45 protein-coding genes (2 of these 45 only partly in view) are annotated in these 57,671 nt (G+C 71.2%); 18 read left to right on the forward strand and 27 right to left on the reverse strand.

The window, feature by feature from the left end; translation table 11 throughout:
* Both K7C98_RS45385 and K7C98_RS42635 read right to left on the reverse strand, forming a co-directional pair.
* Nucleotides 1–27, reverse strand: the start of a protein-coding gene (locus K7C98_RS45385) for a PilZ domain-containing protein (protein WP_224197710.1). 3,216 nt of this gene lie to the left of the window's left edge; 27 of the gene's 3,243 nt are visible here — the first part of the coding sequence; it begins with the start codon at nucleotides 25–27; the stop codon falls past the left edge of the window.
* Nucleotides 28–120: 93 nt separating this feature from the next.
* On the reverse strand, nucleotides 121–810 hold the full coding sequence (locus K7C98_RS42635; RefSeq protein WP_224197711.1) for an MBL fold metallo-hydrolase: 690 nt from the start codon (nucleotides 808–810) through the stop codon (nucleotides 121–123).
* Nucleotides 811–935: 125 nt separating this feature from the next.
* On the opposite strand from K7C98_RS42635, the gene K7C98_RS42640 reads away from it, so the two are divergent.
* Nucleotides 936–1,451 carry a hypothetical protein gene (locus tag K7C98_RS42640; RefSeq protein WP_224197712.1) on the forward strand — a complete coding sequence of 172 codons (516 nt, stop codon included), beginning with the start codon at nucleotides 936–938 and terminating at the stop codon, nucleotides 1,449–1,451.
* Nucleotides 1,452–1,579: 128 nt separating this feature from the next.
* On the opposite strand, the gene K7C98_RS42645 is transcribed toward K7C98_RS42640, so the two are convergent.
* Nucleotides 1,580–2,572, reverse strand: coding sequence for a prenyltransferase (locus tag K7C98_RS42645; protein ID WP_224197713.1), 993 nt, complete (start codon nucleotides 2,570–2,572; stop codon nucleotides 1,580–1,582).
* A gap of 157 nt (nucleotides 2,573–2,729) precedes the next feature.
* Here K7C98_RS42645 and K7C98_RS42650 point away from each other — a divergent pair, with 157 nt between their 5' ends.
* A complete protein-coding gene (locus tag K7C98_RS42650; protein ID WP_224197714.1) occupies nucleotides 2,730–3,635 on the forward strand; it encodes a hypothetical protein in 906 nt (301 codons plus the stop codon).
* A gap of 165 nt (nucleotides 3,636–3,800) precedes the next feature.
* On the opposite strand, the gene K7C98_RS42655 is transcribed toward K7C98_RS42650, so the two are convergent.
* The 5 genes from K7C98_RS42655 to K7C98_RS42675 form a co-directional block, all read right to left on the reverse strand.
* Nucleotides 3,801–4,766, reverse strand: a complete 966-nt coding sequence (locus tag K7C98_RS42655; RefSeq protein ID WP_224197715.1) for a cation diffusion facilitator family transporter — start codon at nucleotides 4,764–4,766, stop codon at nucleotides 3,801–3,803.
* 806 nt (nucleotides 4,767–5,572) lie between these two features.
* On the reverse strand, nucleotides 5,573–6,289 hold the full coding sequence (locus K7C98_RS42660) for a hypothetical protein (RefSeq protein WP_224197716.1): 717 nt from the start codon (nucleotides 6,287–6,289) through the stop codon (nucleotides 5,573–5,575).
* A 94-nt stretch (nucleotides 6,290–6,383) separates the two neighbouring features.
* Nucleotides 6,384–6,851 (reverse strand): hypothetical protein, encoded by a 468-nt coding sequence (locus tag K7C98_RS42665; protein ID WP_224197717.1) that lies wholly within the window; start codon nucleotides 6,849–6,851, stop codon nucleotides 6,384–6,386.
* Between the two features lie 239 nt (nucleotides 6,852–7,090).
* On the reverse strand, nucleotides 7,091–8,521 hold the full coding sequence (sthA, locus tag K7C98_RS42670) for a Si-specific NAD(P)(+) transhydrogenase (RefSeq protein ID WP_263430350.1): 1,431 nt from the start codon (nucleotides 8,519–8,521) through the stop codon (nucleotides 7,091–7,093).
* A gap of 281 nt (nucleotides 8,522–8,802) precedes the next feature.
* Nucleotides 8,803–9,798 carry an FHA domain-containing protein gene (locus K7C98_RS42675; RefSeq protein ID WP_224197719.1) on the reverse strand — a complete coding sequence of 332 codons (996 nt, stop codon included), beginning with the start codon at nucleotides 9,796–9,798 and terminating at the stop codon, nucleotides 8,803–8,805.
* 92 nt (nucleotides 9,799–9,890) lie between these two features.
* Here K7C98_RS42675 and K7C98_RS42680 point away from each other — a divergent pair, with 92 nt between their 5' ends.
* Entirely contained in the window at nucleotides 9,891–10,298 is a 408-nt protein-coding gene (locus K7C98_RS42680; RefSeq protein WP_224197720.1) for a hypothetical protein, read from the forward strand.
* Between the two features lie 138 nt (nucleotides 10,299–10,436).
* Here the strand turns inward: K7C98_RS42680 and K7C98_RS42685 are convergent, their stop codons facing one another.
* From K7C98_RS42685 to K7C98_RS42695, 3 genes are read right to left on the reverse strand one after another with little or no spacing between them, the layout of a single operon-like run.
* A complete protein-coding gene (locus K7C98_RS42685; protein ID WP_224197721.1) occupies nucleotides 10,437–11,030 on the reverse strand; it encodes a hypothetical protein in 594 nt (197 codons plus the stop codon).
* Entirely contained in the window at nucleotides 11,027–11,830 is an 804-nt protein-coding gene (locus K7C98_RS42690) for a hypothetical protein (protein ID WP_224197722.1), read from the reverse strand. Before K7C98_RS42690 ends, K7C98_RS42685 begins: the two co-directional genes overlap by 4 nt.
* A 39-nt stretch (nucleotides 11,831–11,869) precedes the next feature.
* The gene (locus tag K7C98_RS42695; RefSeq protein ID WP_224197723.1) at nucleotides 11,870–12,106 is read right to left on the reverse strand and encodes a hypothetical protein; all 237 of its coding nucleotides are present in this window, start codon (nucleotides 12,104–12,106) and stop codon (nucleotides 11,870–11,872) included.
* A 629-nt stretch (nucleotides 12,107–12,735) separates the two neighbouring features.
* On the opposite strand from K7C98_RS42695, the gene K7C98_RS42700 reads away from it, so the two are divergent.
* Nucleotides 12,736–13,029, forward strand: coding sequence for an HU family DNA-binding protein (locus tag K7C98_RS42700; RefSeq protein ID WP_224197724.1), 294 nt, complete (start codon nucleotides 12,736–12,738; stop codon nucleotides 13,027–13,029).
* Between the two features lie 5 nt (nucleotides 13,030–13,034).
* Here K7C98_RS42700 and K7C98_RS42705 read toward each other — a convergent pair whose 3' ends face one another.
* From K7C98_RS42705 to K7C98_RS42720, 4 genes are all read right to left on the reverse strand, one after another.
* Entirely contained in the window at nucleotides 13,035–14,198 is a 1,164-nt protein-coding gene (locus tag K7C98_RS42705) for an ARPP-2 domain-containing protein (protein ID WP_224197725.1), read from the reverse strand.
* Complete coding sequence (locus K7C98_RS42710) at nucleotides 14,195–15,652, reverse strand: hypothetical protein (protein ID WP_431312851.1); 1,458 nt, start codon at nucleotides 15,650–15,652, stop codon at nucleotides 14,195–14,197. The genes K7C98_RS42705 and K7C98_RS42710 overlap by 4 nt, the downstream gene beginning before the upstream one ends.
* Nucleotides 15,653–15,829: 177 nt before the next feature.
* Complete coding sequence (locus K7C98_RS42715; RefSeq protein WP_224197727.1) at nucleotides 15,830–16,921, reverse strand: adenylate/guanylate cyclase domain-containing protein; 1,092 nt, start codon at nucleotides 16,919–16,921, stop codon at nucleotides 15,830–15,832.
* Nucleotides 16,918–18,399 carry a response regulator gene (locus K7C98_RS42720; protein WP_224197728.1) on the reverse strand — a complete coding sequence of 494 codons (1,482 nt, stop codon included), beginning with the start codon at nucleotides 18,397–18,399 and terminating at the stop codon, nucleotides 16,918–16,920. The genes K7C98_RS42715 and K7C98_RS42720 overlap by 4 nt, the downstream gene beginning before the upstream one ends.
* A gap of 244 nt (nucleotides 18,400–18,643) precedes the next feature.
* Between K7C98_RS42720 and K7C98_RS42725 the strand changes: the two genes are divergently transcribed.
* Nucleotides 18,644–19,762 (forward strand): SDR family oxidoreductase, encoded by a 1,119-nt coding sequence (locus K7C98_RS42725; RefSeq protein WP_224197729.1) that lies wholly within the window; start codon nucleotides 18,644–18,646, stop codon nucleotides 19,760–19,762.
* Nucleotides 19,763–19,840: 78 nt separating this feature from the next.
* The gene (locus tag K7C98_RS42730; protein WP_224197730.1) at nucleotides 19,841–21,595 is read left to right on the forward strand and encodes a hypothetical protein; all 1,755 of its coding nucleotides are present in this window, start codon (nucleotides 19,841–19,843) and stop codon (nucleotides 21,593–21,595) included.
* A gap of 78 nt (nucleotides 21,596–21,673) precedes the next feature.
* Here K7C98_RS42730 and K7C98_RS42735 read toward each other — a convergent pair whose 3' ends face one another.
* The 3 genes from K7C98_RS42735 to K7C98_RS42745 are packed head-to-tail and all read right to left on the reverse strand — an operon-like array spanning nucleotide 21,674 to nucleotide 25,648.
* Nucleotides 21,674–23,689: a vWA domain-containing protein gene (locus K7C98_RS42735; protein ID WP_224197731.1), complete on the reverse strand. Its 2,016-nt coding sequence runs from the start codon at nucleotides 23,687–23,689 to the stop codon at nucleotides 21,674–21,676.
* A complete protein-coding gene (locus K7C98_RS42740) occupies nucleotides 23,686–24,633 on the reverse strand; it encodes a DUF58 domain-containing protein (RefSeq protein WP_224197732.1) in 948 nt (315 codons plus the stop codon). The genes K7C98_RS42735 and K7C98_RS42740 overlap by 4 nt, the downstream gene beginning before the upstream one ends.
* A 4-nt stretch (nucleotides 24,634–24,637) precedes the next feature.
* Entirely contained in the window at nucleotides 24,638–25,648 is a 1,011-nt protein-coding gene (locus tag K7C98_RS42745) for an AAA family ATPase (protein ID WP_224197733.1), read from the reverse strand.
* 182 nt (nucleotides 25,649–25,830) lie between these two features.
* Here K7C98_RS42745 and K7C98_RS42750 point away from each other — a divergent pair, with 182 nt between their 5' ends.
* Nucleotides 25,831–26,703, forward strand: coding sequence for a radical SAM protein (locus tag K7C98_RS42750; RefSeq protein WP_224197734.1), 873 nt, complete (start codon nucleotides 25,831–25,833; stop codon nucleotides 26,701–26,703).
* Nucleotides 26,704–26,897: 194 nt separating this feature from the next.
* On the opposite strand, the gene K7C98_RS42755 is transcribed toward K7C98_RS42750, so the two are convergent.
* The 3 genes from K7C98_RS42755 to K7C98_RS42765 all read right to left on the reverse strand — a co-directional run bounded on the left by K7C98_RS42755 (nucleotide 26,898) and on the right by K7C98_RS42765 (nucleotide 30,806).
* Nucleotides 26,898–27,704, reverse strand: coding sequence for a hypothetical protein (locus tag K7C98_RS42755; RefSeq protein ID WP_224197735.1), 807 nt, complete (start codon nucleotides 27,702–27,704; stop codon nucleotides 26,898–26,900).
* A gap of 173 nt (nucleotides 27,705–27,877) precedes the next feature.
* Nucleotides 27,878–29,935, reverse strand: coding sequence for a hypothetical protein (locus K7C98_RS42760; RefSeq protein ID WP_224197736.1), 2,058 nt, complete (start codon nucleotides 29,933–29,935; stop codon nucleotides 27,878–27,880).
* 22 nt (nucleotides 29,936–29,957) lie between these two features.
* Entirely contained in the window at nucleotides 29,958–30,806 is an 849-nt protein-coding gene (locus K7C98_RS42765; protein ID WP_224197737.1) for an AAA family ATPase, read from the reverse strand.
* Nucleotides 30,807–30,988: 182 nt separating this feature from the next.
* Between K7C98_RS42765 and K7C98_RS42770 the strand changes: the two genes are divergently transcribed.
* Nucleotides 30,989–32,236 carry a penicillin-insensitive murein endopeptidase gene (locus K7C98_RS42770; protein WP_224197738.1) on the forward strand — a complete coding sequence of 416 codons (1,248 nt, stop codon included), beginning with the start codon at nucleotides 30,989–30,991 and terminating at the stop codon, nucleotides 32,234–32,236.
* A gap of 87 nt (nucleotides 32,237–32,323) precedes the next feature.
* Here the strand turns inward: K7C98_RS42770 and K7C98_RS42775 are convergent, their stop codons facing one another.
* Nucleotides 32,324–33,148: a hypothetical protein gene (locus K7C98_RS42775; protein ID WP_224197739.1), complete on the reverse strand. Its 825-nt coding sequence runs from the start codon at nucleotides 33,146–33,148 to the stop codon at nucleotides 32,324–32,326.
* 17 nt (nucleotides 33,149–33,165) lie between these two features.
* Complete coding sequence (locus K7C98_RS42780) at nucleotides 33,166–33,357, reverse strand: hypothetical protein (RefSeq protein WP_224197740.1); 192 nt, start codon at nucleotides 33,355–33,357, stop codon at nucleotides 33,166–33,168.
* 86 nt (nucleotides 33,358–33,443) lie between these two features.
* Between K7C98_RS42780 and K7C98_RS42785 the strand changes: the two genes are divergently transcribed.
* The 7 genes from K7C98_RS42785 (at nucleotide 33,444) to K7C98_RS42815 (ending at nucleotide 48,144) form a co-directional block, all read left to right on the forward strand.
* On the forward strand, nucleotides 33,444–35,066 hold the full coding sequence (locus K7C98_RS42785; RefSeq protein WP_224197741.1) for an aldehyde dehydrogenase family protein: 1,623 nt from the start codon (nucleotides 33,444–33,446) through the stop codon (nucleotides 35,064–35,066).
* A 150-nt stretch (nucleotides 35,067–35,216) separates the two neighbouring features.
* The gene (locus tag K7C98_RS42790) at nucleotides 35,217–35,966 is read left to right on the forward strand and encodes a hypothetical protein (protein ID WP_224197742.1); all 750 of its coding nucleotides are present in this window, start codon (nucleotides 35,217–35,219) and stop codon (nucleotides 35,964–35,966) included.
* A 34-nt stretch (nucleotides 35,967–36,000) separates the two neighbouring features.
* Nucleotides 36,001–38,154, forward strand: coding sequence for a flotillin family protein (locus K7C98_RS42795; protein ID WP_224197743.1), 2,154 nt, complete (start codon nucleotides 36,001–36,003; stop codon nucleotides 38,152–38,154).
* A 12-nt stretch (nucleotides 38,155–38,166) separates the two neighbouring features.
* Nucleotides 38,167–43,575, forward strand: a complete 5,409-nt coding sequence (locus tag K7C98_RS42800) for a DNA repair ATPase (RefSeq protein WP_224197744.1) — start codon at nucleotides 38,167–38,169, stop codon at nucleotides 43,573–43,575.
* A gap of 196 nt (nucleotides 43,576–43,771) precedes the next feature.
* Complete coding sequence (locus K7C98_RS42805; RefSeq protein WP_224197745.1) at nucleotides 43,772–44,569, forward strand: BPL-N domain-containing protein; 798 nt, start codon at nucleotides 43,772–43,774, stop codon at nucleotides 44,567–44,569.
* Between the two features lie 83 nt (nucleotides 44,570–44,652).
* Nucleotides 44,653–46,197 (forward strand): HAMP domain-containing protein, encoded by a 1,545-nt coding sequence (locus K7C98_RS45390; RefSeq protein WP_224197746.1) that lies wholly within the window; start codon nucleotides 44,653–44,655, stop codon nucleotides 46,195–46,197.
* Between the two features lie 198 nt (nucleotides 46,198–46,395).
* The gene (locus K7C98_RS42815; protein ID WP_224197747.1) at nucleotides 46,396–48,144 is read left to right on the forward strand and encodes a DUF11 domain-containing protein; all 1,749 of its coding nucleotides are present in this window, start codon (nucleotides 46,396–46,398) and stop codon (nucleotides 48,142–48,144) included.
* Nucleotides 48,145–48,237: 93 nt separating this feature from the next.
* Here the strand turns inward: K7C98_RS42815 and htpG are convergent, their stop codons facing one another.
* Together htpG and K7C98_RS42825 are read right to left on the reverse strand one after the other, a co-directional pair.
* Nucleotides 48,238–50,130, reverse strand: a complete 1,893-nt coding sequence (htpG, locus tag K7C98_RS42820) for a molecular chaperone HtpG (protein WP_224197748.1) — start codon at nucleotides 50,128–50,130, stop codon at nucleotides 48,238–48,240.
* Nucleotides 50,131–50,390: 260 nt separating this feature from the next.
* A complete protein-coding gene (locus K7C98_RS42825; protein ID WP_224197749.1) occupies nucleotides 50,391–51,299 on the reverse strand; it encodes a hypothetical protein in 909 nt (302 codons plus the stop codon).
* Between the two features lie 406 nt (nucleotides 51,300–51,705).
* On the opposite strand from K7C98_RS42825, the gene K7C98_RS42830 reads away from it, so the two are divergent.
* Both K7C98_RS42830 and K7C98_RS42835 read left to right on the forward strand, forming a co-directional pair.
* A complete protein-coding gene (locus K7C98_RS42830) occupies nucleotides 51,706–52,983 on the forward strand; it encodes a PQQ-binding-like beta-propeller repeat protein (RefSeq protein WP_224197750.1) in 1,278 nt (425 codons plus the stop codon).
* A 96-nt stretch (nucleotides 52,984–53,079) separates the two neighbouring features.
* Complete coding sequence (locus K7C98_RS42835; RefSeq protein WP_224197751.1) at nucleotides 53,080–55,089, forward strand: ribonuclease R family protein; 2,010 nt, start codon at nucleotides 53,080–53,082, stop codon at nucleotides 55,087–55,089.
* A 55-nt stretch (nucleotides 55,090–55,144) separates the two neighbouring features.
* Here the strand turns inward: K7C98_RS42835 and K7C98_RS42840 are convergent, their stop codons facing one another.
* Both K7C98_RS42840 and K7C98_RS42845 read right to left on the reverse strand, forming a co-directional pair.
* On the reverse strand, nucleotides 55,145–56,272 hold the full coding sequence (locus K7C98_RS42840; protein WP_224197752.1) for a M14 family metallopeptidase: 1,128 nt from the start codon (nucleotides 56,270–56,272) through the stop codon (nucleotides 55,145–55,147).
* A gap of 114 nt (nucleotides 56,273–56,386) precedes the next feature.
* A complete protein-coding gene (locus K7C98_RS42845) occupies nucleotides 56,387–57,358 on the reverse strand; it encodes a hypothetical protein (RefSeq protein WP_224197753.1) in 972 nt (323 codons plus the stop codon).
* 150 nt (nucleotides 57,359–57,508) lie between these two features.
* On the opposite strand from K7C98_RS42845, the gene K7C98_RS42850 reads away from it, so the two are divergent.
* Nucleotides 57,509–57,671, forward strand: partial view of a hypothetical protein gene (locus K7C98_RS42850; RefSeq protein WP_224197754.1) — the 5' portion only. 248 nt of this gene lie beyond the right edge of the window; only the first 163 of its 411 coding nucleotides appear in the window; the start codon lies at nucleotides 57,509–57,511; its stop codon lies beyond the right edge, outside the window.

Here is a 57,671-nt window from a genome sequence, read left to right on the forward strand (position 1 = left end):
GGGACGGCCATAAGGTTGTACGTTCACGCGCCCATCCTACCGAAGCCCGACGCGGCAGCCCGAGGCCGCGAACTCGGGATCGTACAACGACGCGCCGCGCCGTCCATCGCGCGCCACCGCTCAGCGACCCATCAACCGCCGCCAGTCGTCGCGCGAGCGGATCCGCAAGTAGCGGTTGGTCTTCCGTTGCGTACCCAGGGGGCTCGTCGGGGTCGGACCGTAGTTGTGGCCCGGATAAAGGACGACGTCGTCGGTCAGCGCCGCCAGCGGCCCGGTCAGGCTCTCGTACATCTGCTGCGCGTCGCCGCCCGGGAGGTCGACCCGCCCGCAGCCATCCACGAACAGCGTGTCGCCGGCGACGAGGCGATCGCGGACGAGGAAGCACTGACTGCCGGGGGTGTGGCCGGGTGTGTGGATGAACGTGATCTCGACGTCGCCGATCGCCATGCGATCGCCGCCCTCGCGGCGCACGAGGTCGCCTTCGCTGACGCCGGTGACCTGCTTGAGCCCGTCGGCCTCGAGCTTGTGGACGTGGATCCGGGCGTCGACGCGGCCGATCAGCTCGGCGACTCCGCCGGGGACGCGGAACCCCATCATGCCGCCGCCGCAATGGTCGGGGTGATAGTGAGTCACGAGCGCGCCGACGATCTTCATGTCGTCGGCCTCGGCGAGGCGCACGAGCGCGTCGGTGTCCCACGCGGGATCGACGACGACGCAGGTCCGCGTGGTGCGACTGCCGATGAAGTAGATGAAGTTGGCCATCGGCCCGATCGGCACTTGACGGAAGTACAGGTCGGAGGACTCGCCCATCGCTCCTACGATAGCCCGGGACGCGGGTTTTCGCGAACGCGGTCGCGAATTTCCGCGCCGCGGCGAATTTCGTGCGGCGCGCGGACCCCTGTGGCATACAATCGGCCGCAACGAAGAGGCCCCCCATGCTCCGTACCCTCGCCGTCATCGCCGTGTCCTCCGCCGCCCTGTCCGCCGTCGCCTGCAAGAGCGAGGGCACCAAAAGCCCCGGGGGCTGCGAGTCGGGCTACGTGCTGTCCGAGGGCAACGTCTGCGTGCTGCAGAACATCGTCGACTACAATCAATGCGTCACCAACGCGGCCGCGCGCGAGAGCATCAATGTCGGCTTGACGAAGGAGATCCTCGGTCGCCTGCAGCTCCAGTGGGTCGGGCCCGACGTCGGACCGTCGCCCGACGCGCGCGGGCGGGCGGCCAAGTTCATCGAGCTCAACCCCGGGTCGTGCCGCGAGCTCGAGGTCGTGTGGGGCTGCTATCAGGTCGCCAACAAGGTCCAGGAGGCCGCGACCGAGCCGCCGATCTGTACGCCGTCGACCGGCTCGACCCCGGTCGCCGCTCCGGGCGGCTCGACGCCCCCCGCCGCAAGCGAGCCCGCGCCGGCGCCCGCCGACTCGACGCCCCCGGCCGCGGACGCACCGAACTGATCGGCTCGGCTCGGTTCGGCGCGCGGCGAGCTGAAACAGGCGCGTGAATGTGACGAGGGGCTGAAGCGGTCCGGCCGGACCGATTCAGCCCCTTCGCACGTCTCGCCTCGACTCGAGGCCGCCCTCGGTCACGACAGCGCGAGCTCGATCAGCAGGCCCAGCAAGAACAGCAGGCCGAAGCGGCGGTTGTAGCGGAAGGCGTAGGCGACCAGGTAGGTCGGCCAGATCGACTTCGGGAACTCGGGCGGGCAGGTCTCGGGGCGCGGGCGGGCGAACACGGCGGCGGTGTCGCGCAGCATCGGCAGGGCGGCGAGCACGATCAGGAGCGGCCAGCCGAGCGCGCCCGTCCACACCAGGGCGACCACGGCGAGCAGCTGCGCGACCAGCATGACGGTGACGCAGCGGCGCGCGAGCGACTCGCCGAGCAGCACCGGCAAGGTGAAGATGCCCTTGGCGCGGTCGGCGGTGAGCTTGTCGGTGTGCTTGCCGAACAGCACGGCCGTCGGTCCGAGCGCGTAGGCGGTGCCGATGAGCGCGGCGTCCCAGCTCCACTGGCCGGCGGTGCACAGGTAGGTGCCGCCGACCATCAGCGGGCCCCACACCAGGAGCACGGTCGGTTCGCCGAGGCCGATGTGTTTCAAAGGCCAGGTGTAGAACAGCACGAACACGACGCCGGCGAGCATGAGGCCGAGCGCGGTTGTGCCGGTGGCGGCGATCAGCCACACGCCCGCGGCCAGCGCGATCGCGCCGGTGATCACGGTGTAGCGCAGGACGTCGCGCACGCTCATGAGGCCGTGCTCGAGCGGCTGCGGGCCGTACTGGGCGCGGAAGTAGTTGCCCTTGTCGACGCCCTGAAGATGATCGGTGAGGTCGTTGACGAGGTTGTTGGTGGCGTGGGCGAACACCAGTCCGATCAGACAGGCGAGGAAGTTCAGGCCGGAGAAATGACCGTCGCGCGCGGCCAGGATCCCGCCGATGCCGCCGGACACGATCGTCATGACGAACACGGCGGCCCGGGTGGCGACGAGCCAGCGACTCACGACGTCGAGGCGGTCCCACTCGTCCTTGCTGAGCCGCGGGATGATCTGCAGCGCCCGGATCCACATGCGCAGGTCGAACATGCGCGAAGCTTGCCGAAGCCGCGCGCCGGGTGCGAGGGGCGATGCAGGCGCCGCGGGCGCGACGACCGTGCGCGGGACCACGCACGTGCGAGCCGGCAGCGCAGGCCGCGCGGCCGGGAGGTCGCTCGCCGCGGGGCGAGCCTCTACACTGACGACCATGCCCATGCTTCAACCCTGGCCGCGCACGGCCTGGCTCCCGGCCCTCGCCCTCACGGCGGCGGTCGGCTGCCAGGACAACTACGAGATGGTGACCGCCGCTCTCAACACGGTGTCCGAGTCGGCGTCTGCCACCGGGACCGGGACCGACGCGACCGGCAGCACGACCGAGTCGACGACGGCGGACGTGCCGACGACCACGGCCGTGCCGACGACCAGCGGCGAGGGCAGCATGAGCGACAGCAACTCGGGCGGGACCGACGGGACGACGTCGACGACGGGGGAGACGTCGCAGACGACCGGCTGGGACCCGACGGCGACCACCGGCCCGCCGGCGACCTGCGACGCGCCCGAGGACTGCACGGGCGAGGGCTCGGGCGACCTGTCGACCTTCGTGCTGCCGTTCTTCCGCGGCGAGGTGTGCTACGCCGACAAGCTGCGCCCCGGCGACGGACTGCCGATCAGCTGGAACCCGTGCGTGCACCCGTGCATCGACCCCAAGAAGCTCGGCTGGCGCTACCTGGTCCGCTGCACCGGCGGCGTGGGCTGCGAGATCGCGTTCCTGCAGTACTACCGCGAGGCGACCGGCAGCAACTGCCCGAGCGACGTGTTCGCCAAGTTCAACGAGGCCGGCTGCAAGTACATCGGCCCGCACTACGGCCTCAGCGAGGGGCTGACGAGCTTCGGCTACCCCGACGACAAGCTGCTGGTGCCGTTCATCACCAACGCGGACGCGACGGCCGTCAACGACCTCGAGCCTGCCGCCCAGGTGTGGACCCGCATCGACGGTCACACACAGTCGCCCGACCGCTACGTCCCGCTGTCGGTCAGCGACGCCAACCCGGCCCCGCCGATGCAGTGCGGGCCCGGTGTGGCCGGCTGCACGTGCAAGCAGATCGGCTTCTGAGCCGGGCGGCGCTGGCCGCGTGAGCGGAGCCCGGAAGGGGCGGTCACGGGGGCGCCGACGGGTCGGAGCATGGCGGAAGGGACATGTCCCTTCCGTCCTTGCGCGAAGGACATGTCCCCGAGGACCTCCGGGGAGTGACGGGCCCGCGCGAGCGACCGGCGAGCTTCAGTGCGCGTGGCCGTGGCCGTGGCCGTGGCTGTGCGCGTGGGTGCGGACCCGGGCCAGCTGCTCGTCGAACAGCGGGCACTGGCGCTGGGCGCAGGGGCCGGGGTCGTCGATCTGCAGGGTGGTGTGGACGACGCCGAGGTGCTCGCGCAGGACGTGCTCGGCGCGGGCCAGCAGGTCGCCGGGGGCGACACCTGGCTCCGGGACCAGGTGAGCGGTGAGCACCGGCGAGCCGCCGACGCTCCACAGGTGGAGCTCGTGGATCTCCGACACCCCGGCGAGGCCGCGCAGCTCGGCCTCGACGCGCTCCTGCGGGAGATCGGTCGGGGCGAAGTCGAGGAGGGCGCGGGTGGCGTCGCGCAGGACGCCCCAGGCGCTGAAGAGGACGAGGACGGCGATCCCGAGGCTGAGGATCGAGTCGGCGGCGTGGAGCGCCCACATCGAGGCGAGCACGGCGGCGACGATCGCCCCGAGCGAGCCGAGGGCGTCGGCGAGCATGTGGATCAGGGCGCCGCGGATGTTGATGTTGTCGCCGCCGGTGCGGGCGAGGTACCAGGCCGAGGCGAGGTTGACGACGAGGCCGGCGGTGCCGACGACGAGGACGGGCTCGGGCTCGAAGTGGGTGTCGCCGCTGGTGAGGCGGGCGATCGCGCTGTGGACGATGAGGGCGCAGGCGAACGCGAGGAACAGGGCGTTGGCGAAGGCCCCGAGGGCCTCGGCGCGGGCGAACCCGTAGGTGCGGCCCTGGACGGCCGGACGCAGGGCGAACTCGGAGGCGAGCAGGGCGAGCGCGAGGGCGGCGACGTCGCTGACCATGTGCGCGGCGTCGGACAGCAGCGCCAGCGAGCCGCTGACGAAGGCGATGACCGTCTCGAGGCCGAGGAACGCGAGATTGAGGGCGAGCGCCACGCGTAGGGCGCGGCGGGCGCGTTCTCGCGGAGCCCGCGACGGTGGAGCGGTGCCCATGTTCCTGGGATCACGCCGACTCGCCGGGATGTCAAGCGAACGCGTCTACGAGCGCGCCCGGCGACCAAAAGCCGCGGCCCCGAGGACCGGGCCGCACGCGGCGGGGAGGTCGTCGGGGCCGCATGTGCTGGGCGCGGCGGCGGAGCTTTCTACCTCATGACCTGGGACATGGAAGGCTCACTGGATTCACCGCCGAGGTACCGGTCGCATCGCGCACGGAACCCCGATCGGCGAGGTTGAACCAGCCCGTCGCGATGCGACCGGTACCTCGGCGATCAGTGAATCCTGGAACAGCCTTCCTTGTGATGAATGGCGTGAAGAACGCTCGGGCGGCGCAACGCCGCCCCGGTGCAGAGCACCGAGCTAGACCTGACCTCCTTCGCGCGCGCGCAGCACGAGGGGGACAGTACCAGAAAAAGCGACGGCCGGGGAGCTCGTCGCTCCTCGGCCGTGCGTGCATCGTGACCAGTTGTGGAGGGTCTACCTCAAGACCTGGGACATGGAAGGCTCACTGAACTCGCCGTCCGTACCCCATACGGGCCGCGCACGGAACCACGATTGGCGAGGTTGTACCAGCCCGTCGCGGCCCGTATGGGGTACGGACGATCAGCGACGTTCTGGAATAGCCTTCCTTGTGATGGACGGTGGGGAAGACGCTCGGGCGGCGCAACGCCGCCCCGCTGCAGAGCAGCGAGCTAGACCTGCCCTCCTGTGACTGGACCACGAGGCACGAACAGCTTCCTACCACAGGGCCGCGGAGCCTGAAAAGGCTCTCTTTTCGCGCGGCCCGTGCACATGCAAGCAGGTCAATCGGGGTAGGCGCGGATCCGGACCTCGAGGCGGCGGAACCCGGCGATGCCGCCGAAGCTCGCGCCGATCTGCACGACCTCGACCGTCTCGAGCATGTCGGGGAACTTGACCGAGGGCGGCGGCAACTTCTTGAGCGCGTCGGCGAAGGCCTCGTCGAACGAGAGCTTGTTCGAGTAGCCGATCGCCTCGCGGTAGCGGACGGCGATGTCGCCGAGGATGCCGGCCTTCTCGCTGGCGGTCAGCGGCCGCGACTCGACCGGCGCGGCGCTCTCGAGGGTCGGCGGTTGGGTGTCGAAGCCGGACGGCGGCGGGGGCGGGATCGGGCCGCCCGCATCGCCGTCGTTGTCGGGCAGGGTGACCTCGACGTCGCCGCCGCTGAGGCTGAGGACGATGTCGACGAGGTCGTCGCGCGTGAACTCGACGTTCACGTCGTCGAGGCCCTCCTTGTGGCGCACGCGGATGAAGTCGGGCGGACGGCCGATGCTGAAGATCTCGCCGTAGCGGAACGGCGTGGCCTTCGGCGGCGTCTCGGCGGCGGTGGCCCGCGGGCGGTGCGTGAGCGCGAAGGTCGGGATGCCCTCGCCGGCCTGGTGGCCGATGTCGATCTCGTATTCGGTCGACGGCAGCTCGCCCTCGGCGACGATCAAGAGCTGACTGTGAGAATAAAACGCGTGAAGGTTGGTGCGGGCGGCGTACTCGCGTTGTTCAGTCATGACTCTGGGGTCCCCGACTCCGACAGGATAACAGACCGGCCCGGGGAAAACTCCCTGCGCGATCTCGCTTCGTGAAAGTGGCGTTCAGGGCCGGTCAGGGCGCCTCGGCGGCGCAGTCGGCGGTGGCGCACAGGCGGATGGCGTCGGCGCTGACGCGGAAGGCGGCCGTCGTGCTGCCGTCGAGCTCGCCGCCCGCGAGGCCGTGGCGGACCTCGACCCGCGCGATGCCCTCCTGCGCCGGCCGCAGCGGCCAGGTGTTGCTCGCGGTCTCTCCGGCAGCGACCTCCGCCGTCCAGCTCGCGGGGCCGGCGAGCTCGAAGCCGTCAGGCCGCAGTTCGACGGCGACGGCGCCGACGCTGCCGCTGCCGCCGCCGTGCAGCTCGGCGGAGATCTCGAGCGTCCGACCCTCGCGCAATTCGTATCGCAACGTCAGGTCCACCGTCGCCTCGGCTCGCTGGATCTGCGCGCGCCCGGCCAGCGTCCGCGGCCCCGGCGGCGGGGCTGGGCTGTGAGCGCATCCGAGGACCAGCAGGAGCGGGAGGGCGACGAGACGGGCGGGCACGGCGGGGCGAAGGGTAGCGTGGTTCGCGGGTCGGAATCAGATGTCCGAAGAGACAGCCTCCGCGAGGAGCGCGAATTCGATCGCGGCCCGGGCCGCGACCTGGCGCGAGGGCAGCAGGAAGAGGGGCGCCCGGGCGTGGCGAGGCCGGCGAGGTGCAGCGCCGATCTCGCGGCTCGCAGGTCGTGCTCGGGGCCTCGAGCGCGGCGACGGTGGCGAGGTGTTCGAGCGGCGCCGAGGCCTCAGAACACGCGGTTGTAGCCGTTGAGGGCGGCGACGCGGTAGGCCTCGGCCATGGTCGGATAGTTGAAGGTGGTGTTGATGAAGTAGCGCAGGTTGTTGGCCTCGCCGGCCTGGGCCATGATCGCCTGGCCGATGTGGATGATCTCGGCGGCCTGATCGCCGAAGCAGTGGACGCCGAGGATCTGCAGGGTCTCGCGGTGGAACAGCAGCTTGAGCACGCCGACGCGGATGCCGGTGATCTGGGCGCGGGCGAGGTTGCGGAACAGGGCGTGGCCGACCTCGTAAGGCACGCCCTCCTGGGTCAGCTCGCGCTCGGTGCGGCCGACCGAGCTGATCTCGGGGTCGGTGTAGATGCCGGTCGGGATGTCCTTGACGAGCCGCGCGTCGCACTCGCCGTGGAGCAGGTGCGTCATGGCGAAGCGCCCCTGGTCGTAGGCGGCGGAGGCGAGGCTCGGCGGGCCGACGACGTCGCCGACGGCGTAGATGTGCGGGTGGACGCGGGTGCGGTAGACGTCGTCGACGTCGATCTGGCCGCGGCCGTTGGGCACGATGCCGATGGTGTCGAGGCCCATGTCGTGGGTGTTGCCGGTGCGCCCGTTGGCCCACAGCAAGATGTCGCTGCGCAGCTTCTTGCCCGACTTGAGGTGGACGACGACGCCGTCGGGCAGCGGCTCGATGCGCTCGTAGGTCTCGTTGTGGCGGATCAGCACGCCCTGGTCGCGCAGGTGGTAGGAGAGCGCGTCGATGATCTCGTCGTCGAGGAAGGCGAGCAGCTTGTCGCGGTTGTTGACGAGGTTGACCTTCATCTCGAGGCCGCGGAAGATCGAGGCGTACTCGCAGCCGACGACGCCGGCGCCGTAGATGGTGATCGACTGCGGCGGCCGCTCGAGGCCGTGGTGGCCGAGGCCGAGGATCGTGTCGCTGTCGAAGATCCGCGGGTGGCGGAAGTCGACGTCGGGCGGACGGTAGGGGCGCGAGCCGGTGGCGATGACGATGCCGCCGGCGTGCAGGCGCGGGCGGGCGCCGCCGGGCTCCTCGACCTCGATGGTGTGCGGGTCGGCGAAGCGCGCGTGGCCGGTGAAGACCTCGACGTGGTTGCGGTGGTAGAAGCCGCGGCGCAGCTCGACCTGGCTGTCGATGATCCGCCGCGCGCCGGTGAGGAGCTGCGGGAAGGTGATGACGCGACCGGCGACGAGGTCGGCGAACAGCGGGTTCTGACGCACGCTCTTGAGCGCGCGGACGGCCTCTCGCAGGGCCTTGCTGGGGATCGTGCCGAGGTGGGTGCAGGCGCCGCCGACCGCCCGGTAGCGCTCGACGAGGGCGACCCGCCGCCCGGCCTTGGCCGCGAGCATGGCCGCCCCCTCGCCGCCAGGGCCGGAGCCGAGGACGACGACGTCGAAGTCGAGGCCGCTGTGTCGGTCGGCGGACAAACCAGATGGCGAAGAGGACAGGTGGGCTTCGGCGGACACGCGCGGGCTCCTCGTGGGCCGCAAGCTTACCAGGCCGCGACGCGCGTGCAGGTGACCCCGCGCCGGCTGCCAGCACGCGTTCCACGCGGAGCCGCGGAGAGCGCTCGCCCGCTGCTCGAGCGGAGCGCGAGGTTCGTGACGCGTCGCGCAGGCTGCGAGCGAGCGCCCGAGCCGCGGCGCAGCGGGCGAGCGGGCCGGGGCTCAGGGGGATGAACGAGCGAGGGCGGCGAGGCCGGTGCGCGTCACGACGGCGGGATGTGCTCGGGGACCCAGCGCATGCCCATGCCGGCGGGCAGCTTGAGCTCGACCTCGCGGTCGAGCACGATCGCGCTGATCTTCTGGCCGTCGACGATGGTGCCGTTGAGGCTGGCGGTGTCGACGGCCCAGATGTCGCCGCCGTCGAGCAGCAGGACCAGGTGGACGCGCGACAGGCTGTGGCTGGCGCCGGCCAGCTGGCAGCGCTCGTAGCGGCCGATCAGCATGCCGCGCTCGAGGTCCTCGGACGAGACGCGGTGGGCGATCTGGGTGTTCTCGGCCGAGAGCAGGATGGTCCCGACGACATGTCCTCCGGCACCTGGCTTTGCGCGCAGGTGCTGGGCGGCCGGGAGCAACGTCATGTAGGTGTGACGGCGGCCGCGGCCGGCCGGCGGGCGCCGCTGCTCGCGGTTGGCCCGCTCGGGGATCCGGTGGTCGAGGTAGACGCGCTCGGGGAACGACTGCCAGGTGACGTCGGCGCTGGCGTCCCAGCGGCTCGGCGCCAGCGAACCGGTCGGGAACAGGAACAGCTGGTAGCCGAGCACGTGCACGAACAGCGGGCCCTCGGCCAGCACCGACTTGCACACCTGGCCGTCCTCGGTGCGGAAGGTGTTGGAGGAGTCGAGGTCGATGAGGCGCACGCGGGCCTCGCCGATGCCCTGCTGGCTGACGCGCACGAGCGCGTGGCGCAGCGAGATGTCCTCGTCGTGGAGGGTGAGCGCGCAGCACTCGTGGCGGCCGATCACGCCGAAGGCGCCCTGCTCGCTGAGGATCGGCAGGTGGACGTAGGCGGCGAGCTTGCCGTTCTCGCGGGCCGCGACGCACAGCAGGCCGTCCTTGTCGAAGGCGCTGTAGATCGGATAGAGCTCGCGGAACATCGCCTTGAAGGTCGCGGCGAACGAGGCCTTCGGCTCGACCGGCGCGGCGAGGATGCGGGTCGCCCGGCTCGGCTTGTCGTCGTCTTCTTCGTGGGCCTCGGCCATCCCGGCGATGATAGCCGGCGCGATCGGTCGCTGCGCGGGCGAATTTGCGCTCTCCGCGTGCGTTCGCCGGCCGGGCGCAGTAGGGTGGTGTCGTGTCTCCGGGGCGAGAGGACATCGCGGGCCGCTGGCAGCGCGAGGCCGTCCGCGGCGCCGCGGCCCCGTTCGGGCTCGCCTGCGCGGCCCTGCCGGTGCTCGACCTGTGCGAGCAGCACAGCGTGGTCGAGCAGATCGCCGCCGGGCTCCAGGCTGGCGCCCTCCCGGCGGTGCCGGCCGCGGGCTGGTTGTGGCTCGGGTACTTCGCGGCGGTCGCCGCGGCCGCCGCCTCGCTGCTGACGCGACGAGCCTCACGCGCGCGCTGGCGCCTGCTCGTCGCCTGCGCGGGGCTGCACGGCTGCTACGCGCTCGCCACCGGGCTGCGCGCCGCCGTGCTCGTCAGCCTGGGGCTGTTCGCCTGGAGCTTCGTCGCGCTGCGGGCCGCGGACGCGCTCGAGCGCGGGTGATCGGCCGCCGATTCGGCGGCTGTCCGGAGGGGCATGTCTTTCGGGGAATGTCTGTTCGGGCATGAGCGAGAGAACATGCTCGAATCGTCATGTCGCGGGAATGCGGGCGGCGACCAGCGCTCGCGGCTCGTGGCGCCGCTATTGCGGCGCGGAGGCCATCGGCGAGGGGTCGCGCGGGCCCTGCACGGTGCCTTCGGGGACGGTGAAGCCGAGCGACTCGACGAGGGCGCGGTCGTAGCCGCCCTCGACCCAGAAGCGCACGACGGGGGGCGGCGGGGTGAGGCCGAGCTCGGCGATCTGGCGCGGGTCGACGCCGAGGCCGACGAACTCGCCGCCGGCGCTGACCCACGCGGGGTAGCCCTCGCCGGTGGTCTCGCCGGCGAAGCGGACGGCGGCCAGGTCGCGCAGGCGGCGGCACACGTAGTCGCGGGGGAGGACGGCGAGCCAGAAGGCGCCGCCCTCGCGCAGACGGGCGCGGGCGACGTCACAGGCGTCGGCCTCGAACTCGGGGACGTCGGCGGGCAGGACCAGCGGGACGAATGGAGCGTCGGGGTCGGCGCGCAGGATGTCGAGCGCGACCTTGCTGTACGAACACGTGCCGATGACGAAGACGCGGCCGAGGCCGGGGCGCAGCCAGCGGGCCGGGTCGAGCAGCCAGGTGAGCGCGACGGCGACCAGGAGGCCGGCGACCAGACCCGCGAACAGAGGGCGGTGGCGGCGCAGCGCGGTCACAGGGAGGCCATCCACTCGAGCTGCTCGAGCAGGTCTTGCTGGAGATCGAGGCTCTGGCGCATCTGCGGGTCGGCGAGGTCGAGGCGGCGCAGCGCCGTGAGGTTGTCGGACACGACCTCGATCTCGGCGCGCAGGCTGGTCTGCCACTCCTCGCGGGTGCCGTGCATCGGCAGGCGGATGTCACCGGCCTGGAACGCGCGGTACGTGTCGCTGCCGGTCGGCAGCGGGGTCGGGCGGTCGAGCCAGGCGTTGCGGGCGATGCAGTCGGCGTAGGCGTGGCAGTCGTCGGTGGCGTCGTCGCCGAGGGTCGGGCGGGCATAGACGACATGGCCTTCGCCGGCGCCCCGGCGCTCGACGACGACGCTGAGGTCGGCCTTGCACATGCCCTCCATCTGCGCGAGGTGGCGGGCGCTGCAGTGCTCCTTGGCGAGGGCGAACGGGCTGGCGCCGCCGTGGCGCAGCTTCCACGTCTGCGTCGGGATCCACCTGGGATCGGCCTCGGCCAGGCGGTCGAGGTCCTCGGGGGCCGCGGCGGCGGCGCGGACGGCCTCGAGGTCGACGTCGCCGAGGACCCAGGCGTCGCCGTCGCGGCGGGCGCCCTTGGTGGCGGCGTCGTAATCCATCGCCTGGACGCCGGCGATCTGCAGATAGGAGCCGTAGCCGGGGCCGGGCGTGCGGGCGGCGGCGGAGGCTGTCGGGCTGCCGCGGAGGCCGCCGACTCGCTCGCTCGCCGCGTAGGAGAGCAACGCGCAGACCGCGGCGAGACCGGCGAAGGTGAAGGCGAGCTTCTTCGATGGCATACCGCGAAAGTCAGGTGCTCAAATGGCCAGTGCTCGAGTTCAGGGGGCCACCGTGGGGGTCGGCGCCTTCTTGCCGCACGGCTGACCGCCATTGAGGCACTTGTAGCCGGTGGCGTAACAGCCCCACCAACCCGCGCCGCTGGTGGTCGCGCAGAACGCCGGACCACCCCACGGGTCCCACTTGCAGATGAGGCAATTGCCGAACCACCCGGCCGAGGGCTCGGTGGGCTGCGACAATACACCGGTCCCGAGAGCCAGGCTAAGGGAGAAACCCAAGGCGAATTTGGCGGTGCTGGTCATGGGTGGCCGACGGGAAGAAAGCTGGTACGCAGGGCGTTGGACCCGGAGTGGATTGGCCCGAAGGGTGATGACGTGGCCGGTCGGGATAGACCGGAGCGAGTGTGTCCACGCTGCATTGACCCTAGAGCAACTTCGACGCTAACGCTCGAGCTAGCGCGATGCAATCATGCTCAGATGTATAGTGGCGGTCAAGATTGTTTGTACAAGCATGGATCGATCGTTGGACGCGGCCCGGCGAACGGCCCCGGCGGGCGCCGGGAAACATTTGTGAGCCTCGATACAATCGAGGCAGTCGCCACCGCGTTTGGGCGAAGGAGTCGATGCAGCGAACAATACCGTAGAGCGCCCATCATTTTACAGCCGAGTGCACGCTGGCGGGCGGCGCTTGACGGTTTTGCATGGGGCCAGTACGAAGAGAGAGACGCTGTTCCACAGCGGACGCGACGCCTCGCGGGGCAGCCGCTGCCCTGGTCGGTGCATGTGCAACGAGGAGGCTCCGTCGCTGCTCCCGGGAGAGATCGCGCGCTGGCGGGCAGTGCGTGGCCGCTCGGCCACACCGCCGGGGTGCGCCCTTCACGCGGGTCGGGCCTGCTAGCCTCAGGCCAATGACGCGCAAGGATTTGATCGAGACGATCCGCCGCCAGCTCGACGAGGGCGGCGGTCCGGAGCTGTCCGTGGGGGCGGTGGGCAAGGTGGTCGACGCGGTGTTCGCCGCGGTCGCGGAGGGGCTGCGGCGGGAGGGGCGCTACGTCCATCCGACGTTCGGTTCATTCACCGTCCAGGTGACGCAGGCGCGGCCGGGGCGCAACCCGAAGACCGGCGAGGCGATCGAGATCCCCCGCAGCGAGACGGTCCGCTTCAAGCCGGCGCGCGAGCTCAAGGCGTCGCTCGGCGGCTGACGCGTCTATGGCGGCAGGTCCTTCAGGACATGTCCCTTGAGCAAGTAGCCGAAGCCGGCGTTGCGCAGGCGGACGAGCAGGGCCTCGCGGGTGACGGCGAGCGCCTCGGCGGTGCGCGCGAGGTCCCAGTCGTGCTGCGCCAGCTTGTCGAGCAGGTAGGCCCGCCGGACCTGCGCGGCCGACAGCCGGAAGGTCTTGCAGTACTCGAGCTCGCCGCCGTCGTCGCGCACGATCGCCTCGCCGATGTGGTTGTCCTCGTCGGGGTGCAGCGCCGACATGAAGCGGCGCAGGCGGAACGGGCCGGCCCGGTGCAGGGTCTGCCAGCGCAGCGGCTCGCGTAGGACCCGCGCGGCCATGTCGCCGGTGAAGGCGGCCCAGTCGGCCCCGGCGCGGCGGACCGCGGCGCGCAGGCCGGCGAGGTCGGCGACCTCGACCTCGCGCACGGCGACGCGGTGGGCCGGGACATCGTCGTAGAGGATCGCGTACTGGTAGACGATCTCGCCGAAGAAGTCGCGCACGAGGGCGCGGTGCAGCGCGCGGTAGTCGTCGGGGTGCGGGAAGCAGACCATGGCCGCGAGCGCGTCGGCGACGAACACCAGCGCGCCGACCTGGCGCTCGTGGATCTCGAACATGCGCACGGCGTCCTCGAGGCCCTTCACGTAGGCGCCGAGGACCGCGCGCTCCCGCCGCGGCGACAGCCCGTGGCTCAGCGCCTCGCGGCTGTACTCGCTCCACGCGACGTCGGGGCCGCCGAAGTGCAGCGACAGGAAGCCCTCGAACGACAGGTGCAGCGGCAAGAACCGCAGGGCGCCGGGGCCCTCGGCGCGGACCATGCGGTGCAGCACCCGCACGCCGCCGACGGTGCGCAGGCCCTGCTTCTTGCTGCTCAGGCTGGCGCCCCGCGCGGCCACGGCGGTGCCGTCGTCCGACCAGCGCAGCACGTAGGCGTGCGGGATGTACGAGAAGTAGGCGACGTCGGGGCGGTCGGCCAGGCCGCGCACGCCGACGGCGTCAGGGCCGTCGTCGCCGTACGGACGTGTCTCGAGGCGCAGGTCCTCTCGGACATGTTCTCGCAGCAAGGGGACGAGGCGGACGGCCCCGAACGCCTGAGCGGGGGCGATCTGCAGGCCACGGAGGCCGAGGCCGGCGCTGGTCTCGTCGAACTTCACGCGGTCGCCTCCTCGGGCGCGAGGTCGGCGCGGGCGAGGAACACGGCGACGCGGCGGGCCAGGTAGTCCTCGAGCTCGGCGAGCGAGAGGTCGCCGGCGGCGAAGCGGGCGAAGGCCAGCGCGGTCGGCAGGTCCTCGGCGTCGCGCAGGCCGAGGGTGGGGACGGCGGCGCCGAGGCGGCGCGGGCCGAGCTCGGGGGCGTCGAACACCGGGTTGACGTGGACGATCGTGGTGCGACCCGCCGGATCGAGGCGGGCCTTGAAGACGCGGCACACCTCGCCGGCGCCGCCGGTCGGGTCGTTGTCGAAGCCGTCGGAGACGACGACGACGAGGTCGGGGCGGGTCTCGAGGGCGTCGAGCAGGGGGCCGGCGAGGTCGGTCTGACCGCGCGGGACGAGCTGCAGCGGGTCGTCGGCCGCAGGTGTCCAAAAGGACAGGTACTCGGCGCTCGCGGCCCGCAGCAGGGCGTCGACGGCCAGCGCGATCGCCAGCGAACGCCGCGGCTTGTCCGGCGAGCCGGCGGTCGAGTAGGAGCAGTCGAGGACGGCGGCGACGCGGCCGAGCGCGAGGGGGGCGTCGCGCAGGCAGCGGCGCGCGGCGGCGTCGAGGGCGGTCCGCAGCTCGGCCGCGCGCTGGCGCCGTTCGCCCAGGGGCAGCGACAGGACGTAGATCGCCAGGCGCGTGAGGCCGGCGCGCCCGAGGTCGATGGTCAGCTCGGCGACGCCCTCGCGCGCGGCGGTGGCCTGCAGGCGCAGCCGCTCGAGCGCGGTCAGCCGCGGGGCGATCTTCCGCAGGAACACGGCGCGGTCGATCTTCCTGCGCGCGGCCAGGCCCTCGGCGACGGTGAAGGGCAGCTCGTACAGCGCCTCCTCGCTGTAGTGGGCGCGGCGGAAGGACTCGAGCAGCGGGGCGGCGTAGCGACGCTCGCGCCAGCCCTTGAACAAAAACCCGCCGAGCTCGCCCGGGAGCGGCAGGTGGGTGTGGAGGATCAGGTCGCGCAGCTTGTCGCGGTACTTGATGGCGTCGAATTTCAGATCTGGCCGCGCGGACAGGTAGTCGCGGACGATCGCGCGGAGGCGGCGGTTGTTGACGCCGCGGGCGCGCACGGCCAGGAGCGCCCGGTAGGCCCGCGGGGCCGGCAGCGAACGCAGGGCGGCGGCGATCAGGCGGCCCTCCTCGCGCCGCTCCTCGGGGGCGAGATGGCGCGAGCCGGCGAGCAGCTCGGTGACGATCCGGGCGCGGTTGAAGTGGTTGACCCCGGCGGCGAGGGTGCGGGCGTAGAGCCGGCGGTAGTTGCCGCGGATGTAGTCGTGGAGGAACTCGATCGAGACGGTCTGGGCGTGGCCGTCGCTGTAGAACTCGCGCTGGCCGGTGCAGCAGAAGCAGGCGTTGAGGAACACGACCAGGTCCTCGCACGTGACCCGCGCGGCGGCGGTCTGGGTGGACATGGTCATCGGGACAGGTAAGCCGCCCGGGGAAGGAGTGCTCGACTGCGTAGCGCAGCTCCAGATGCCGAATTCGGAAGTCGAGCGGAAGTCCCGCGGGCGGCTCGCCGAGCGTACCACGCGCCGCCGCGCGGCGAGCCGTTCGCACGCGCGCGCGCGGACGCCCCGGAGCGCGATCGCGTCGGCTCAGCGACGGCGCACGAAGTAGGTGCGCATGTTGCCGCGGCCCTTGAGCGCGACTTCGCCGCGCTCCTCGATCTGGTAGCGGCTCGGGTCGATCAGCGCGTGGGTCGACTGGCTGATCTGCACGTGCATCGGCTGGCTGGTGGTCTCCATCCGGCTGGCGATGTTGACCGTGTCGCCGTACAGGCAGAACCGCGGCATCTTGGTGCCGACCACGCCGGCGACCACCGGGCCCGAGTTGACGCCGATCCGGATCTGCAGCGGCGCGCCGGTCGGCAGCGCCATGCCGTCGACGGCCTCGAGCATGTCGAGCGCGACGTCGCAGATCGCGTCGGCGTGGCGCGGGTTCGGGTCGGGCACGCCGCCGGCGACGACGTAGCAGTCGCCGACGGTCTCGATCTTGTAGACGGGGTGGCGCTCGATGAGGGCGTCGAAGCGGGTGTAGAGGCGGCCGAGCAGCTCGAACACCTCGAGCGGCGAGTGATCGCTGGCGGCCCGCGTGTAGTCGACGATGTCGCAGAACAGCACCGTGACCTGCGGGTAGTGATCGCCGACGACGCTGCGACCCTCGCGGAGGGTGTTGGCGACGCTCTGCGGCAGCATGCTGTAGAGCAGGTCGTCGCTGCGCCGCTTCTCGTCGGCCAGCGCCGCGGCGGCGCTCTCGGCCAGGAGGCGCGCGTCCTCCAGCTGGCGCTGCAGGGCCCGCAGCGACACGTGGGTGGCGACGCGGGCGAGCAGCTCCTCGAGGTGGAACGGCTTGGTGACGTAGTCGACGCCACCGACCTCGAAGGCGCGGATCTTGTCGAGCACCTCGTCGCGGGCGCTCATGAAGATGACGGGGACGTCGCGCGTGTCGGTCTGGGCCTTGAGCTGCTGGCAGACCTCGTAGCCGGTCATGCCCGGCATGTTGATATCGAGGAGCACGAGGTCGGGCGCGGCGGCGGCGGCGGCCTGCAGCGCCTGCGGGCCCGAGGTCACCGGGCGGACCTTGTACCCCTGCGCGGCCAGCATCTCGGTCAAGATCCGGAGGTTGACGAGGGTGTCGTCGACGACCAGGATGTCGCCGCGCACGGGCTGATAGGACTTCTCGCTCATGGGCCACCTCCGGCGGCTTGCAACGCGTGCCGGGTCAGGTCGATAATCGCGGCGTAATTGTACTGTTCGAGCATGTCCGAAAGGACAGATGCCGCCTGAGGGGCTTGGCTGCGGATGAAGTCGATCATGCGGGCGACGGTGAACACGTCGGCCTGCAGGCAGGCCTGTTCGAGCGCCGACAACCAGGGCGCCGGCAGCCCGTGCAGCGTGGTCGCGTCGACGCGCGCCAGCAGGGGCGCGTCGTCGTAGAGATACGCGACGCCGAGCCGCTCGGTCAGCTTGTCGAACACCTGGTGCAGCTGCAACGGCTTGCGCAGGAAGTCGTCGCAGCCGGCGGCGCGCGCGGTCGCCTCGTCGGCCTCGAAGGCGCTGGCGGTGAGGGCGATGACGACGGTCTCCGCGCCCCACTCGCTCTGCTTGATCTGCTGCGTGGCCTCGATGCCGCTGACTCCAGGCATGCGCATGTCCATCCACACGAGGTGCGGACGCCAAGTCTCGCACAGGTGCACGGCCTCGCGGCCGTCGGCTGCCTCGCGGACCTCGAAGCCGACCCGCCCGAGCGCCTGGACCAGCAATTGCCGGCTCTGCCAGCGATCCTCGGCGACGAGGATCCGGCGCGGCTCCTGCCCCGGGGCGAGGCCGAGGATCTTGCGCGCGGGCCGCCGCGGATCGCCGGGGGCACGGCCGAGCCCGACCGGCAAGGTCAGCGTGAGCTGGTCGGGCGCGACGTGGTACTCGCCGCCGAGCTGGTTGGCGATCGCGATCGCCAGCTCGGGGCCGCGGGCGGGGTCGTCGGTCTGCAGGCCGGCCTCGGTGCGGACGAACGAGCGCAGCCGCAGATCGGCGAGGTCGATGCCGGGGGCGCGGACCTCGAAGCGCAGGTTGCCGGCGCCCGTGATGGTGCCGACGTCCATGCGCACGCGGACGACGACGAGGTCGCGCCGCGGGACCTCGAGCACGTTGCCGAGCAGCAGCAGCAGTAAATGACGCAGGCGGACCTGATCGGTGCGGACGCGCCGCGGCAGGTCGGGCGCGCGATCGATGCGCAGCGCGACCTCGGCCCCGGCGGCCCGCAGACACAACATGTCCGCGAGGTCATCCAGCAAGTAGTGCAGATCGAAGCCGACCTGGCCGACGCCCTCCTCGGTGCCGCCGGTGAGCTCGTCGATCAGCGCGAGCAGCTGCTCGCCGCTGCGGTGGATGACCTCGGTGTGCGCGCGCTGCTCGGCGCTCAGCAGGACGTCTTCGCGGAGCAGGTGCGAGAAGCCGAGGATGGCGTTGAGTGGTGTACGCAGCTCGTGCCCGAGATCGCGGAGGATCGCCGCGCGCGTGCGCAAGGCAGCGTGCAGCCGCGCCTCCACTCGTTCGAGGGCTGCGAGCGCGGCGGGTGTCTCCTCGCGCTCGGTGAACTCCCCGACGTAGTAGCGGAGGGCGGCGATCTCGTCGTTGAGCGCGAGGGGATCGTCGGCGTCGTTCACGGATCTCCTGCGGTCCGAGTATGCCCGAACCAGCCGGTCCGAGGCGGTCTTTCAAGGGCTATGGACGCCGCGTCGAGGCCGGCGGAGGTGGACGGGAGGGCCCGCGGCGGCACAGACGCCGGGATCGCCGCGAATGGCGTGAAGCGCCGCGAATGCCACGCTCACGCCGTGCGTGCGCGCCCGGGCGCCGATGCGCGCGGGCCCCGCTTGACCCGTCGCGTCGTCAAGGGCGATCGTGCGCGCGATGTCGGATCCCGTCCTCGTCGTCACCGGCGCCACCGGCTTCCTCGGTCGCGAGCTCGTCCATCACTTGCTCGCCGAGGAGCCGACGACGCGCCTGGCGCTGCTCGTGCGCGGCCGCGACGAGGCGCAGGCGAAGGCCCGCGGCGCCGAGGTGCTGCGCGACCGGCCGGCAGGCGAGGCGCTGGCGGCGGCGGAGAAGCGGGTCGAGATCGTGCGCGCGGACCTCGAGCGCGACAACCTCGGGCTCGACGCGGCGACCTACGCCGGGCTGGCCGGACGCGCGGTCGGGGTGATTCACGGGGCGGCCTCGGTCAGCTTCTCGCTGCCGCTCGCGCAGGCGCGGGCGATCAACGTCGAGGGCACGCGTCGCATGCTCGACCTGGCCAACGCGGCCGAGTGCTCGTTCGACTACATCGGTACGGCCTACGTCGCCGGCGACCGCCCCGGGACGGCGCTCGAGACGGAGCTCGACGTCGGGCAGCCGTTCCACAACAGTTACGAGCAGACCAAGCTCGAGTCGGAGACGCTGGTGCGCGCGCGCGCCGGCGAGCAGCGCGTGACGATCTACCGCCCGAGCATCATCGTCGGCGACTCGCGGACCGGGCGGACGTCGAGCTTCAAGGTGCTCTACTGGCCGCTCAAGGTCTTCTCGCGCGGGTTCCGCTGGGCGCCCGGCCGACCCGACGCGGTGATGGACGTGGTGCCGTCCGACTTCGTCGTCCGCGCGGTCTGCCACCTGCGCAAACAGACAGGTCCTTCGGGACAGGCCTTCCACCTGTGCGCCGGCCCCGAGCACGCGGCGACGCTCGCGCAGCTGAGCACCGCCGCGAGTCAGTTCTTCGGCTGCAAGCCGGCGGTGTTCGTCAAGCCGACGCTGTTCGTGCGCGCGCGGCCGTTCATCGACCGGTTCACGTTCGGCAAGCTGCGCCGGATCCTGACCACGGGCCGGGTCTACACGCCCTACCTGTCGCTGCAGCTGTACTTCGACACGAGCAAGGCCCGGGCCGCGCTCGACGGCAGCGGGATCGCGGCGCCGGGGGTCGAGGAGTTCTTCCTCAACCAGCTCCGCTTCGCCCGCGACACCGACTTCGGCAAGAAGCTGGCGAACGCGGAGGCGTGAGCGCGAGCGCACGGACGGCGAGCGAGACGCGAACAACGCGCGAGGAATTGTTCGCCACGCGGCGATCACTAGCGCGTCGTGACCGCGCGATCGCCAGTCCTGTCTCCCTGTTTCACCCCTCACGACCTCGTCGTCCCGTGCCTCGCGGCGGCGCTCCTGCTGCCCGCGTGCGGCGCCGACGGGACCGCCACGGACACCGCCGATCCGGGGACGAGCACCTCCGAGGGGACGAGCACCGAAACCACGGCGCCGACCACCACCGACGACCTGCCGGTCGAGACGACGGAGGAGCCGACGGCTGGCGACGCGTCGACGACGTCGACCGCGACGACGGTCGACGAGACCACGGCCGGCATCACCGATACCACCGACGACCCCACGGCGAGCAGCAGCACCGGCGACTCGACCAGCACGGGCGGCGAGGACACGAGCACGAGCACGGGGGACACGAGCACGAGCACGGGCGACACGAGCACGGGCGACACCGACGAGGAGCCGCCGGGGGACTGTGACGCGCTGGTGCACGCGCCGCCGAGCGCGACGATCGACGGCCTGGACGCGGTGCCGATCGACATCGTCTCGCTCGACGCGCAGATGAGCTTCGACGCCGCCGCCGCTCAGGCGCAGGTCGCGGTCACGATGAACTTCCGGCTCGGTCCGGAGGGCGGGATGCCGATCTTCGACCTGCGGCAGACGATCGCCACCGCCACGCTCGACGGCGAGCCGCTGGCGCCGGCGGCGATGGGGTCACACGACTTCGGCAAGGGCCTGATGTACGGCTTCCGGATCCTCGAGCAGGAGCTCGAGGCCTGCTCCGAGCACACGCTGGCGCTGACCTACGCGATGACGCTGCCCGCCGCGCCGAACGCCACCGGCTTTCAGTGGCTCGACGCGCCCGACGGGGTGTACTTCGACATCTCGCTGTCGGACCTCAACCCGGGGCGCTACCTCGAGTCGTACCTGCCGGCCAACTTCCCGTTCGATCGCCACCCGGTCAGCCTCGGGGTCACGGTGAGCGGGGCGGGGCAGGAGCACGTGTTGTTCAGCAACGGTGACGTCGAGCAGCTCGGCGATCACGAGTGGCAGCTCGAGTTCCCCGACTCGACGACGGCGATGGCGCCGCTGGTCATGCTCCTGCCGAGCAGCGCGGTGACGACCGTCAGCGGCGTGCACGCGGCGGTCAACGGGCAGAACATCCCCTACACGATCTATCGCCACACCTCGACCAACATCCCGATCGAGACGCTCGAGACCGACCTCGTGACGCGGCTCGACGAGTTCGTGACGTCGACCGGCGACTACCCGCACCCTGCCATGACGGCGCTGATCGGCGGGGCGATGCGCTCGATGGAGTACGACGGGGCGACGACGACGAAGCCGCAGGACCTCGCGCACGAGGTGTTCCACAGCTGGTGGGCCCGCGGCGCGCACCCTGCCACCTACGCCGACGGCTGGATCGACGAGGCGTGGACCGAGTACAACACGCGGGTCGGGATGATGTTCACGGAGGAGCCGTTCGACTGGAACGCCGCCCCGGTGCTGCTGTTCGATCCGCACCCGTTCGCGCGCGACACCCCCGACAACGCGTACACCGCCGGTCGGCGGCTGTTCGCGGGGCTGGCGGCGATCCTCGGCGTCGACGCGCTGCGGGCCGGCATGGCCGAGCTGTACGGGGACGTCGGGCCGCTCGGTTCGGTGACGACGGCGCAGCTCGAGCGCCACCTGTACTGCGCCGGCGGCGAGCAGGCCGAGGTGCGCCAGGCGTTCTGGCGCTTCGCCCACGCCGAGTTCGGCCAGGTCCCGGCGGCTCCGGCCGACTATTGCGACCCGTGATCCTGATCGATGCCCGCAGGGACATGCCTGAGAGGGCATGCCTGAATGGGCATGTCCTTTCGGACATGTCCCGGAGCGCTACACCGTGACGCGGCGGTGGTAGGCCGCCCACTCGAGCGCGATCAGCAGCGCGGCCGCCAGCAGGAGCAGGGCCCACAGCGGCTCGTCGGCCACGGGGACCGGCGCGGGCGCCTCGCCGGCGGTCGCCTCGGGCGGGAGGTCGCCAAGGCGGTCGTGCAGGTCGGAGGCGGCGACGCTGGCCTGGTTGACGGCCACGAGCACCTCCGCGCCGGCGGCGGCGCCGTCACCGGCGCGCACGCGGTAGATGCCGGGCTGCATCGCCCGCAGACGGAACACGCCGGTGGCGTCGACGGGGACGGTCGTCGGCGTCTCGGCGGGCTCCGGACCGCGGACCTCGACCTGGGTGAGGCCCTGCGCGCCGAGGCCGATCTCGGCGGCGGCGATCGGGCGGCTGGCGCCGACCGGGACGCTGGCGACGAAGCCGGGGCGGGCCTGCTCGAAGTAGGTGATGATGTTGGCGACGAGGATCGGGAAAGCTGTCCGCAGGGGCAGGTCGGTCTGGCGCGGGTCGAAGCCGAACGCCAGGACCGAGCGGGGGCGCCGGCCGTCGCCGCCGAGCTCGTGGCGCAGGACGACCAGCGGCTCGCCGAGGCTGCGCACCAGCACGGTGTCGCCGGGCTCGGTGGCGAGGCGCGTGCCGCGACGGAGGTTGACGTCCTTGAGGACGACGCCGTCGAGCAGCGGGTGCTCGCGGTGCTGCTCGGTGAGGAACGGGCGCGCGAGCTCGCCGGCGCCGCGGATCGGGGCGGCGTCGGGGGCGACGCGCGCGGGGTCGAAGATGACGAGGTCGCCGGCCGGCAGCGGGTCGGGCAGCGAGCGCTCGCCGACGTCGATGATCACGAGGTCGGCCTCGGCCAGCGACGGGTGCGTGGTCGCGTCGTCGGGGCCGATGCCGGTAAGCTGGATGTGCTCCTGCAAGGTGAGCAGGGCCGCCTCGAGGAACAGGTCGCTGCCGTCGGTGACGAGCACGACCTTGAACGGCGGCAGCGGGGGGACCACCGCGAACGCGCGGTCGTCGTCGGGCGGGCCGAGCAGCTGCGGGTTGGAGCCTGGCTCGAGGGACAGGTTGGCGACGAGCCGGGTGCGGGCGGCGTCGAGCTCGCGCAGGACCTCGCGCTTGCGCTCGCCGGGCCCGAGCTGCACGGCCTGGCGCCCGACCACGAGGCCGTCGGCCTGGACCTCGAGCACGGCGCTCGCGGGGCCGTCGCCGAGGTTGTGGACCTCGGCCAGGACCTCGATGCGCTCGCGGTCGCCGGGGTAGCGGCGCGCGGCGAAGGCGACCAGCGCGAGGTTGTCGGCCGGACCGCCGGCGCGGGCGACCTGGCACGGGAGCGCGGAGGCGTCGGGGCCGTCGGAGGAGACATGTCCCGAGATACAGGTGGCGAGGGCCTCGCCGGCGGCGTCGTCGAGGGCGCCGTCGGTGAGGACGAGGATCCGCCCGCCGGGCTGCCTGGCCAGCGCGGCGCGGGCGAGCGCGAGGGCGCGGCCGAGGTCGGCCTCGCCGGGGCCGGGCGCGATGGTGTCGAGGGCGCGCAGCAGCGGCGCGGCGTCGCGGCCGAGCGGGCCCGGGACCTCCACCTCGGCGCCGGCGGCGATGACGAGCGCGCGGTCGGTCGGGCCGAGGCCGGCGATCTCGGCGCGGGCGCGGCGGAGGAGGACGTCGAGGCGGGTGACACCGGGCTCGCCCGCGGCCGGACCGGCGACGCTGGCCGAGCGGTCGACGACGATCGCCACGGTCTGCGGGTCGCGCAGCCAGCTCTCGGGCCGCGGGTCGCCGAGCGCGAGGCACAGCAGCGCGAGCAGGACCAGCTGCAACAGCCAGCTGAGCAGCCGCCGCAGCTTCTTCCACAGGCGGCGGGTGTCGCTCTCGCGCGTGACCTGCTGCCACAGCGCGGCGAACGGGACGACGACCTGGCGCCGGCGCATGCGCAGCAGGTAGAGCGCGGTGATCGCGGCGGCCCCGGCGGCGAACACCGGGAGTATTTCGGGCCATGTCCATCCGGACAGGGTCATCGGAGCAGGCCTCCGACCCGGAACATGCGCAGCACGAGCTCGTCGAACGGGACGTCGGTGTCGGCGCGGAAGTAGGGGATCCCGCGGCTGCGGCAGCTGGCGGCCAGGGCCTGGCAGAACTTCTCGTGGGCGTCGGCGTAGGCGCGCAGGGCGGCGGGGCCGAGGGTGACCTCGCGCGGGTCGCCGCCCTCGACGTCGACGAGGGTGACGTCGCCGCGCAGGCCGCTGAGCTCGGGGTGAGCCTCGCGCGGGTCGATGACCTGGATCGCCACGGGCTCGTGCTTGCGGAAGCGCAGCAGGTTGAGGCCGTCGAACGCGCCCTGGAGGTCGTAGAAGTCGCTGAGCACGACCGTGAGGCCGGGCTGGGTGCTCTCGGCGGCGAGGCGCCCGCACGCGGCGCGCATGTCGGTCGGGCCGCCGCGCGGCGCGGTGCGCAGGAAGTCGAACACGCGGAAGATCCGGCCCTTGCCCCGCACCGCCGGCAAGGTGGTGTGCAGCTTGCGGCTCATGCACGTCAGGCCGACGCGATCGAGGTTGGCGAGGCCGACGTAGGCGAGCGCCGCGGCGACCTGCTGGGCGTAGCGCAGCTTGCTGCCGCCGGAGGTCGACATCGAGTCGCTGATGTCGACGGCGATCCGGATCGGCAGGTCCTCGTCCTCCTCGTAGAGGCGGACCAAGGTCTGCTCGAGGCGCATGAGCACGCCCCAGTCGAGGTTGCGGATGTCGTCGCCCGGGCTGTACTCGCGGTGGTCGGCGAACTCGAGGCCGCTGCCGACCTTGCGCGTCTTGCGTTCGGCGCGCTGCTTGCCGCGGAACAGCCGGCGCGCGATCACCTGCAGCAGCTCGAGCTTGGCGAGGAAGGCCTCGCCGAACAGATCGTCAGCCTCGGCGGCGGGAGCGGGCCGCTCCGGCTTGGGGCTGTCGCTGCGCTTCCACAGGGCCAAGCGATCAGCTCCGCGACTTGTCGGCGTCGGCCGGGACGCTGGTGAGCACCTGATGAATGACCTTGTCGATGGCGACGCCCTCGGCCTCGCCCTCGAAGTTGAGGATCACGCGGTGACGCAGCGCCGAGGGGGCGACGGCCCGGACGTCGTCGATCGACGGCGACTTGCGGCCGTCCATGACGCAGCGGATCCGCGCGGCGAGCAGCACGGCCTGGGCCCCGCGCGGGCTGCCTCCGAAGCGGACGTAGCGCTTGACGAGATCGGTGGCGCGGACGTCGTCGGGGTGGGTGGCCCGGAGCACGCGCACGACGTACTCGGCGACGCTGGGGACGACCGGGACGGCACGGACGAACCGCCGCATCTCGAGCAGCGTGGGACCGTCGAGCACCGGCCGCGCCGCGGCGCTCCTGGTGCCGGTGGTGCGATCGAGGATCGCCAGCAGCTCGCGCTCGCCGGGGAAGGGGACGTCGATCTTGAAGAGGAAGCGGTCGAGCTGGGCCTCGGGCAGCGGGTAGGTGCCCTCCATCTCGAGCGGGTTCTGGGTGGCGAGGACGAGGAACGGCTCGGGCAGGCCGCGCGTCTTGCCGGCGGCGGTGACCTGGCCCTCGGCCATCGCCTCGAGCAGCGCCGACTGCGTCTTGGGCGTGGCGCGGTTGATCTCGTCGGCGAGGACGATGTGGTTGAAGATCGGCCCCGGCTGGAACGCCAGCTCGCGGCCGCCGCCGGGCCGATCGACCAGCACCGAGGTGCCGACGATGTCGGCGGGCATGAGATCCGGGGTGAACTGAATGCGGGCGAAGGACAGGTCGACGGCGGCCGCGAGGGTCCGGATCATCAGCGTCTTGCCGAGGCCCGGGACGCCCTCGAGCAGGCCGTGTCCGCCGGCGAGGAGGCAGGTGATGATGCCGCGGAGCACGTCGTCCTGGCCGACGATGACGGTCTGGACCTCGCGCAGGAGGTCGGCAAGGCGGTGTTGCAGGGCTTCGAGGTGCGCTTGCGTGTCGGCGATCGTCATGCGAGGGCCGGGGAAGCATACACGGCCGCCGGCCGCGGAGCCTCGCAGGCTTGCAAGGCCTGCGCAAAAGCGCCCGCACCGCCGCGAGGGCGCGAGCGCGGGCGCGTGAGGACGCTCGTGCCGGCGGCGCGAAACCCGACGCCGCTGCTGTGGCTATCGTTCGCCCCAGAGACGAACCCTGCATGCGCTACGAAGGCAAGATCTACCGCCCGCCGTCCGAGGCCGATGCGTACATCCTGCAGGCGACGATCGGGTGCTCGTGGAACCGCTGCACCTACTGCGACATGTACAGCGACAAGGTCTACCGCGAGCGCGACACCGACGCGGTGCTCGAGGACCTGCGCACCGCGGCGGCGATCGCCCGCAGCCGCGTCGACAAGATCTTCGTCGGCGACGGCGACGCGCTCGGGATGCCGATGGACCGCTGGCTGGCGATCCTCAAGGCGGCCGAGGCCGGGTTCCCGCGCCTGCGCCGGGTGTCGTGCTACGCGACCGCGATCAACATCCTCAAGAAGACGCCCGAGGAGCTGGCGCGGCTGCGCGAGGCGGGGCTGTCGCGCCTGTACATCGGGCCCGAGTCCGGCGACGACGCGACGCTCAAGCGGATCGCCAAGGGCTCGACTTACGCGGAGCACGTGCTGGCGGCCGAGCGCGCGCGCGCGGCCGGCATCGAGCTCAGCGTGATCGTGCTGCTCGGGATCGCCGGGACCGAGCGGGCCGCGGAGCACGCGGCGGCGACCGCCCGCCTGATCACGGCGATGGACCCGGCGTTCGCGTCGGCGCTGACGACCACCGTGGTGCCCAAGACGCCGCTGCACACCCTGCAGACCCGCGGCCGCTTCGCGCTGCCCTCGGTGGTCGAGATGCTCCGCGAGCTGCGGACGATCGTCGACGAGGCGCGCCCGACCGACGCGCTGTTCCGCACCAACCACGCCTCCAACTACCTGGCGATCGGCGGCCGCCTGCCGCGCGACCGCGCCGCGATCCTGGCGACCATCGACAGCGCGATCGCCGGCGAGGTGACGCTGCGGCCCGAGTGGGCGCGCGGGCTGTAGCCGGTCTGAAAGGACATGCCCTTCGGGGCATGGTGAAAGAGACATGTCGTGGAGGACATGCTCTCGGTAGCATGTGCCCCGGAGCTGGCCGCCGATCCGCAGCCGAGCGGGCGCACGAAAGCCGCCGCGGCGGAGCACCGGGCGGCTGGCGCGAGCATGCGCTCGCGCGAAGAGGGCACCGACGAGCGGGCCCGTCAGTCGGGCAGGCACATGCCGGCGTTGTCCGGGTCTTCCTTGCCCGGGGCGCAGTCGATGCTGCAGTCCGCGGCGCAGTCGACGACCGCGGTCAGCTTGACGGTGCGGCCGTGTCCGGGCGGGTTCATCTTGAACGACAGCGGCGAGGTGACGAGGCTGGCGCCCTTGTCGTCGAGCGCGTCGATCTTGATGAGGTCGAGGTCGTCGCCGGCGATCTCGCGCGTCGGATCGATGACGGCGTTGTAGCCCATGACCGCGTCCTCCTCGGGGTCGCAGTCGAAGTCGTAGGTGAGCAGCTCGCTCAGGCCTTCCTTCTCGTAGGTCTCGACGCGGAAGGTGGTGATCGGCACGTCGGTGCACATGCCGAAGCCGCCGTTGAGCTGCCAGCGCACCAGGATCTTGGCCGGGGTCGGCGAGATGGTGACGACGTCGGCGGTGTTCTCGGCGCCCGAGGTGACCTCGCCCTTGTCGAGCGGGTCGTTGTCGAAGTTGTCGGCGACGATGACATCCTCGCCGTCGACGCCGCTGACGCGGATGTGGTAGCGGCCCGCCTGGAGGCCGTTGAACTCGGCCTGGCCGTCTTCACAGGCCACGATCTCGGTGTCGATCTCGTCGCCCACGTCGCTCGCGCCGGTGTACTTGTGCAGCGCGACGGTGACGTCGGTGACGCCGAGGACGCTGCACGGGACGTTCGCGCCGATCTTGAACGGGACGATGAGCGAGCCGGGCGGGTCGTCGCCCTGACAGGCGGGCGCGACGACGAGGGCGGTGAGGGCGAGGAAGTTGACGAGCAGACGAGTGCGCATGGAAAGTTCTCGGGGTGCGAGCGTGGCGGCAGGGACGCCGACCGGTCGACCTGTGTTCACAGCCGGCGCGACTCCCCGCGGCATGGTACCGACCCCCGGGCGCGTGACAACAAATCCGTCCTGCTGGCCCCGAGGACGGTCCGCCCGCCGCGGGCAGACCTGCGCGCGTGCGCCTAGTCGCGGATGTAGCGGTGCGCCACCGCCCGAACGTTACGGTCGCTCAAGACGTGAAACACGCGCAGGCGCTTGAGGGCGACCGGGGACAGCTGGCCCAGCGGGACGTAGACGATCTTCTTGTCCATCCGCTGGGCGAGCTGCCGCAGGGCCGGGCGCGGCGGCGCGGCCGCCACGTAGACGACCAGGCGCTCGACCGAGTAGTCGAGGGCGGCGCGCAACAACACCTCGGACTTGGTGCGGGCGTCGCCGAAGTGCGGGTCTTCCCAGACCCCGAACATCTGCCCGGGCGGACGATTGAGGAGGAACCCGCCATAGAGGGCGCGGCCGATGCCGGGTCCGACGAGCTGGGCGAACGGGTCGCTGGCGTACAGCGCCATGTCGCCCTCGTCCTCGTGCTCGCCCTGCCAGGTCATGTGCCAGGCGAACTTCGGATCGACCTCGTCGTCCTCGGGCACCAGCGGCTCGTCGTCGAAGATCACCACGACCGCCCCCGGCTTGCCGCGCACGAGCTGCTCGATGCGGACGTAGATCTTGCCCTGGTGCCAGTTCCGCACGGTCTCGCGGACGTCGACGCCGTCGAACAAACTGGTCGAGAACGGGGCGACCTGGGTGTGCGCGTCGGACAGCACGCGCTCGGTGCGCTTGCGCAGGAACGCGCCGTAGTGCTCGAGCGCGAGGTCCTCCGGCGGGTACGAGCAGATGCTGTCGCCGGTGAAACGTTCGGCCCACTCGCCCTTGCGCCGCTCCTTCTCCCGCGGCTTTACGATCTTCATCAGCCGACGCCGGCGCTGCATCAGCTTCGGGTGGAAGTGGATCGTCCGCACGCGATCGTGGAGGTCGCGCAGCGAGAGGTCGAGCGCCGGCAGCTCGGGCCGCACCGACTGCCACGGATAGGTCGTCGCCACCTCCCAGACCTCCTGGGCGTAGGTGTCGTCGACGAAGCCGCGCGCGGCGACGACGAGCTGGTAGAGGTCGGGCGCGAGCCCGCCCTCCTCGTGGGCGTAGGCGTGGGCGTAGCGCAGCAGCCGGAGGATCGCGCCGGGGCGGAGATCGCCGCCGGTGCGCTCCCGGTAGCGCGCGCGGGCCTGCTGGCAGATCGCCAGCAGCAGGCCGGTGCGGCCGGTGACGCGCGGCCGCTCGTCGAACGGATCGGGCGGCGCGGGCTGGCGGAACGGGTCCTGCCGCGGGGCCTGGCGCGCGCGCGTGAACAGGTCGAGGACGGCGCCGGCGCTCGCGGGCGTGAGGGCGCTGGGCGGCGCGGTCCCGCGGCTGCGCTCGTAGGCGGCCTGGATGAACGCGGGCTCGCCGAGCACCTCGCCGCTGGACTGTTCAGACAGGTGCCAAAGGACATGTCCTTCGCGCCTGGCGAGGCGACGCAGCGGTGCGGGCGGTGCGGCGTCGCCGGCCAGCAGGGGCGCGAGGCGAGCGACCAGGCCGCGGGCGTGGTGCAGGCCGCAGACGACCAGGATCGAGGCGTCGGGCAGGGTCTGGCGCAGGGCGAGGGCGGCGATCGAGCCGGCCATGAAGTCCTCGCGCAGGTCGTCGGCGGGGACGCGGGCGCTGATCGAGGCGGCCGCGAGGCCGGCGCGCAGCCAGGCGGCGGCGCCGACCGACTCGGCGGCGGCGACGTCGGGCAGGCGGTCGCGCTCGGCCGGGTAGGCGGCGACGTCGCGGTCGACGAGGTGGAACGGCAGCCCGAGCTCGGTCGCGCGGCGCACCGCCTCGATCAGCGGATCGGCCGGCTCGACCACGAGGTACTGCGGGCGCCCGTGCTGGGCCTCGTCGGGGACCTCGAGCGCGCTGAGCAGCGGCAGGCGGGCGATCGCGCGCGCGAGCAGGTCGCCGAGGCCCGCCGGCAGCTCGACGGCGATCGCGGCCGGGCTGAACTTCTCGATCGCGCGACGGACCATCTGCGCGCACTCGAGGCGGCCGTGCAGCACCGGCAGGACGACCACGCCGGGCAGGATCATGTCGAGCTCGGCCAGCTCCTCGCGCGACAGGCTGAGCGGGTCCGGCCAGGCCGGGCGGTAGATCGCGGCGGCGTCGTCGTGCATGGCCGAAAGGGCAGGTCAGAGCTCAGGGGTGATCGAGGGGGACCTCGCCGGGGAGGTACTCGAGCGCGTCGTCGCCGAGGATCATGGCGGCGGCCTGGCGCACGTGCTTCTTCACGTCGAGGCCGCCGCGGTCGCTGGCGCCGAGCTTGAGCGCGTAGCGGGCGATGTTGATGCCGTCGCGGACGGTGAACGGCTGGTCGTCCTCGTGCGCGCGCTGGAGGAACACCGCGAGGTAGTGGAGGATCCGCGGGCTGGCGAACGGGAGGTTGGCCTGCAGGATCGCGGTCTCCTCGTCGCGCTCGGGGAAGTCGATCACGATCTGCGGTTGCAGTCGGCTCTGGATGTACTCGGGGATGTCGAAGGTGCTGGCGTCGTCGTTCATCGTCGCGCAGAAGCGGAAGTCGCGGTGCGCGTGGATCTTGACGCCGGCGACCACCGACTCGACGTAGCGCCGGCGATCGAGCAGCGGCGCCAGCGAGGCCCAGCTGCGTTCGCTCATGCGGTTGCCCTCGTCGAGGACGCACACGCCGCCCTTGATCATCGCGCTGACCAGCGGGCTCGCGGTGTAGCGCAGCTTCTGGCCGTCGGTGATGACGGGCGTGACGAGCAGGTCCTCGGGCCGTGTGTCCATGGTCGCCTGGAACACATAGAGCGGGATGTCGAGGGCGCGCGCGGCGGCCGACGCCAGTGTCGTCTTGCCAACGCCGGGCTTGCCGACTAAACGTGGCGACAGCGCGTGATCTTGTTCGTCCAACACGGCCCACGCGGCCAGCAACTGGCGCTTCAATTCAGGCCGCCCGACCCACTGCCAGCGCATCTCGTCGGGCGGAGTGAGGCGCAATTCGACGCCCTGGATGACGACGCTCTCCATCGTGCGTGCCGGTATATCAGGCGTCGGGGCGGCGCAGCGAGGACATCGCAAGTTTGTGGCGCCCGGGCGCCCCACGTGAGACTTATGTCCCTGAAGGGCCCAAGATGATGAATCTGGCGCCGCCGCCGCGGTCTAAGGCCGCCGCGCGGGCCCCCGGGCCTGTTCGAGCACAGGAGCGCTGAATGCGACAAGGCCAATTTCTTCCTCACGGGCGCCTGCCGCGGGCGCTGACCGCCCTGGCCCTGTGGATCGGGCTCGTGACGGTCCCCACCGCCGCCGCGTCCCCGGTCCTGCTCGACCCGCCCGAGGCGGGCACGCCCGAGGAAGAGGAAGAAGAGGACGCTCCAGCGCTCATTGCGCCCGAGCCCTCACCCGCGCCGCAGCCCAAGGCGCCGGCGGCCTCGAAGTCGAAGACGGCCAAGCCGGGCAAGAGTCCGGCGAAGCCGACTTCGGCGAAGAAGCCCAAGGGCGACCCGCGCTGCGGCGGCAAGACGCCGATCTGGGAGCACAAGGTGAAGAGCGGCGAGAACCTCGGGCGCATCGCCGGCATGTACGGCGTGCGCATGGCCGACATCATCAAGCTCAACGCGAAGCTCAAGAAGGACCCGGACAAGCTGTCGATCGGCCAGACGATCCTGGTCTGCCCCGACCCCGAGGTGCCGCCGCACCTCGAAGAGGAGGGCAGCTACACGGTCAAGAAGGGCGACTCGCTGAGCGAGATCGCCGAGAAGCACCACATGAAGGTCGGCGAGCTGATCGCGCTGCAGAAGGGCTCGCTGCGCAAGCGGCTCGACGCCAACAAGTCGGACCTGAGGCCGGGCGACGAGCTCACGATCATGATCGACCGCGGCATCATCGCCGCGTTCGCGCCCAAGCAGGACCAGGAGCGCGGCGTGCTGCGCGTCGGCATCCCGCTCGATCCGGGCAAGCACTTCTACATCAAGCGGCCACACCTGGCCTTCGGGACAGGGGCGACGATCAAGGCGATCAAGGCCGCGATCTCGAAGTACGCCCAGCTCAAGGGCATCAAGGGCGGGCCGCCGGTGCACGTCGGCGACATCAGCGCGCGCGGCGGCGGGCCGCTCAAGGGCCATAAGTCGCACCAGAAGGGCGTCGACGTCGACGTCGGCCTGGTGCTCAAGGGGGCCGACGCCAAGGAGGTCCGCTTCCTGTCCGGCAACGCCGACAACCTCGACGTCGCGCGCACGTGGGCCCTCATCAAGTCGTTCGTCGACACCAAGGAGGTCCGCGCGATCTTCCTCGACTACGGGCTACAGAAGATCCTCTACGAGCACGCCAAGAAGAAGGGCGTGCCCGAGTCGAAGCTCGACGAGCTGTTCCAGTACCCGCGCGGCAAGGGCCGCGGCTACGGCATCATCCGCCACTGGAAGGGCCACCGCGACCACTTCCACGTCCGCTTCCACCGCTGAGCCGACCACGAGGGGCATGCTCGTCGGGGCATGCTCGAATGGACATGTCGGGAGGGGCAGGTTCTTCGGGACCTGCCCCTTCGGGCATCAGAACGCCATGAAGCCGATGAACGGCCCCAGTTGCAGCAGCGGGATGCCGCCGAACGCGGCGGTCAGGCGGGCCTGCCCCCCGACGATGCCCTTGACCCGCTTCTCCGGGTTGGTGAACACGTAGCCGAGCCGGCCCTCGCCCTCGACGCCGCCGATCTGCGACAGGGCGAACATGGCGCCGGCGCCCATCGAGTAGAACAGGCGCTGCTTGTGGCCGCCGTAGCCCATGGCCGTGAGGTGGTGGCGGTGGACGAAGAAGGCGAAGTAATCGATCGGCGAGAGGTCGAAGGTCGGGACGTCGGCGAAGCCGATCGAGAGCGTGAGCTGGTAGCCGAGCGCGGTGTTCCAGTCGAAGGTGCGGGCCCGGTTCTTGCGCGGGCGCAGGTTGGTGCCGAGGAAGAAGGTGAAGTCCCCGGAGGGGATCGGCGTCAGGATGTTGAAGTTGAGGGTGTAGAAGTTGGCGAACACGAGCTTGCGGTGGCTGACCGCCTCGGGCAGGGCACCTGGCCCTTCGGCCACGTTGTTGTTCGGCAGCGGCGTGTTCGGGTAGTTCGGCGGGTACGGTTGGTCGGCGTAGGGCGGCTGGGCCGGCGGGTGAGGTTGCGCGGTCGGCTGGGTCGGGGCTGCCGGCGGAGCGTCGGGCTGGGCAGGCACGGCTGGCTGGGCGGGCGCCTCGGGCTGGGCCGGGAGCGTCGGCGGCGTCGGTTGTGCTCCCGGCTGCTCGGAGACTGCCGGCGCGGGCTGGGCGGCGGCGGGCGGAGCGGGCACGGGCGCGGCCGGTTGGAGGGCGAGCGACAAGACAGCGGGGAGCAGGTAGAGCATCGCAGGATGTCCGAAGGTCAAGATCGACCTGTCTGGAAGACCATGTCGAAGTCGGGCGCCGGCGCGGGAGCGCCGTCCAGGGCCCCTGCCCGGCGCGGGGACGGGCCCGGGTCGCGGGGCCGCGTCGCGGCGCAGGGCGGCGGGCCGATCTGCGCGGGCAGGTCGGGCGCGACCACGCGGTGCGACGCGGCGACGGGGGCCAGAGGCATGCGAGGACCGACGACGCGTCGATGTTTGCAGACGACGTGATCCGGCTCAAGCCGTGACGCGGGCAAAGCCGCTAAGGTGCCGCGCCATGGCGACCACGCTGCGCACCGTCCCCCCCGAGCCCCCTCCGCCGCCCACGACGCTGCCGTGCTGCGACCCGGCCACCGGCGAACGCTTCGGCGAGGCGCCGGTGATGGACAGGGCCGCGGTGGTGGCGACGGTCCAGCGGGCGCGCGCGGCCCAGGCGGCGTGGGCGGCCACGTCGTGGGCCGAGCGTCGAGCTGTCCTTTCGGACATCTTGGAGCACGTCGTGCGCCACCAGGAGGAGATCTGCCGCCTGGCGGTGCGCGATTCCGGGAAGACGATGGTCGACGCGGCGATGGGCGAGATCTTCCCGGTCTGCGAGAAGCTGCGCTACACGATCGCGCACGGCGAGGCCGACCTCCGCGCCGAGCGGCGACCCTCGGGGTTCTTGCCGCACAAGGCCGCGCGCGTCGAGTACCTGCCGCTCGGGGTCATCGGCGTGATCGCGCCGTGGAACTTCCCGTTCCACAACTTCTTCTGCCCGACGATCCCGGCGCTGTTCGCCGGCAACGCGGTGGTGGTGAAGGTCAGCGAGCTGGCGACGTGGTCGTCGCTGCGCTACGTCGAGATCTTCGCCGAGGTGCTGCGCAAGCGCGGCCACAGCCCCGACCTCGTGCAGATCGTGACCGGCTACGGCGAGACCGGCTCGGCGCTGGTGACCTCGGGGGTCGACAAGATCTTCTTCACCGGCTCGCCGCAGAACGGGCGCAAGGTGATGGCCGCGGCCGCGGAGACGCTGACGCCGGTGGTGCTCGAGCTCGGCGGCAAGGACCCGATGATCGTGTGCGACGACGCCGATCTCGAGCAGGCCGTCAGCACCGCGACCTTCGGGGTGTTCAACGCCTGCGGGCAGATGTGCGTCGGGGCCGAGCGGCTCTACGTGTTCGCCGGCATCTACGACGCGTTCGTGCGCGAGGTGGTGGCCCGCGCGAAGGCGCTGCGCCAGGGTCCGCCGCTGCAGGGCGAGGTCGATCTCGGCGCGATGACGATGCCGCGCCAGGTCCAGATCATCCAGGAGCTGGTCGACGACGCGGTCGCCAAGGGGGCGCGGGTGCTGTGCGGCGGCAGCCCGCGCGAGGACCTGCCGGGCAACTTCTATCCGCCGACGGTGCTGGTCGACGTCGACCACAGCATGCGAATCACCCAGGAGGAGCAGTTCGGCCCCGTCATGGTGATCATGAAGGTGAACAGCGAGTCCGAGGCGATTCGCCTGGCCAACGACTGCCCGTACGGGCTCGGCTCGTCGGTGTTCACGCGCGATCCGGCCCGCGGCGAGCGGCTGGCTCGCGCGATCGCGGCCGGCATGACCACCGTCAACGACTTCGGCCTGGCCTACATGATCCAGTCGCTGCCGTTCGGCGGCCTCAAGATCTCGGGGTTCGGGCGCATCAACGGGCGCGAGGGGCTGCGCGCCTGCTGCAACGAGAAGGCGATCGTCACCGATCGCGTACCGGTGCGACAGGGCATGGCGCTGTACCCCGTACGGCCGGCGACGCTCGAGCTGGTGACCGGCGCGGTGCGGGCGATCTACGGCGCGGGGATCGGCAAGAAGGCGCGCGGGGCGCTCCAGATCGCCCGCTCGTTGCTGTCGCTGGCGAAGGGCCAGCGCTCGTCGGCGCGGTCCTGACGGCCGCGCGCCCACGAGCGGCGCGGGTCCGTCGAGCGCCTGTCTTCATGGACAGATAACGGCTCGCGTCGGGCGGATCCGAACCCGGGCGAGCGGCTTGGCAGAGCCACGGGCCGTGTGGCACCATTCACACCCGCCGTCCGCGGGCCCATGGACGAGTTCATCGCCGCGATCGTCAGCTTCCCCACCGTGGTGTTCACGGTCGCCCTGTTCGTCGTGGTCGGCTACTGGCTGCTGGCGCTGCTCGGCGGGGTGGGCAGCGACCTGCTCGACGGCGCGGCCGGCAAGATCGACGGCGCGGTCGATGCAATGGCCGGCAAGGTCGACGGCGCGGTCGATGCAATGGCCGGCAAGGTCGACGGGGCCGTCGACGGCGCGACGGGCAAGCTCGAGGCCGTCGGCGGCAAGATCGAGGGCGTGGCGGGCGGCTTCAGCCTGCTGGCCGCGCTCGGCTTCGGCAAGGCGCCGGCGACGGTCGTCATCAGCATGCTGACCCTGTTCGCGTGGGCGCTGTCGACGTTCGCCACGCTCATGCTGCACGACTACGGGATCGCCTCGGCGGCGGTGCACATCGGCATCGGCTTCGGCGCGGTGCTGCTGGCGGGCATGCTCTCGGGGCTGATCGCCGGCGCGCTCGGCAAGGCGTTCAAGCGCCACCGGCCGATCGGTCACGGCGAGCTGGTCGGCAAGCTGGCGACGGTCACGACCGGCCGCGTCGACGAGCGCTTCGGCCAGGCCAACCTGCAGGAGGACGGCGCCGACCTGATCATCGACGTCCGCTGCGCCACGCCCAACGTGCTCGTCAGGCACACGCGCGTGGTCCTGGTGAGCTACGACGCCGAGGCTCATTACTACATGGTCGAGCCGTTCGAGACGAAGGACAGCATCGCCCGCCCGTGACGCGGCGGCGCGCATAGAGAGGGACGCTATTCGCATGAATCCGACTCTGATCCTGATCGCAATCGTGGCCGGCGCGATCCTGCTGCTGGGTCTCATCATCGCGTTCGTCGTCACGCGATTCCTCCGCCAGGTCGACCAGGGCAAGGCGATCATCATCAACACGTGGGGCAAGGGCGCGCAGGTCGCGTTCTCCGGCGTCGTCGTCTATCCGATCATCAACCGCGCCGAGATGATGGACATCTCGGTCAAGACGATCGACATCGACCGCCGCGGCAAGGAGGGCCTCATCTGCGCCGACAACATCCGCGCCGACATCAAGGTCACGTTCTTCGTCCGCGTCAACAAGACCCCGGAGGACGTGCTCAAGGTGGCGCAGTCGATCGGCTGCGCCCGCGCGTCCGACCAGTCGACCCTCGACGAGCTGTTCTCGGCCAAGTTCTCCGAGGCGCTCAAGACCGTCGGCAAGCGGCTGATGTTCGAAGAGCTCTACACCAAGCGCGAGCAGTTCAAGGACGAGCTGATCGGGGTCATCGGCCGCGACCTCAACGGCTACATCCTCGACGACGCGGCCATCGACTTCCTCGAGCAGACGCCGATGGCGTCGCTCGACCCGAACAACATCCTCGACGCCCAGGGCATCCGCAAGATCACCGAGATCACGGCGGGCCAGAACGTCCGCACCAACGAGCTGCGGCAGAAGGAGCGCATGGACGTCGGCTCGCAGAACCTCGCCTCCGACGAGGCGGTGTTCCGCTACGAGCAGCAGCGCGCCGACGCCGAGGCGAAGAAGCACAAGGAGATCGCGATGTCGCAGGCCCGCGAGCAGAACGAGGCCATGCGGGTCGCCAGCGAGGAGCACAAGAAGACGATGCTGGTCCAGCAGGCCAACGAGGCCGAGATCGGCAAGGCCGAGCAGGACAAGTTCCGCGCGGTGATGATCGCCGAGAAGGCCAAGGAGCGCGAGGTCCAGGTCGAGACGGAGCGGGTCGAGAAGGCCCGCGCGACCGAGGCGATCGCGCGCGAGCGGGCGGTCGAGCTGCTGCGCATCGAGAAGGAGAAGGCGCTGGAGATCGAGCGCAAGGCCATCGCCGACGTGGTGCGCGAGCGCGTGTCGGTCGAGAAGGGCGTGGCCGAGGAGGAGGAGCGGACCAAGGACGTGCGCGCGCTGGCCGAGGCCAACCGCGTCAAGGAGTCGCGCGTCATCAAGGCCGAGGGCGAGGCCCAGGAGCGCCTGGTCAAGGACGTGAAGAACGCCCAGGCCGTCGAGGAGGTCGCCAAGCACGAGGCCAAGAAGCAGCTCATCCTCGCCGAGGCGGCGCTCGAGTCGGCCGACAAGCAGGCGAAGGCGAAGATCCGCGAGGCGGAGGGCATCCAGGCCCAGGAGGCGGCGCAGGGCCTGGCCAACGTGCGCGTCAAGGAGGCCGACGCGGTCGCCACCGAGAAGCTCGGGATGGCCAAGGTCCGCGTGCAGGAGGCCGAGGCCGGCGCGATCGAGAAGCGCGGCATGGCCGAGAACACGGTCACGCGCGAGCGCTTCGCGGTCGAGGCCAGCGGCGAGGAGCAGAAGGGCCTGGCGCAGGTCAAGGTCAAGGAGGCCGACGCGGCCGCGGTCGAGAAGCAGGGCTCGGCCCAGGCGGTCGCGCAGGAGCGCCAGGGCGTGGCCCAGGCGACGGCGATCCGCGAGAAGCTGCTGGCCGAGGCGGCCGGCCTGGCGGAGAAGGGCAAGGCGATGCAGAACTTCGCCGGCGAGCCGCGCGCGCACGAGGAGTTCCGCCTCCAGCTCGAGCGCGACCGCGACGTCCAGCTGGCCCAGATCGCCGCCCAGAAGACCATCGCCGAGGCCCAGGCCAAGGTGCTGGCGACCGCGCTCGAGCACGCGAAGATCAACATCGTCGGCGGCGACGGCCAGTTCTTCGACAAGTTCGTGCGCGCGGTCGGCACGGCGCAGTCGATCGACGGCACCATCGACCACAGCGACACGCTGAAGAAGCTGCTCGGCGACTACCTCGACGGCAAGAAGAGCCTGCCCGAGGACCTCAAGCAGGTGCTCTCGGGCGTGTCGGCCGACGACCTGCAGAAGTTGACGCTGTCGGCGTTCCTCGCCGACCTGCTGCGCAACGCCGACGGGGCGACGAGGAAGAAGATCCACGCGCTGGCGGAGAAGGCCAAGGAGCTCGGGATCCAGTAAGCCGGAGCCGCCATGGCAGAGGCGAAGGACAAGCCGCAGGACGGCGGCGAGGCGCTCGAGAGCGGCGGCTACGAGGTCATTCGCGCGCGACTGATCGCGCAGGGTAAGGCCCTGGTCGAAAAGACATCCGCGCTCAACGAGCGGCGCAAGCAGGCGTTCGGCGGCAGCGAGCTGCAGGTGGTCGCCAACGAGCGCGTGCGCACCGAGCACGCCTGCGTCCCGGCCGACATCGTCCAGTCGGGCGGGCAGCTGCTGCTCGGCTACAACGTGTTCTTCGGCATGAAGAAGGAGGTCGCGGTCGAGGACGTGTTCTCGATCCAGACCTTCGATCCCTCCGCGCCGGAGGGCCAGGCGATGCAGCCGGCGACGTACGACAAGGTGCCGGGGCTCCTCGACGGCGAGCAGTTCGTCAAGGACTTCACGGACATCTACAAGTACTACAAGGACACGCGCCTGCAGCGGCTGAAGGCGACGGACACCAAGCTGTTCGCGATCTTCCAGATCGGCGCGGCGCTCACCGACGTCAAGGTGCTGCACTGGAACGTGCTGCCGCGCGGCGGGGTCCGCTACGTCGACACGCGCGGCGATCGCGAGCTGCCGAAGCCGGCCTCGCACGACTTCGAGTGGACGGCGACGACGCGCGAGGACCAGGTCTCGGGCCCGCACCCGCACGTGTCGATCAAGGACCTGGTGTTCGTCGAGACCGTCGGCGGCGACCTGACGATCAAGGTCGAGAACAACACCAAGGACGGGCTCGGCATCTACCGCGAGCCGGTGGAGGACGGCAACCAGGCGCTCGACGACGCCAAGTTCTTCTACGCGATCGTCGGCCCGCTGGTGCTGCTGAAGATCCAGCCGTACCGCGAGCAGAAGTGGCGCTACTTCATCTACAACACCCGGCTCAAGGCAGTCGCGCGCGTCGACGCGATCGGCCAGAGCTGCATGCAGCTGCCCGAGGGCCACGGGGTGGTGTTCCCCGGCGGCTACTACCTGACGACGGGCGACACGAAGCAGTTCGGCGGCGAGATCGGGGCCTTCGAGTTCGAGCGCCGGATCGACGCGCCCAACGGCGAAGACGTGCTCTACGTGTTCTACCGCCAGGATCAGGGCCGCTACGTGCTGTTCCCGTACAACCTGATCCGCAAGGAGATGGCCAACCCGATCCAGTGCAACGGGTACAGCCTGTTCCGCGACGGCAAGCTGGTGGTGTTCCGCGCCCAGAGCGAGGAGCAGGCCCAGCTGCACCCGATGCAGGTGTGGCAGACGCCGTTCGTGACGGCGGAGTTCGCGGCCGCGGCCCCGACCGACGGCTCGTACCTGGCCAAGGTCGGCAACGCCGAACTGGTGCGCGGGATCAGCGAGGCGTTCAGCGTCGCGCGCCTGATCGACAACAGCGACCCGCGGCGCGAGACCTACGAGGACCTGATCGCGCAGGCGCAGCGGCTGGTCGACAACTACTACTGGCTCGGGCACGCCGAGGTCGGCGACCTCGCCAGCGACGTCAAGACGATCCGCCAGACCGGCGAGCTCATCATCGACGAGTTCGAGAAGGTCGTGGCGATCCGCAAGCGCGCCCGCGAGGCGCTGCAGGAGGCGCAGACCAAGCAGACCGCGCTGGTCAAGACGCTGCGGCCCGGCGACTGGAAGAGCGTCGAGCAGTACATGCAGGCGCTCACGGCCCTGCGCAACCAGCGAGGCGCGGTCATCACCCTCCGCGAGGTGCGGTCGATCGACCTGGCCGCGCTCGACGTGCTCGAGAAGCAGGTCGTCGAGGAGTTCGACCGCATCAGCAAGGCCTGCGTCGATTTCCTGGTCAAGGGCGAGGCGCTGATCCCCGTCGGCAAGCGGCTCGACGAGGTGCTGGCGCAGCTCGAGAAGGTCGACAACGCGGCGCAGCTACAGCCGATCGAGCAGGATATCGCCGCCATCGGCGACGGCCTCAACGTGCTCGCCGAGGTGGTGAGCGGGCTGCAGGTCGGCGACGCGGTGGCGCGGACGAAGATCCTCGAGGACATCTCGACGGTGTTCGCCCACCAGGGCCGGGTGCGGGCGACGTTCCAGAGCGTCCGCAAGCAGCTGCTGACGAGCGAGGGCAAGGCCGAGTTCGCGGCCCAGTTCAAGCTGTTCGCCCAGACGGTGTCGTCGGGGCTGGCGCTGTGCGACACGCCGGAGAAGTGCGACGAGCAGCTGGCCAAGCTGCTCGTGCAGCTCGAGGAGCTGGCCGGCCGCTTCTCCGAGTTCGACGAGTTCCTCGGCGAGATCGCCGACAAGCGCGAGGAGGTCCACGACGCGTTCCAGGCCCGCAAGCAGACGCTGCTCGACGAGCGGCAGGCGCGGGTGCAGAACCTGATCGGGGCCGCCGACCGGATCCTCGAGGGCGTCGGCCGCCGCGCGCAGACGTTCAAGACCGCCGACGAGCTCAACGCCTACTTCGCGGCCGACGCGATGGTGCTCAAGGCCAAGGAGCTGGTCGACCGCCTGATGGCGCTCGGCGCCTCGGTCAAGGGCGACGAGATCGCTACCAAGATCACGGCCGCGCGCCAGGACGCGCTGCGAGCCCTGAGAGACCGCCTCGAGCTGTTCGAGGGCGGAGAGGGCGCGCAGGTCGTCAAGTTCGGGACGTTCCGCTTCACCGTCAACACGCAGGTGCTCGACCTGACGCTGGTGGCGCGCGACGGCGCGATGGCGATCCACCTCGGCGGCACCGACTTCTACGAGACGGTGGAGGACCCGGAGTTCGCCAAGACGAAGGACTTCTGGGCCCAGCAGCTGGTGTCGGAGACCGAGCAGGTGTACCGGGGCGAGTACCTGGCGGCCTCGGTGCTGTTCGCGGCGGAGCGCGGCGAGCACGGGCTGACGGTCGACAAGCTGCACGCGGCCGGGCGCGAGGCCGGCGGGCTGGTCGACGTGGTCCGCAAGTTCGCGGCCGAGCGCTACGACGAGGGCTACGAGCGCGGCCTGCACGACGCCGACGCGGCGCTGATCCTCGACAAGCTGCTGGCGATGTACGCGACGGCGGGCCTGCTGCGGGTGTCGCCGGGGCCGCGCGCGCTGGCCTGCCTGTTCTGGGCGTGGTTCGATCGCAACGAGCTCAAGGCGGTGTGGCACCGCCGGGCCCAGAGCGCCGGCCGGTTGCGCGCGGCGTTCGGCCACGGCGCCGCCCTGGAGGCGCTGGCCGGCGACCTGGCGCGGGCGATCGCCGAGTGGGTGCAGCAGACAGGGCTGTCCTTCGGGTCAGGTGATTGTCACGCGGCCGGGGCCTACCTCGCCGAGGAGCTGGTCGACGAGCGGCCGCGGTTCGTCACCAGCGCCGCGGCGCAGACGCTGTGGCAGGAGCTGCTGGGGGCCCTCGAGGCGGGCGGCCGCCGGCGCGCGCTCGACGACGACCTGCGCGCGCTCGAGGGCCGGCTGCGCGAGCGCTTCGAGCTGGTGAAGGCGTGGCTAGAGGCGTTCACGGCGGCGCTGCCGGAGCAGGCCAAGGGGGCGACGGCGCTGGTCGAGGCGGCCGCGCTGGCGCTCACCGACCGCAAGCTCGACCGCGAGGTCCAGACCGCGATCGAGAGCACGCAGGTCACCGGTCTCTTGGGACAGCACCCGCGGGTCCGCGAGCGCACGCTCGAGCTGCGGCTCGACGAGTTCCTCGGCCGCCTCGGCGAGTTCGCGCGCGTGCGCGTGCCGGGCTTCCGCGAGTTCCGCCGGCTGCGCCAGCAGCTCATCGACCGCGAGCGCAAGCGGCTGCGGCTCGACGAGTTCATGCCGAAGGTGCTGACCTCGTTCGTGCGCAACAAGCTGGTCAGCGAGGTCTACCTGCCGCTGGTCGGGGCCAACATGGCCAAGCAGCTGGGGGCGGCCGGCGATCAGAAGCGCACCGATCGCATGGGCATGCTGCTGCTCATCTCGCCGCCGGGCTACGGCAAGACGACGCTGATGGAGTACGTCGCCAACCGGCTCGGCCTGGTGTTCATGAAGGTCAACGGGCCGGCGCTCGGCCACGAGGTGGTGTCGATCGACCCGGCCGAGGCGCCCAACGCGACGGCGGCGCAGGAGGTCGAGAAGGTCAACCTGGCGCTCGAGATGGGCAACAACGTGATGCTCTACCTCGACGACATCCAGCACACCAACCCCGAGTTCCTGCAGAAGTTCATCTCGCTGTGCGACGCGCAGCGCCGCATCGAGGGCGTGTGGCGCGGCCGCTCGCGCACGTACGACCTGCGCGGCAAGAAGTTCTGCGTGGTGATGGCGGGCAACCCGTACACGGAGTCGGGCGCGGCGTTCAAGATCCCCGACATGCTGGCCAACCGCGCCGACACCTACAACCTCGGCGACATCCTCGGCGGCAACCTCGAGGCGTTCTCGCTCAGCTACATCGAGAATACGCTGACGTCGAACCGCACGCTGGCGCCGCTGGCCACCCGCGAGCAGGCCGACGTGTACCGCTTCATCAAGATGGCGCGCGGCGAGGAGGTCGCGACCACCGACTTCTCCTACGGCTACTCCGGCGCCGAGGTGCAGGAGGTCGTCGGCGTCATCAAGCACCTGTTCCGCGTGCAGGAGGTGCTGCTGCGCGTGAACCAGGAGTACATCGCGTCGGCGGCGATGGACGACAAGTTCCGCACCGAGCCGGCGTTCAAGCTGCAGGGCAGCTACCGCAACATGAACAAGCTGGCCGAGAAGGTCGCCGCGGCGATGACGGCCGACGAGGTCGACCGCCTGGTCGACGACCACTACGCCGGCGAGGCGCAGACGCTGACGGTGGCGGCCGAGCAGAACCTGCTCAAGCTGGCGGAGATGCGCGGGCGCCTGCACGGCGAGCGAGCCGAGCGCTGGGCGACGATCAAGCGCGAGTTCCAGCGCGTGCGCAGCCTCGGCGGCGCAGCCGACGATCCGGCCGTGCGCGTGGCCGGGCAGCTGTCGGTGCTCGCCGAGCGCGTCGAGCAGGTCAAGGACTCGCTGCTGGTGGTGGCCGAGCGCGAGGCGGCGAACGGCAAGGAGCTGCAGCAGGCGCAGATGGCCCAGCAGGCCCGCCTGGTCGAGCTGATGGCGCAGGCGCAGGCGCAGGCGCAGGTGCAGCAGAAGCCGCCGGAGCCGGAGAAGAAGCTCAGCACGCTGCCGCTGCCGAGCGCGCCGCCGCCGTCGATCGGCGGGCTCGACTGGGCGCGGCCGATCGTGGCGCGGATTGCCACGGCGCTCGAGAGCCTCAATCAGGCGACGCTCAAGGTCGACGTCCACAACGAGCCCCCGCCCGGCGTGCAAGAGCTGCTGGCCCAGCAGGTAGCGATCGTCGAACGCACGCTGGTGCCGCTGGTCCGCGCGGCCACGGGCAACCTGCAGGACGTCCGCGGGCTGCAGGATCGCGTCGATCAGATGCTCGGGATGCTGCAAGAGATCGACGAGATCCTGAAGGGCAAGTTCCTCCGCTGAGCGGCGCGGCGCTGTTCGACGCGCTCGAGAAGGCGCAGGTCGCTGCGAGCGACGCGTCGGAGTCGAGCGCGCGCGAGCTCGCGGTGGCGGTCCGCCGCGCCCGGCGACGCGACGAGCTGCACGCAGGCGCACGGCCTCGCAGGTGTCTCCAGGCCGGAGAGCGGCGCGCGACGGCGAGTTGTGGCACGCTCGGGAGGTGCTGCGGCGACGCGAATTCCTCGGGACGGCGATCGGGGCGACGATCGGGGCGATGTTGCCGGCGCGGGCGCGTGCGGGCGCGAAGCCGGTGCGCGTGGCGCTGTACAAGGCCGGGGGGGTCCACCCGGCCGCCTTCGCGGCGGCCAGGCAGCTGCTCGAGGGGCGCCAGGGCTTCCGCCTGCGCGTGACTGTCCCCGAGGACATCCGCAGCGGGTCGCTCGACGACGAGGACGTGGCGGTGTTCATGGGCGGCAGCGGGACGGCGCAGGGCCGCAACCTCGGCGACGTCGGCAAGCAACGGGTGAAGGACTTCGTGGCCCGCGGCGGCGGCTATGTCGGGGTGTGCGCCGGGGCGTACATGGCGCTGCAGGGCGAGGACCAGTTTCACAAGCTGCGGATCGTGGCCGGCCGCAACCTGACCGGCGACTTCTGGCAGCGCGGGATCGCCGGGCTCGAGGTCTCGGCGGCGGGGCGCGAGCCGTTCAAGCTGTTCTACGCCAACGGGCCGATCTTCACGCCGGTGGCCGTCGAGGGGCTCGCGCCGTACGTGCCGCTGGCGGCGTTCGTCGGCGAGATCTACAGCATGTCCAAGGGGACAGGCCCGGGCGAGATGCCGGGCACGCCGGCGATCACGGCGTCGCAGTTCGGCAAGGGCAAGGTGCTGCTGTTCTCGCCCAACCCGATCCTCGGCGGGCGCGGGGTGGTCCAGGAAGCGCTGATGCTGAGCGGGCTGCGCTGGGTGGCGAAGACCGCAGATGTCCCCCAGGACATCCGCTTCGCCGACGTGTTCGGCTGAGCGCAGCTCGGCCGCGGCGCGAGCGCCGGCCCGCGAACGTGAACTTGCGTGGGGTGGGGGCCGAAGTCTACGCTCGAAAGGCCGTGCAGCTCGCCACGCTCGAGAGCCAGGTCCAGCGCGTCGCGTATTCGATCGGCAGCCGGGTGGCGCGCCTGCACGAGGCCCTGCATCACCTGGCGACGCTGACGGCGGCGCTGTTCGAGGCGACGCCGCGCGACGAGGTGGCGATCGCGGACTGGCTCGAGCGCGAGGGGTTCGCCGTCGATCCGGCCGGCGGGTTCTTCGAGCGCGCGCCTCACCTCGCGCGCCTGCGGGCCTGCGCGGCCGCGGGGACGCGGCCCGACCCGTCGACCGACCCGATGAGCTTCCTGTGGCCGCCGAGCCGGCGCGAAGATCCGGTGACGCGGGCGCACATGCACGCGCTGCGCGACGCGGGCCCGGGCCTGCGAGCGCTGCACGAGCGCTTCCCCGACGTGGTGTGGATCTACTACCAGGACGACACCAACGCGGCGGTGATCGCCCCGGCGCTCGACGGGGTGACGGCGATCCCGCCGGAGTTCGACTGGCACGGCTATCACAGCTTCGCGGTCGCGGAGCCGGGGCACAACCCGGAGGGCACGCTCCGCTGGTCGCCGCCGAACATCGACTACGGCGGGCGCGGGCTGATCCTCTGCGCGTCGATCCCGGTTCGTCATGGCGACGCGTTCGTCGGGGTGTGGAGCATGGATGTCCCTCTGGACAGCTTGCTCGGCGACGCCCTGCGCGCCTCGTCGGCCGGCGAGTCGTTCATCGTCGACTACGACGGCGCCCTCGTCGCCCACCCGGCGATCCCGGCGGTGATCGCCCAGGAGGCGGGCAGCGTGTTCCGCGAGCGGCTGTCGGCGCTCGGCGGCGGGTTCGCCGGGCTCGACCTCGGCCCGCTGATCGCGGCAGGCGAGGGGCGAATCGAGCTGGTCGACAGGACAGGTGAGCCGGTGATGCTGCTGGTCCGCGCCGTGCCCGAGATCCGCTGGCTGTTGATGACGGCGATCCCGACGGCGCAGCTCACCGCCGCCCGCACGCGCGCGATCCAGGACGCGCTCCGGCGGGTCGGCGAGGGCGACCTGTCGATCCGTCTGGCGGGCGACGACGAGGACGAGCTCGGGCTGCTCGCCCGCAGCTACAACGAGATGGCGGGCCGCCTCGAGGCGGCCGTGTCGGCCCGCGCGGCCGCCGAGGCGGCGCTGCACGAGCAGCTCGAGCACGTCCACCGCCAGCGCGCCGAGATCGAAGCGCTGTCGTCGCCGGTGATCGAGGTGGGGGAAGGGGCCCTGGTGGTGCCGCTGATCGGAGCGCTGCAGCCGGAGCGAATGGGGACGGCGATCGAGCGGGTGCTGTGCGAGGTGACGCGGGTGCGCGCGCGGGTGATCGTCCTCGACCTGACAGGGGCGCAAGACGTCGACGCCGCCGCGCTCGCGGGCATCACCGGGCTGGTCCGTGCGGTCGGCCTGCTGGGCGCTCGCTGCGTGCTCTCGGGGCTGTCGCCCGCCGCGGCGAGCGTCCTCGCCGACACCGGGACGAGCGAACGCATCGAGTGCTACGCGACGCTCAAGGCGGCGCTCGCGGCCAGGCGAGCTCGAGCCCGTTGATGGATGTCCTGAAGGACAGGTTGATTCGACGTCGCGCGCCGGGCACCGGTGGCGGAGTTGGAACGGGTCCGAGGCGCGATGTCCAAGCCGCAGGAGACTTGCATGAATTGTTCACGCCTCATGGTCGCAGTGACGCTCGCTCTCGCACCGCTCCCCGCGAGCGCCGCCGATTTCGCCGCCGGCTCGCTGGTGATTCCGATGGACACCGATTACCAGGACCTGGGCATGCTGCGCGCATACGGCCTCGTGTACGAGCTGCTGCGTCAGGGTGTGCCGGTGCACTGGGCGATCAAGGTGGGCAAGGGCTTCGGTGACGACGACTTCGTCGCCTCGGCGACCGATGTGGCCAGCGGGGCGGTGATCGACGCGCACGGCTATCGCGGCGGGCCGTGGGTGATCGACGCGGCCGACGCCGTGGACGCGCTGCCGATCGTCGAGGCGTGGCAGCAGGACAACCCCGACGTGGCGGTGCACGAGGCGAGCGAGGGCTTCACCGCCGACGTGGCGCAGACGCTGGTGATCGCGCCGACGATCGCGATGATGGCCGACGGCAACCAGAAGATCGCGCGCAAGTACATGATGGCCGCGGGGATCCCCGACTCGGTCGGCGACTACGGCTGGCCCGACTCGAGCCCCGACATGCTCGATCCGGCCGAGCTGTCGGGCCCGACCGAGGACAACCTGCGCGACGGGGCGCTGTTCGACGCCGACGGCGATCCGGTCTATTGCCAGTTCATGTCGATGCACTGGGGCGTGAACGACGCCAAGGCGAACCCGCAGGTGGTGGCGGAGATGCGCGAGTTCCTGACCCACCCGACGCACCTGTTCGCGGAGTGTCAGGCGGTCAACGCGTTCGAGAACCTGGCCGCGCACGGGCACTTCCTGACGCCCAACGGGTTCCTCATTGGCGCCCAGCCGAACATGTACGACTACCACCAGACGGACACGCCGTTCGGTCAGCTCGACGGGCCGTTCAAGTCGGTCGGCGGCAGCGAGCCGGCCTACAGCCTGCCGCAGGGCGACAGCTACAAGGGCAGCGACATCGTGATGATCACCGAGGCGGGCACGCCGATCGGGGTCAACGACGTGTGGATGACGGGGTTCGTCGACGGCATCTGTCCCGGGCTCGAGGAAGGGCCGGGGCTGTCGGCGGCGTGCCTGACGGCGGGCAAGGTCAGCTACCTCGGCGGCCACGAGTACGACGTCAAGCTGCCCATCTCCGCGAACCCGACGACGCAGGGGACGCGGCTGTTCCTCAACTCGCTGTTCGAGGCGCCGTGCGCGACGGCGGAGGGCCTGCCGCAGATCTCGGTGACGAAGGCGGCGCCGGCGACCACGGATGTCCCCGAGGTCACGTTCGACATCACGTACGTCAACATGGGCGTGATGCCGGCGCTCGACGCGGTGCTGACCGACACGCTGCCCGCGGGCGTGACGTTCGTGTCGGCGACCGACGACGGCAGCCACGTCGACGGGGTGGTGACGTGGAACCTCGGCAACCTCGGCGAGGGCGAGGGCAAGACGGTCAGCGTGACGGTCGAGCTCGGCGCGCCGGGCGTGTACGAGAACAGCGCCCGCGTGCAGTTCCGCGCCGGCGTCAATGCGCTCGTCGCCGACTCGAACGCGACGATGACGGCCTACGGGGTCGATCCGACGACCGACGGCGGCACCGGCGGCGAGACGACCACCTCCGGCTCGGGCGACAGCGCGAGCGAGTCCGGGGCGGTGACGACGACGGCCGTGCCGACCACGGGCGGAGGGCTGACGGGCGCGCCGACGACGTCGACCAGCGCCGGCGGCAGCGAGGGCAGCGATACGGCCGGCGAGACCGGCGGGGAGACCGGCGGCGAGGGCTGCGGCTGCCGCAACGACATGTCCGGAGGGGCAGGTCCGCTCGCGCTGCTCGGGCTGACCGCGCTGGCGCGGCGGCGCCGGCGAGCAGCGTAATCATCTGTCCGGAGAGACAGGTCTGGCCTCCGAGAGAGCGCGAAGCGCCCCGCGACGAGGATCGCGGGGCGCTGCGGAGACCCGGGCCGGGGCTCAGATCTTGATCGTGCCGCTGAGCACGGAGTTGAAGCGCTTGAGCAGGCCGGCGGGGTCGGGGACCTGGCCCTCGGCGAGCGCGGCCTGGTCGTAGAGGAGCTCGACGTAGGTGCCGAGGCGGTCGTCGCCCGGGGCCTCGCGCGCGAGCTTGTCGACGGCCTGGACGAACGGGTGCTCGGGGTTGAGCTCGAGGATCCGCTGGCGCGCCGGCACGTCCTGGCGCGCCATCTTGAGGATCCGCTCCATGTTGCGCGACAGGCCGCCGCTGTCGTCGACGAGGCAGGAGGCGCTCTCGCGCAGGCGCTTGGATACGCGCACGTCCTTGACCTTGTCGGTCAGCAGCTCCTTCGACTTGTCGACGGCCGCGGCGATCGCCCCGGCGTCGTGCTTGTGCGCGTCGTCCTCGGGGATGTCGAGGTCGCCCTGGGTGACGCTGACGAGCTTCTTGCCCTTGTACTCGGACAGGTCCTGCACGACCCACTCGTCGATCGGGTCGGCCATGTAGAGGACCTGGTAGCCGCGCGCGCGGCAGGCCTCGAGGTGCGGGCTGCGGGCTACCGCGGCCAGCGACTCGCCGGTGATGTAGTAGATGGCGGGCTGCCCCTCGGGCATCGACTCGACGTACTGCGCGAGCGAGACCAGCTTGTCGTCCGCGGAGGTGCGGTAGCGCAGCAGCTCGACCAACTCGTCGTGGTGCGTGCTGTCGGTGTGGATGCCTTCCTTGAGGACGGCGCCGTAGTTGTCCCAGATCTTCTCGTAGGTCTCGGGCTTGTCCTTGGCGATGCCCTCGAGCAGCTTGAGCACCTTGCGCGTCAGCTGGCGGCGGATCTGAGTGAGGGCGCTGTGCTCCTGCAGCATCTCGCGCGAGACGTTGAGCGGCAGGTCCTCGGAGTCGACGACGCCGCGGACGAAGCGGAGGTAGCCGGGCAGCAGCTTGTCGCAGCTCTCCATGACGACGACGCGGCGGGCGTACAGCTGCAGCGCCTTGCGGTCCTCCTGGAACAGGTCGGCCGGCGGCTTGCCCGGGATGTAGAGCAGGGCGACGAACTGGATCGGCGCGTCGGCGTGGAGGTGCAGGTGGCCGAGCGGCTCGTCGCCGGGCAGCACGAAGCCGCCCATGACGTGCTTGTAGAACTCGGTGTAGTCGGCGTCGGTGAGCTCGCGGGTCGGCCGCATCCAGAACGCGGTGGCGTCGTTGATCTGCTTGCCGTCGACCTCGGTGTTGCCCTTGTCGTCGACGACCTTCAGCAGGATCGGGTGGACGACGTAGTTGCTGTAGCGCTTGATGATGCCCTCGATCTTCCAGCGGTCGAGGAACTCCTTGGCGTCGGGCTTGAGGTGCAGCTCGATGGTGGTGCCGCGGGTGCTCCGCTGGCCCGGCCCGACGGTGAAGGTGCCGTCGCCGGTGCTGCTCCAATGGACAGGTTCGGCGCCCTCGCCGGCGCTGAAGCTGGTCACGTCGATGCGGTCGGCGACCATGAAGGCGCTGTAGAAGCCGACGCCGAACTGGCCGATGAGGTTGAGGTCGGGCTTCTGCCCGCTCTCCTGCTGGGCGCGGGCCTGCTCCAAGAACTTGAGGGTGCCCGAGTGGGCGATCGTGCCGAGGTTGAGCGCGATCTCGTCGCGGGTCATGCCCACGCCGGTGTCCTCGATGGTGAGGACGCCGCGCCCGTGATCGGCGCTGACCTTGATCTGCGCCTTCTCGTGGCGGTCGCGCAGGTTGGTGTCGGTGAGGCCCTGGAAGCGCGCCTTGTCGAGCGCGTCGGAGGCGTTCGAGACGAGCTCGCGGAGGAAGATCTCGCGGTTGGTGTACAGCGAGTTGGTGACGAGGCGGAGCAGCGCGCTGACTTCGGCCTTGAACTCGTGCTTCTCTTCGCGGCTAGTGGTCACGGGGACACCTTCGGCAAAACGATTCGGCGGTGGGTTCCGCGGGCCCCCGGCAGCCAGCGAACGCGAGTACACAGACGCCCCCGGGACGGCTCGGGCGTGAAGGTAAACCGCTCACCCCGTCCGTCAAGTGGCGCGGGCGAGGTTCGCGGCGGGCCTCGACGCGCGATCGCTGGCCGCGCGGCCGACCCAATACGACGCTGCGCGAGCGCACCAGGCGGTGCGTCGCGCTCTCGTTGCTCGTGATGGTGCGTCGCTCGCGATCAGCCGAGCAGGCTGCTCAGCTTGGGCGCGGCGATGTTGGCGAGGCGGCGGTGCCACAGCTGCGCGCCCACGAATTCATCGGCGCGCGTGATGTGATCGGTGAGCCGCGCGGTGACCTTGAAGCCGAGCTCGCTGTAGACCTGATTGCTCAGGGTCCAGTCGGCGGCGCACAGCGCGAACACGCTGGCGGTTTCTTGCTTGTGCAGCTCGTCGAGCAGCGCCTTCACGCAGTACTCGAGCACCGGCAGCTCGATGTCCTTCACCGGCGGCGTGAGCATGTCGACCTTGGCGTGGCCGAACGAGCTGTCGGTCTCGGCGCCGACCCAGTACTCCTTCTTGCCGGTCTTGGCGTGGATCGCCAGGTCGGGGTTGAACACGCCGCGGCGGAACGGGGCGTAGAGCGCGTCCTGGCCGACGCCGCGGACGATGTCCTGCAAGAGGACGGGGTCGCGGATGAAGTCGACGGTCAGGCCGCGCGGCTTGGGCACGGACTTGAGGTCCTTGTCCTTGCCCTCCTTGCCCGGCACGGCCAGCGGCGCGCCCATCTTCGGCGCTCCGCCCTGAATCGGCTCACCGTCCTCGGTGTAGACGCGACTCATGATATAGGCGTCGGCGGTGCGGAAATAACCGGGGATCGCACCCTCGCGCGAGAAGCCGACGCTGCGCCAGCTCTTCGAGTCTTGCTTCTCCACCACCGTGAAGACCTTGCGCAGGCCCTCGGCGCGCGCGATCCGGTCGAAGAAGTCGCGCTTCTGCTGGTAGTTGCCGACGCGGTAGTCGAACACGCGGAGGTTGTGGTGCCGGCGGTTCAGCAGGAAACAGAAGTCGATGTCGCCCTTGCGGTAGTAGATCTCTTCGACCGGCTCGTCGGTCCCGGAAGAGATCTGGGCGGCTGGCTGGCTGGACATGCGTGCTCCTCAGGCGCAAAGAAGGCCCGGAGGGCCAGAAATCCGAGCCGATCCCGGTAAGCGACAGAACGTCGTTCGGGGGCTGCTCAGAGGGTGAATCAAGGGGAACACCGGGGCGAGGCGCGGGTGGCGCACAGAGGGCGCACCCGCAAGAGAAGAGGGGGGACCCGGGGCTACCGGGCGACGCCCGGGCCAGCGCGGGAACTCGCGCCGGGGAGCGTTTTTTCCCGCGAATATCGGGATACAGGTACCACCCCAAAATGTTGATGTCAAAGCCGAGCCGAAGGTAGATTGCCGCAAAGGCAAGAGTTTTCGCTCACTTGGTCGCGCCCGGCAAAGGACTCCTGGAGTGTCGCGCAGAGGTCGAAGTAACGATGTTCTAGGGCTTGCGCTGACCGTCGTCGGGGTGCTGGGCCCGGCCGGCTGTCAGTGGACCGAGCCGACCGAGGCACCCGCCAGCCAGGAGACGGGTTGCGTCAAGGACACCGACTGCAAAGGCGACCGGATCTGCGAGGCCGGCGTCTGCGTGGCCCCCAGACCGGCCGAGCCCGCTGTATCTGCAACGTCGCGCGCGCCGGTCAGCGCGAGCGGCCGGTGGGCGCGCGGGGGCCCGGGCCATGCGGGCCCGACGTCGGCGAAGGGCCCGACGCAGGAGCCGCAGGAGCTGTGGGACCGCGATCTCGGCGCGGTGGTGTTCGCCTCGCCGGCGCTCGCCACGATCGGCGGTGAGGCCGCCGCGCTGGTCGGCACCCACGCCGGTCGCTTCGTCGGCGTGGCGATCGGTGGCCCGCGCGCCGGCGAGATCGTGCTCGACGTGACGGTCGGCGGGATGGTCTGGGCCACGGCCGCGGTCGCCGGCTCGCGCGCCTACGTCGGCGCCGACGACGACACGCTGTACGCGATCGACCTCGAGAAGCAGGCGATCGCCTGGACGTTGAAGCTCGGCAACTGCGACGGTGCGCGCGTGCCCGGCCCCGAAGGGGCGCGCTGCGACGCCGACGGCGGGCCGACCATCGCGCCCGACGGCGACCTCATCCTCGGGGCCGACGGGGTGTACCGCATCAGTCCCGAAGGACAGATCCGCTGGCACTACCCGGCCGACGCGTCGATCCAGGCCAAGCACGTGTTCGCGGCCCCGCTCGTGGCCGGCGACGGCTCGATCTACGTCGGCGGACAGGACGGATTGTTCATGTCCCTCAGCGCAGACGGCGCGCTGCAGTGGACGTACTCGATCCGCGCCGACGTCGACGGCGGCCCGGCGCTGGGAGAAAACGGGGCGATCTACGTCGGCGCCGACGACGGTCGCGTGCACGCGCTGCGCACCGACGGCAGCCTGCGCTGGAGCTTCGTGGCCCAGAAAGACATCCGCTCGGCGATCGCGATCGGCGAGGGCGGAGCCGTGTACGCGACGTCGTTCGACGGTAACCTGTACGCGCTGTCACCGGGCGGCGACGTCAAGTGGGTGCTGCCGACCGGCGGCAAGATCCACGCGACGCCGGTCGTCGACGCCGCCGGCAACATCTTCTTCGGCAGCCAGGACGAGCGGCTCTACGCGGTGTCGCCGCGCGGCAAGGTGTTGTGGGCGCTCGAGCTCGGCGCCGACATCGACTCGTCGGTCGCCATCGCCGGCGACGGCACGCTGGTGGTCGGCTGCGACGACGGGCACCTGCGAGCCTTCCGCTGAGCACGAAGCGGCCGTCCGGCCTCGTGCGCGGCGCGTGCGTTTGCCGCGCGTCGTCGCGGGTTGCGCGGGGGGAATTGCGTCGGCATCTTCTCGCGCGTGAGTAAGGCAGAGACAAAGGGGGCCGCGGCCGCCAGGCTCGTGGTCAACCCGGGAGGGTTCGGCTTCGCCGAACGCCTCGATGGTGAAGGAACTGTATTTATCCCGCGTGGGCGCCTCGCTGGGGCGCTCGACGGCGACGAGATCGAGGTGCTGAGCTGGCCGTCGGAGAAGGGCTTCGAGGGCGAGATCGTGCGGATTTTGCAGCGCGGACGGACGCGGCTGACGGGACAGGTGCGCCGCATCGGGCGCGCCCGCGTGCTCGAGTGCGACGACCCGCGCGTGCTGCTCCGGCCCGACGTGGAGGACGATACACCTGTCCCCGAGGACATGGTGGTGGTGGCCGCGATCACGCGCTACCCGCACGACACCCGCGACGGCGGGGCGGTCCGGATCGAGCGACTGCTGGGGCCGCCGAACACGCTGGCGACCGAGCAGGCGAAGATCCTGCTCGAGTACAACATCGACCCGGAGTTCGCGGCCGACGTGCTGGCCGAGGCCGAGGCGGTGCCGGAGACGGTGCAGCCGGAGGACCTGGCGGGCCGCGCCGACCTGCGCGGGCTCGAGTTCATGACGATCGACCCGGTCGACGCGCGCGACTTCGACGACGCGGTGTGCGTCGAGGCGATCGCGGGCGAGGGCCCGCACGGGGCGGTGCGCGTGCACGTGGCGGTGGCCGACGTGTCGCACTACGTCCGCGAGGGCACGGCGATCGACCGCGAGGCGGCCTGGCGCTGCTTCTCGTGCTACCTGCCGAACCGCAGCATCCCGATGCTGCCGCGGGCGCTGTCGTCGCACATGTGCTCGCTGGTCCCGGAGCAGGACCGGCTGGCGATGGTGGCGAGCTTCCGCCTCGCGACCGACGGCGAGATCGACGAGCTGGTGCTGCGCGCGTCGGTCATCCACAGCCGCAAGCGCCTGACCTACGAGGAGGTCGCGGCGGTGCTGTCCGAAGAGACAGATGCGCAGACGAGCCAGCCGCCCCAGGTGACGGCCCGGATCGCGGCGCTGCGCGCGGCGGCCGACCGCCTGCGGGCGCGCCGGCTGCGGCGGGGGGCGATCGAGCTGAACGTGCCCGAGATCAAGGTGCTGCTCGACCAGGACGACCCCGAGCGGATCCGCGACATCGTGCCGACGCGCGCCAGCGCCGAGCTGGCCCGCGCGTACAACCTGATCGAGGAGCTGATGCTGGCCGCCAACGAGGCGGTCGCGCGGGTGGCGGTGACGCACGGGCTGCCGCTCGTGTACCGGATCCACGCGCCGCCCGACCCGGTGCGGCTCGAGCAGCTGGCGACGGTGGCCGAGGCGCTCGGCGCCAAGGCCGACCCGGAGAAGCTGACCACGCCGCGCGGGGCGCAGAAATTTTTGAACCGCACGCAGCACCACCCGCGGCGCCCGGCGCTGCACATGTTCATGCTGCGGGCGATGGCCCAGGCGCAGTACAGCGTCGACAACGTCGGCCACTTCGCGCTGGCGAGCGACGCGTACGCGCACTTCACCTCGCCGATCCGGCGCTACCCGGACCTGATCGTGCACCGCGTGCTCAAGTCCCACCTGGCGCGGATCGGCGGGCTGCCCGGCCCGGAGCCGGTGCCGCCGATGCCGCCGCGCGAGCAGACGGCCGAGCAGGGGGCGCGCAGCAGCCTGCGCGAGCGCGCGGTCGCCGACGCCGAGCGCGACAGCAAGTCGCTGTTCGCGGCGCTCTACATGCGAGACCGCGTCGGCGACCGGTTCGAGGCGACGGTCTCGGGCATCGGCTCGCCGGGCCTGTTCGTGCAGATCGACCGGCCGTTCGTCGACGGGCTGGTGCGCCTCGGCAACCTCGAGCGCGACCGCGGCGAGCCGTTCCAGCTCGACTCGTCCGGCGTGAAGCTGGTCGGTCAGCGCTCGGGCTTCACCCTGACGGTCGGTGACCGCGTGGTGGTCGAGGCGATCGACAGCAGCGTGCAGCGGCGCAAGGTCGAGTTCGCGTTCGTGATGCGGATGTCCGAAAAGACAGGCAAGAACTAGGCGCGCCGCGGCCCGCTCGGAGTCAGATGTCCGAGCGGGCAGGCGGGTCGCGACGTCAGCGCAGGCGGTCGAGGACGCCGTAGAGGGCGTCGAGGTTGGCGCGGCCGAGCTTGCGGCAGCGCTCGGGCGACCAGCCGAGCAGCTCGTGCGGCGAATCGACGGTGTCCTTGAAGGGCTGCTCGAGCGTCATCGACAGGCAGCCGAAGCGGTCGGCGATGAACGTGGTGCACATCGTCATGTTGGCGGCGCCGGGGGGGACCGGGTCGTAGCCGTGCTCGGTCTGGAAGTCGGGGCTCGCGCGCGTCAGCAGGCGCTCGTACTCGTCCTGCAGGCCGTGCACCCGGGCGCTGACGGAGGCGACGCCGTCGGGGCCGGCGATGAAGTTGTAGGGCAGGGCCTCGTCGCCGTGGACGTCGAGGCAGAAGTCGACGCCGGTCGACTCCATGCGCCTGCGGACGTGCAACACCTCGGGGCTGCGCTCGCGCGTGGGCTCCTGCCACTCGCGGTTGAGGTTGGCGCCGGCGGCGTTGGTGCGCAGGTTGCCGCGGAACGAGCCGTCGGGGTTCATGTTGGGGACGCAGTAGAAGACGGCCCGGGCGAGCAGCTGGCGCGCGACCGGATCTTCGTCGTCGAGCAGGCGCGCGAGCAGGCCCTCCATGAGCCACTCGGCCATGGTCTCGCCGGGGTGCTGGCGGGCGATGATCCAGCACGCGCGCTTGTCGGGGGCCGGCTCGCCGATGACGAGGAGGTCGAGGTCGCGGCCGTCGAGGGTGGCGCCCAGCAGCTCGTGGCGGCACCGCGGCGACAGCTGGCAGGCAGCGACGAGGTCCTGATGGCGCTCGTGCGAGTAGGGCGCGAAGTAGGCGTAGTAGACGCTGTCGTGCTCGGGGGTGTGGCGGATCGTCAGGCGAGTGCCGTCGTACTCGGTGGGTACGCGGAACCACTCCTCGCGGTCGTAGGAGGCGACGGCGCGGTAGCTCTTCCAGCCGGGCGGATAGCTGCTGGTCCCGGCGTTGTCGAGGTGCAGCGCGAGCGGGGTGTCGCGCACGCCCGAGGCGCGGAAGTAGAACCACTGGTAGAAGTCGGAGTTGTTGTCGCGCCGAATCTCGAGGTGGGCGTCGCCCGGGTCGGCGATGTCGCGGACGAGGATGTTGCCGCCGTCGAAGTTGCTGGTGATCTGCATCGGTCGAGGCGAAGTGTCCGGCGCATGCGGCAGCGGTGCAAGTTCGGGCGCCGGTGAACCAACGCAAAACGCCGAGGTCGCGCGGACCTCGGCGTGTCGTCGAACCGGGCTGGCTCACAGCTTCTTCAGCGCCAGGTCGAGCTTGCCGACGCACTGGTTGTACGGCTGGCCGCTGTCGAGGCAGGTGTTGAACTGCTTCTCGATGATCTGGAGGGGCTTCTTGGGCGCGGGCTTGTTGCCGCCCTCGTCGGGGAAGCCGCCCTCGCCGCCCCACTCGCCGCCCTCGCCGGGGAGGCCCTCTTGACCGCCCTCTTCGCCGGGGAAGCCTTCCTCGCCGCCCCACTCGCCGCCCTCGCCGCCGGTCTCGGCCGGGCCGCCCTCTTCGCCGGGGAAGCCTTCCTCGCCGCCCCACTCCTCGCCGCCGACCTCGCCGCCTTCGCCGGGCAGGCCTTCCTCGCCGCCCCACTCCTCGCCGCCGACTTCGCCGCCGACTTCGCCGCCTTCGCCCTGTTCACCGCCCCATTCGGCGTTGCCCTCGGCGCCGCCTTCCTCGCCGGGATCGGGGCCCTCGCCGCCTTCACCCTGCTCGCCGCCCCATTCGGCCTGGCCTTCCTCGCCGCCTTCACCGGGCAGGCCGGTCTCGCCGACTTCGCCGCCCTCGCCCTGCTCGCCGCCCCATTCGGCCTGGCCTTCCTCGCCGCCCTCACCGGGGAGCGGGGGCGGGTCGTCGCCCTGCTCGCCGCCCTCTTCCCAGCCGGCGGTGCCGGGGTCGCCGGGAATCTCGCCAGTCTCGACGCCGCCTTCTTCGACGCCGCCTTCTTCGACGCCGCCTTCTTCCTCGCCCTGGCCGCCCTCTTCCTCGCCGCCGCCGCCCTTCTCGTCACCCTCCTCGTAGCCGCCACCTTCATCGATGTCGAGCTTGCTCAGGGTACAGGCGGGGACCACCAGCGGCGTGACCAGCAGTGAGAGGAGCGGGAGGTTACGAAGCCAGCGAAGGGAGTTGCGTTGCATGGGAGTACCGTGACGGAAAAAGAACAGTAAGTACGTCGAACGATCCGAGCCGAACGATTTGATGCTGCCCGACACTGGCAGACTCGGCAAGGGGGGACGTCCGAATTGCGAGGGATGGGCCGGCGGGCCGGTGACCGAGTCCGCACCTCGAGGTTGACTATGTTCTGCTCGCGACGCGGTCGCGGCGTGACCGGCGTAACAGGTAGAGTGCCGGGGGAGGAACGCATGGCAGCAGGGCACGCCCACGATCACAGCCACCGGGCCCACAAGGGGCGCATCTGGACCTACCTGATCTTCGCCACCGGGCTCGTGGCGGTGGCCGTGCTGGCCAACCTGGTGATGAGCAATCCGGACCTGGCGACAAAGGGCATCGATGCCATCGCCGGGC

It is taken from the genome of Nannocystis pusilla (assembly GCF_020073745.1).
GTDB classification, from domain to species: Bacteria; Myxococcota_A; Polyangia; order Nannocystales; family Nannocystaceae; genus Nannocystis; species Nannocystis radixulma.

Bases quoted from the DNA above. Each gene is read 5' to 3' on its own strand.
- K7C98_RS42815 (WP_224197747.1), top strand. From the start codon at position 46,396: ATGGACACCGATTACCAGGACCTGGGCATGCTGCGCGCATACGGCCTC.
- K7C98_RS42775 (WP_224197739.1), bottom strand. From the start codon at position 33,148: ATGCTCTACCTGCTCCCCGCTGTCTTGTCGCTCGCCCTCCAACCGGCC.
- K7C98_RS42825 (WP_224197749.1), bottom strand. From the start codon at position 51,299: ATGTCCAGCCAGCCAGCCGCCCAGATCTCTTCCGGGACCGACGAGCCG.
- K7C98_RS42780 (WP_224197740.1), bottom strand. From the start codon at position 33,357: ATGCCTCTGGCCCCCGTCGCCGCGTCGCACCGCGTGGTCGCGCCCGAC.
- K7C98_RS42710 (WP_431312851.1), bottom strand. From the start codon at position 15,652: ATGACCATGTCCACCCAGACCGCCGCCGCGCGGGTCACGTGCGAGGAC.
- K7C98_RS42635 (WP_224197711.1), bottom strand. From the start codon at position 810: ATGGGCGAGTCCTCCGACCTGTACTTCCGTCAAGTGCCGATCGGGCCG.
- K7C98_RS42645 (WP_224197713.1), bottom strand. From the start codon at position 2,572: ATGTTCGACCTGCGCATGTGGATCCGGGCGCTGCAGATCATCCCGCGG.
- K7C98_RS42840 (WP_224197752.1), bottom strand. From the start codon at position 56,272: ATGCAGATCACCAGCAACTTCGACGGCGGCAACATCCTCGTCCGCGAC.
- K7C98_RS42690 (WP_224197722.1), bottom strand. From the start codon at position 11,830: ATGCCATCGAAGAAGCTCGCCTTCACCTTCGCCGGTCTCGCCGCGGTC.
- K7C98_RS42715 (WP_224197727.1), bottom strand. From the start codon at position 16,921: ATGAGCGAGAAGTCCTATCAGCCCGTGCGCGGCGACATCCTGGTCGTC.
- K7C98_RS42785 (WP_224197741.1), top strand. From the start codon at position 33,444: ATGGCGACCACGCTGCGCACCGTCCCCCCCGAGCCCCCTCCGCCGCCC.
- K7C98_RS42735 (WP_224197731.1), bottom strand. From the start codon at position 23,689: ATGACCCTGTCCGGATGGACATGGCCCGAAATACTCCCGGTGTTCGCC.
- K7C98_RS42750 (WP_224197734.1), top strand. From the start codon at position 25,831: ATGCGCTACGAAGGCAAGATCTACCGCCCGCCGTCCGAGGCCGATGCG.
- K7C98_RS42660 (WP_224197716.1), bottom strand. From the start codon at position 6,289: ATGACTGAACAACGCGAGTACGCCGCCCGCACCAACCTTCACGCGTTT.
- K7C98_RS42790 (WP_224197742.1), top strand. From the start codon at position 35,217: ATGGACGAGTTCATCGCCGCGATCGTCAGCTTCCCCACCGTGGTGTTC.
- K7C98_RS42675 (WP_224197719.1), bottom strand. From the start codon at position 9,798: ATGGCCGAGGCCCACGAAGAAGACGACGACAAGCCGAGCCGGGCGACC.
- K7C98_RS42765 (WP_224197737.1), bottom strand. From the start codon at position 30,806: ATGGAGAGCGTCGTCATCCAGGGCGTCGAATTGCGCCTCACTCCGCCC.
- K7C98_RS42770 (WP_224197738.1), top strand. From the start codon at position 30,989: ATGCGACAAGGCCAATTTCTTCCTCACGGGCGCCTGCCGCGGGCGCTG.
- K7C98_RS42800 (WP_224197744.1), top strand. From the start codon at position 38,167: ATGGCAGAGGCGAAGGACAAGCCGCAGGACGGCGGCGAGGCGCTCGAG.
- K7C98_RS42655 (WP_224197715.1), bottom strand. From the start codon at position 4,766: ATGGGCACCGCTCCACCGTCGCGGGCTCCGCGAGAACGCGCCCGCCGC.
- K7C98_RS42760 (WP_224197736.1), bottom strand. From the start codon at position 29,935: ATGCACGACGACGCCGCCGCGATCTACCGCCCGGCCTGGCCGGACCCG.
- K7C98_RS42700 (WP_224197724.1), top strand. From the start codon at position 12,736: ATGACGCGCAAGGATTTGATCGAGACGATCCGCCGCCAGCTCGACGAG.
- K7C98_RS42650 (WP_224197714.1), top strand. From the start codon at position 2,730: ATGCCCATGCTTCAACCCTGGCCGCGCACGGCCTGGCTCCCGGCCCTC.
- K7C98_RS42725 (WP_224197729.1), top strand. From the start codon at position 18,644: ATGTCGGATCCCGTCCTCGTCGTCACCGGCGCCACCGGCTTCCTCGGT.
- K7C98_RS42640 (WP_224197712.1), top strand. From the start codon at position 936: ATGCTCCGTACCCTCGCCGTCATCGCCGTGTCCTCCGCCGCCCTGTCC.
- K7C98_RS42755 (WP_224197735.1), bottom strand. From the start codon at position 27,704: ATGCGCACTCGTCTGCTCGTCAACTTCCTCGCCCTCACCGCCCTCGTC.
- K7C98_RS42745 (WP_224197733.1), bottom strand. From the start codon at position 25,648: ATGACGATCGCCGACACGCAAGCGCACCTCGAAGCCCTGCAACACCGC.
- K7C98_RS42795 (WP_224197743.1), top strand. From the start codon at position 36,001: ATGAATCCGACTCTGATCCTGATCGCAATCGTGGCCGGCGCGATCCTG.